At 74.4% G+C, this 52,841-nt stretch carries 49 protein-coding genes, 1 other RNA gene and 1 pseudogene (1 of these 51 running past the window's edge); 32 read left to right on the forward strand and 19 right to left on the reverse strand.

All coding sequences use genetic code 11. From position 1 onward, the window contains the following. Positions 1 to 2,287 carry the 3' portion of a putative bifunctional diguanylate cyclase/phosphodiesterase gene (locus ACI79I_RS18035; protein WP_456993697.1) on the forward strand. The gene continues 386 nt to the left of window position 1, outside the view, so only the last 2,287 of its 2,673 coding nucleotides appear in the window; the start codon falls outside the window, past its left edge; the stop codon is at positions 2,285 to 2,287. Positions 2,288 to 2,294: 7 nt separating this feature from the next. On the opposite strand, the gene ACI79I_RS18040 is transcribed toward ACI79I_RS18035, so the two are convergent. Further along, positions 2,295 to 3,245: a helix-turn-helix domain-containing protein gene (locus ACI79I_RS18040; protein ID WP_456993698.1), complete on the reverse strand. Its 951-nt coding sequence runs from the start codon at positions 3,243 to 3,245 to the stop codon at positions 2,295 to 2,297. 236 nt (positions 3,246 to 3,481) lie between these two features. Between ACI79I_RS18040 and ACI79I_RS18045 the strand changes: the two genes are divergently transcribed. The 6 genes from ACI79I_RS18045 to ACI79I_RS18070 all read left to right on the forward strand — a co-directional run bounded on the left by ACI79I_RS18045 (position 3,482) and on the right by ACI79I_RS18070 (position 11,600). Then, on the forward strand, positions 3,482 to 4,303 hold the full coding sequence (locus ACI79I_RS18045) for an alpha/beta fold hydrolase (protein ID WP_456993699.1): 822 nt from the start codon (positions 3,482 to 3,484) through the stop codon (positions 4,301 to 4,303). A gap of 13 nt (positions 4,304 to 4,316) precedes the next feature. Next, entirely contained in the window at positions 4,317 to 5,192 is an 876-nt protein-coding gene (locus ACI79I_RS18050) for an alpha/beta hydrolase (protein ID WP_456993700.1), read from the forward strand. Beyond that, the gene (locus tag ACI79I_RS18055; protein WP_456993701.1) at positions 5,189 to 5,995 is read left to right on the forward strand and encodes an MBL fold metallo-hydrolase; all 807 of its coding nucleotides are present in this window, start codon (positions 5,189 to 5,191) and stop codon (positions 5,993 to 5,995) included. Before ACI79I_RS18050 ends, ACI79I_RS18055 begins: the two co-directional genes overlap by 4 nt. A 750-nt stretch (positions 5,996 to 6,745) precedes the next feature. After that, a complete protein-coding gene (locus ACI79I_RS18060; protein ID WP_456993702.1) occupies positions 6,746 to 8,539 on the forward strand; it encodes a glycosyltransferase family 2 protein in 1,794 nt (597 codons plus the stop codon). Next, on the forward strand, positions 8,536 to 10,545 hold the full coding sequence (gene glxA / locus ACI79I_RS18065) for a radical copper oxidase GlxA (protein WP_456993703.1): 2,010 nt from the start codon (positions 8,536 to 8,538) through the stop codon (positions 10,543 to 10,545). The genes ACI79I_RS18060 and glxA overlap by 4 nt, the downstream gene beginning before the upstream one ends. Then, positions 10,542 to 11,600 carry a glycoside hydrolase family 6 protein gene (locus ACI79I_RS18070; RefSeq protein WP_456993704.1) on the forward strand — a complete coding sequence of 353 codons (1,059 nt, stop codon included), beginning with the start codon at positions 10,542 to 10,544 and terminating at the stop codon, positions 11,598 to 11,600. Before glxA ends, ACI79I_RS18070 begins: the two co-directional genes overlap by 4 nt. A 14-nt stretch (positions 11,601 to 11,614) precedes the next feature. On the opposite strand, the gene ACI79I_RS18075 is transcribed toward ACI79I_RS18070, so the two are convergent. Beyond that, a complete protein-coding gene (locus ACI79I_RS18075; protein ID WP_456993705.1) occupies positions 11,615 to 11,851 on the reverse strand; it encodes a hypothetical protein in 237 nt (78 codons plus the stop codon). Between the two features lie 61 nt (positions 11,852 to 11,912). Between ACI79I_RS18075 and cutA the strand changes: the two genes are divergently transcribed. Together cutA and ACI79I_RS18085 are read left to right on the forward strand one after the other, a co-directional pair. Continuing rightward, complete coding sequence (gene cutA, locus ACI79I_RS18080) at positions 11,913 to 12,242, forward strand: divalent-cation tolerance protein CutA (protein ID WP_456993706.1); 330 nt, start codon at positions 11,913 to 11,915, stop codon at positions 12,240 to 12,242. A gap of 121 nt (positions 12,243 to 12,363) precedes the next feature. Continuing rightward, complete coding sequence (locus ACI79I_RS18085; protein WP_456993707.1) at positions 12,364 to 14,145, forward strand: putative bifunctional diguanylate cyclase/phosphodiesterase; 1,782 nt, start codon at positions 12,364 to 12,366, stop codon at positions 14,143 to 14,145. Between the two features lie 12 nt (positions 14,146 to 14,157). On the opposite strand, the gene ACI79I_RS18090 is transcribed toward ACI79I_RS18085, so the two are convergent. Continuing rightward, on the reverse strand, positions 14,158 to 14,445 hold the full coding sequence (locus tag ACI79I_RS18090) for a DUF6343 family protein (protein ID WP_456993708.1): 288 nt from the start codon (positions 14,443 to 14,445) through the stop codon (positions 14,158 to 14,160). A gap of 46 nt (positions 14,446 to 14,491) precedes the next feature. On the opposite strand from ACI79I_RS18090, the gene prfB reads away from it, so the two are divergent. The 3 genes from prfB (at position 14,492) to ftsX (ending at position 17,558) form a co-directional block, all read left to right on the forward strand. Then, a complete protein-coding gene (gene prfB, locus ACI79I_RS18095) occupies positions 14,492 to 15,604 on the forward strand; it encodes a peptide chain release factor 2 (protein ID WP_456993709.1) in 1,113 nt (370 codons plus the stop codon). A 320-nt stretch (positions 15,605 to 15,924) separates the two neighbouring features. Further along, positions 15,925 to 16,614, forward strand: coding sequence for a cell division ATP-binding protein FtsE (gene ftsE / locus ACI79I_RS18100; RefSeq protein ID WP_456944494.1), 690 nt, complete (start codon positions 15,925 to 15,927; stop codon positions 16,612 to 16,614). A gap of 59 nt (positions 16,615 to 16,673) precedes the next feature. Then, positions 16,674 to 17,558 carry a permease-like cell division protein FtsX gene (gene ftsX / locus ACI79I_RS18105; RefSeq protein WP_456993710.1) on the forward strand — a complete coding sequence of 295 codons (885 nt, stop codon included), beginning with the start codon at positions 16,674 to 16,676 and terminating at the stop codon, positions 17,556 to 17,558. A 93-nt stretch (positions 17,559 to 17,651) separates the two neighbouring features. Here ftsX and ACI79I_RS18110 read toward each other — a convergent pair whose 3' ends face one another. After that, on the reverse strand, positions 17,652 to 19,115 hold the full coding sequence (locus ACI79I_RS18110) for an Nramp family divalent metal transporter (protein ID WP_456993711.1): 1,464 nt from the start codon (positions 19,113 to 19,115) through the stop codon (positions 17,652 to 17,654). A gap of 285 nt (positions 19,116 to 19,400) precedes the next feature. On the opposite strand from ACI79I_RS18110, the gene smpB reads away from it, so the two are divergent. The 7 genes from smpB (at position 19,401) to ACI79I_RS18145 (ending at position 25,146) form a co-directional block, all read left to right on the forward strand. Next, complete coding sequence (gene smpB / locus ACI79I_RS18115; RefSeq protein ID WP_456905912.1) at positions 19,401 to 19,877, forward strand: SsrA-binding protein SmpB; 477 nt, start codon at positions 19,401 to 19,403, stop codon at positions 19,875 to 19,877. Beyond that, on the forward strand, positions 19,874 to 20,797 hold the full coding sequence (locus tag ACI79I_RS18120; RefSeq protein WP_456993712.1) for an NADP-dependent oxidoreductase: 924 nt from the start codon (positions 19,874 to 19,876) through the stop codon (positions 20,795 to 20,797). The genes smpB and ACI79I_RS18120 overlap by 4 nt, the downstream gene beginning before the upstream one ends. A gap of 244 nt (positions 20,798 to 21,041) precedes the next feature. After that, positions 21,042 to 21,941, forward strand: coding sequence for an amidohydrolase family protein (locus ACI79I_RS18125; protein ID WP_456993713.1), 900 nt, complete (start codon positions 21,042 to 21,044; stop codon positions 21,939 to 21,941). Continuing rightward, positions 21,938 to 22,351, forward strand: a complete 414-nt coding sequence (locus ACI79I_RS18130) for a VOC family protein (RefSeq protein WP_456993714.1) — start codon at positions 21,938 to 21,940, stop codon at positions 22,349 to 22,351. The genes ACI79I_RS18125 and ACI79I_RS18130 overlap by 4 nt, the downstream gene beginning before the upstream one ends. Next, the gene (locus ACI79I_RS18135; protein WP_456993715.1) at positions 22,351 to 22,725 is read left to right on the forward strand and encodes a VOC family protein; all 375 of its coding nucleotides are present in this window, start codon (positions 22,351 to 22,353) and stop codon (positions 22,723 to 22,725) included. Before ACI79I_RS18130 ends, ACI79I_RS18135 begins: the two co-directional genes overlap by 1 nt. Positions 22,726 to 22,819: 94 nt before the next feature. Then, positions 22,820 to 24,283: an NAD(P)/FAD-dependent oxidoreductase gene (locus tag ACI79I_RS18140; protein ID WP_456993716.1), complete on the forward strand. Its 1,464-nt coding sequence runs from the start codon at positions 22,820 to 22,822 to the stop codon at positions 24,281 to 24,283. Continuing rightward, positions 24,280 to 25,146, forward strand: coding sequence for an alpha/beta fold hydrolase (locus ACI79I_RS18145; RefSeq protein WP_456993717.1), 867 nt, complete (start codon positions 24,280 to 24,282; stop codon positions 25,144 to 25,146). The genes ACI79I_RS18140 and ACI79I_RS18145 overlap by 4 nt, the downstream gene beginning before the upstream one ends. A gap of 6 nt (positions 25,147 to 25,152) precedes the next feature. Here the strand turns inward: ACI79I_RS18145 and ACI79I_RS18150 are convergent, their stop codons facing one another. Further along, a complete protein-coding gene (locus tag ACI79I_RS18150) occupies positions 25,153 to 25,473 on the reverse strand; it encodes a GYD domain-containing protein (protein WP_456993718.1) in 321 nt (106 codons plus the stop codon). Between the two features lie 114 nt (positions 25,474 to 25,587). Here ACI79I_RS18150 and ACI79I_RS18155 point away from each other — a divergent pair, with 114 nt between their 5' ends. From ACI79I_RS18155 to ACI79I_RS18170, 4 genes are all read left to right on the forward strand, one after another. After that, the gene (locus tag ACI79I_RS18155; protein WP_456993719.1) at positions 25,588 to 26,571 is read left to right on the forward strand and encodes a GNAT family N-acetyltransferase; all 984 of its coding nucleotides are present in this window, start codon (positions 25,588 to 25,590) and stop codon (positions 26,569 to 26,571) included. A gap of 6 nt (positions 26,572 to 26,577) precedes the next feature. Continuing rightward, entirely contained in the window at positions 26,578 to 27,006 is a 429-nt protein-coding gene (locus tag ACI79I_RS18160; protein WP_456993720.1) for a protein-tyrosine phosphatase family protein, read from the forward strand. A 95-nt stretch (positions 27,007 to 27,101) separates the two neighbouring features. Beyond that, positions 27,102 to 27,965 (forward strand): SCO6745 family protein, encoded by an 864-nt coding sequence (locus ACI79I_RS18165; RefSeq protein ID WP_456993721.1) that lies wholly within the window; start codon positions 27,102 to 27,104, stop codon positions 27,963 to 27,965. A gap of 97 nt (positions 27,966 to 28,062) precedes the next feature. Further along, positions 28,063 to 29,679: an SLC13 family permease gene (locus ACI79I_RS18170; protein ID WP_456993722.1), complete on the forward strand. Its 1,617-nt coding sequence runs from the start codon at positions 28,063 to 28,065 to the stop codon at positions 29,677 to 29,679. 62 nt (positions 29,680 to 29,741) lie between these two features. Here ACI79I_RS18170 and ACI79I_RS18175 read toward each other — a convergent pair whose 3' ends face one another. After that, positions 29,742 to 30,380 carry an ATP-dependent Clp protease proteolytic subunit gene (locus ACI79I_RS18175; RefSeq protein WP_456993723.1) on the reverse strand — a complete coding sequence of 213 codons (639 nt, stop codon included), beginning with the start codon at positions 30,378 to 30,380 and terminating at the stop codon, positions 29,742 to 29,744. A 470-nt stretch (positions 30,381 to 30,850) separates the two neighbouring features. Between ACI79I_RS18175 and ACI79I_RS18180 the strand changes: the two genes are divergently transcribed. Continuing rightward, positions 30,851 to 31,957, forward strand: a complete 1,107-nt coding sequence (locus ACI79I_RS18180) for a magnesium and cobalt transport protein CorA (protein WP_456993724.1) — start codon at positions 30,851 to 30,853, stop codon at positions 31,955 to 31,957. Positions 31,958 to 31,966: 9 nt separating this feature from the next. Here the strand turns inward: ACI79I_RS18180 and ACI79I_RS18185 are convergent, their stop codons facing one another. The 7 genes and pseudogenes from ACI79I_RS18185 to ACI79I_RS18215 form a co-directional block, all read right to left on the reverse strand. Next, positions 31,967 to 32,464 (reverse strand): (2Fe-2S)-binding protein, encoded by a 498-nt coding sequence (locus ACI79I_RS18185; RefSeq protein ID WP_456993725.1) that lies wholly within the window; start codon positions 32,462 to 32,464, stop codon positions 31,967 to 31,969. Then, complete coding sequence (locus tag ACI79I_RS18190) at positions 32,461 to 33,360, reverse strand: FAD binding domain-containing protein (protein WP_456993726.1); 900 nt, start codon at positions 33,358 to 33,360, stop codon at positions 32,461 to 32,463. The genes ACI79I_RS18185 and ACI79I_RS18190 overlap by 4 nt, the downstream gene beginning before the upstream one ends. Further along, positions 33,357 to 35,732 carry a xanthine dehydrogenase family protein molybdopterin-binding subunit gene (locus tag ACI79I_RS18195; protein WP_456993727.1) on the reverse strand — a complete coding sequence of 792 codons (2,376 nt, stop codon included), beginning with the start codon at positions 35,730 to 35,732 and terminating at the stop codon, positions 33,357 to 33,359. The genes ACI79I_RS18190 and ACI79I_RS18195 overlap by 4 nt, the downstream gene beginning before the upstream one ends. Continuing rightward, positions 35,729 to 36,649 (reverse strand): dioxygenase family protein, encoded by a 921-nt coding sequence (locus ACI79I_RS18200; RefSeq protein ID WP_456993728.1) that lies wholly within the window; start codon positions 36,647 to 36,649, stop codon positions 35,729 to 35,731. Before ACI79I_RS18200 ends, ACI79I_RS18195 begins: the two co-directional genes overlap by 4 nt. Further along, positions 36,646 to 38,460: a CocE/NonD family hydrolase gene (locus ACI79I_RS18205; RefSeq protein WP_456993729.1), complete on the reverse strand. Its 1,815-nt coding sequence runs from the start codon at positions 38,458 to 38,460 to the stop codon at positions 36,646 to 36,648. The genes ACI79I_RS18200 and ACI79I_RS18205 overlap by 4 nt, the downstream gene beginning before the upstream one ends. Positions 38,461 to 38,581: 121 nt before the next feature. Continuing rightward, positions 38,582 to 38,746 carry a hypothetical protein gene (locus ACI79I_RS18210; protein ID WP_456944532.1) on the reverse strand — a complete coding sequence of 55 codons (165 nt, stop codon included), beginning with the start codon at positions 38,744 to 38,746 and terminating at the stop codon, positions 38,582 to 38,584. 175 nt (positions 38,747 to 38,921) lie between these two features. Next, a pseudogene (locus ACI79I_RS18215) lies at positions 38,922 to 39,455 on the reverse strand (GNAT family N-acetyltransferase); the annotation flags it as partial. 6 nt (positions 39,456 to 39,461) lie between these two features. Between ACI79I_RS18215 and ACI79I_RS18220 the strand changes: the two are divergent. From ACI79I_RS18220 to ACI79I_RS18230, 3 genes are all read left to right on the forward strand, one after another. Then, entirely contained in the window at positions 39,462 to 40,439 is a 978-nt protein-coding gene (locus tag ACI79I_RS18220; protein WP_456993730.1) for an ornithine cyclodeaminase family protein, read from the forward strand. A 185-nt stretch (positions 40,440 to 40,624) separates the two neighbouring features. Next, positions 40,625 to 42,079 carry an FAD-binding oxidoreductase gene (locus ACI79I_RS18225; RefSeq protein ID WP_456993731.1) on the forward strand — a complete coding sequence of 485 codons (1,455 nt, stop codon included), beginning with the start codon at positions 40,625 to 40,627 and terminating at the stop codon, positions 42,077 to 42,079. A gap of 64 nt (positions 42,080 to 42,143) precedes the next feature. Continuing rightward, positions 42,144 to 42,656 (forward strand): DinB family protein, encoded by a 513-nt coding sequence (locus tag ACI79I_RS18230; protein ID WP_456993732.1) that lies wholly within the window; start codon positions 42,144 to 42,146, stop codon positions 42,654 to 42,656. Positions 42,657 to 42,704: 48 nt separating this feature from the next. Here ACI79I_RS18230 and ACI79I_RS18235 read toward each other — a convergent pair whose 3' ends face one another. The 4 genes from ACI79I_RS18235 to ACI79I_RS18250 are packed head-to-tail and all read right to left on the reverse strand — an operon-like array spanning position 42,705 to position 45,610. Beyond that, positions 42,705 to 43,175 carry a hypothetical protein gene (locus ACI79I_RS18235; RefSeq protein WP_456993733.1) on the reverse strand — a complete coding sequence of 157 codons (471 nt, stop codon included), beginning with the start codon at positions 43,173 to 43,175 and terminating at the stop codon, positions 42,705 to 42,707. A 55-nt stretch (positions 43,176 to 43,230) separates the two neighbouring features. Then, positions 43,231 to 44,433 (reverse strand): MFS transporter, encoded by a 1,203-nt coding sequence (locus tag ACI79I_RS18240; protein WP_456993734.1) that lies wholly within the window; start codon positions 44,431 to 44,433, stop codon positions 43,231 to 43,233. Between the two features lie 20 nt (positions 44,434 to 44,453). Beyond that, positions 44,454 to 45,017: a TetR/AcrR family transcriptional regulator gene (locus tag ACI79I_RS18245; RefSeq protein ID WP_456993735.1), complete on the reverse strand. Its 564-nt coding sequence runs from the start codon at positions 45,015 to 45,017 to the stop codon at positions 44,454 to 44,456. Beyond that, positions 45,014 to 45,610 (reverse strand): sugar O-acetyltransferase, encoded by a 597-nt coding sequence (locus ACI79I_RS18250; RefSeq protein WP_456993736.1) that lies wholly within the window; start codon positions 45,608 to 45,610, stop codon positions 45,014 to 45,016. The genes ACI79I_RS18245 and ACI79I_RS18250 overlap by 4 nt, the downstream gene beginning before the upstream one ends. A 167-nt stretch (positions 45,611 to 45,777) precedes the next feature. Here ACI79I_RS18250 and ACI79I_RS18255 point away from each other — a divergent pair, with 167 nt between their 5' ends. From ACI79I_RS18255 to ACI79I_RS18270, 4 genes are read left to right on the forward strand one after another with little or no spacing between them, the layout of a single operon-like run. Next, on the forward strand, positions 45,778 to 46,608 hold the full coding sequence (locus ACI79I_RS18255; RefSeq protein ID WP_456993737.1) for a DeoR/GlpR family DNA-binding transcription regulator: 831 nt from the start codon (positions 45,778 to 45,780) through the stop codon (positions 46,606 to 46,608). Next, positions 46,605 to 48,167, forward strand: coding sequence for a xylulokinase (locus ACI79I_RS18260; RefSeq protein ID WP_456993738.1), 1,563 nt, complete (start codon positions 46,605 to 46,607; stop codon positions 48,165 to 48,167). The genes ACI79I_RS18255 and ACI79I_RS18260 overlap by 4 nt, the downstream gene beginning before the upstream one ends. A gap of 28 nt (positions 48,168 to 48,195) precedes the next feature. Then, positions 48,196 to 49,233 carry a zinc-dependent alcohol dehydrogenase gene (locus ACI79I_RS18265; protein WP_456993739.1) on the forward strand — a complete coding sequence of 346 codons (1,038 nt, stop codon included), beginning with the start codon at positions 48,196 to 48,198 and terminating at the stop codon, positions 49,231 to 49,233. Beyond that, on the forward strand, positions 49,230 to 49,928 hold the full coding sequence (locus ACI79I_RS18270; RefSeq protein WP_456993740.1) for a class II aldolase/adducin family protein: 699 nt from the start codon (positions 49,230 to 49,232) through the stop codon (positions 49,926 to 49,928). The genes ACI79I_RS18265 and ACI79I_RS18270 overlap by 4 nt, the downstream gene beginning before the upstream one ends. Positions 49,929 to 50,216: 288 nt before the next feature. Here ACI79I_RS18270 and ssrA read toward each other — a convergent pair. Continuing rightward, positions 50,217 to 50,591, reverse strand: a transfer-messenger RNA (tmRNA) gene (gene ssrA, locus ACI79I_RS18275). A 171-nt stretch (positions 50,592 to 50,762) separates the two neighbouring features. Here ssrA and ACI79I_RS18280 point away from each other — a divergent pair. Then, on the forward strand, positions 50,763 to 51,731 hold the full coding sequence (locus tag ACI79I_RS18280) for an AraC family transcriptional regulator (protein ID WP_456993741.1): 969 nt from the start codon (positions 50,763 to 50,765) through the stop codon (positions 51,729 to 51,731). A gap of 9 nt (positions 51,732 to 51,740) precedes the next feature. Here the strand turns inward: ACI79I_RS18280 and ACI79I_RS18285 are convergent, their stop codons facing one another. Beyond that, complete coding sequence (locus ACI79I_RS18285) at positions 51,741 to 52,292, reverse strand: cupin domain-containing protein (protein WP_456993742.1); 552 nt, start codon at positions 52,290 to 52,292, stop codon at positions 51,741 to 51,743. Positions 52,293 to 52,841: the final 549 nt, after the last annotated feature.

The raw sequence follows: 52,841 nt of genomic DNA on the forward strand, positions 1-52,841 counted from the left end.
CGACGGCTGGCTCGACGGTGCCGGCGTCTTCGTCGCGATGCTCATGCTCGTCTGGCAGCTGTCGGTCGCCGGCACGATCACCGACAACACCCTCCCGGTGCTCACCCGCATCGTCTGGGCGTTCTACCCGGCGCTGGACGTCGCGTTCATCGGCCTGGTCTTCCGCCTGGTCGCCACCCGGGCCCGCGGGGAGCGCGCACCGCTCGCCGTCGCCGCCGGCGCCGCCTGCTGGCTCGTCTCCGACCTGGGCTTCCTGCTCATGGCCGACCCCGAGATCGCCAGCGTCTGGTTCGACACCGGCTGGCTGCTCGGGGCGCTGCTGCTCGCGGCCGCGGCCGGCTCCCCTCCCCGTCCGGAGCACGGCGCGACCGAGCCGGCCGACGCCGTCCCGTCGCTGGCCCGCCTGGCGGTCAGCCTGGGCGCGCTGCTCGTGCCGGCCGGCCTGGAGGTGCTCCGCGGGATCACCGGGGCCGAGGGGGCACCGGTCACCGTCTTCGGCGGCACCCTCGTCCTCGCCCTGCTGGTCTTCGTCCGGGTCAGCCGCGTGCTGCGGGCCGAGGCGGCCGCCCGGGCGCTGGTCCACTCGCAGCAGCGGTACAGCGCCGCCCTCGCGCGGCACTCCTCGGACGCCGTCGCCGTCCTCTCCGCCGACGGCAGGCTGCTCAGCGACCCCGCCACCCTGCGCAGCCTCCTGGGCGCGGGGGCCCCGGCCGAGCTGACCGCCGGAGACCTCGTGCGGCTGTCCAGGGTCGACCGCGACGAGGCCCGCCGGGTGTTCGCGCAGGCGCTGGCCGCCGGCGGGGCCGTCGTCGATGCCGAGCTGACCTGCCGCCGCGACGGCGAGCAGCGCTGGCTCGGCGTCCGGCTGGCCGACCTGAGCACCGACCCTGACGTGGGCGGCGTCGTCGTCCACCTGACCGACATCACCGCCCGCAAGCGCGCCGAGGAGGCGCTGACCCACCAGGCCTTCCACGACACCCTCACCGGGCTGGCCAACCGCGCCCTGTTCGCCGACCGGGTGGGCCAGGCGCTGCGTGGCCGCTCCCGGGGCGACGTCTCCGCGGCGGTCGTCTTCATCGACCTCGACGGCTTCAAGGCGGTCAACGACACCCTCGGCCACCAGGCCGGTGACGCGCTGTTGCGGGAGGTCGCCGACCGCCTGCGGTCGGCCGTCCGCGCCGGGGACACCGTCGCCCGGCTGGGCGGGGACGAGTTCGCCGTCCTGGTCGAGTGCACCGGCGACGGGACGACCGAGGCCCGTGCCACGGCCGACCGCGTGCTCGCCGTCCTGGCCGGGCCGATGACCCTGGCCGGCCAGCAGGTCACGATCAGCGGCAGCGTGGGCATCGCAGTGGCCGCCGAGGACGCCACGGGGGAGTCGCTGGTCCAGGACGCCGACATCGCCATGTACGCGGCGAAGGTCTCCGGTCGCGGGCGCTCCGTCGTCTTCGACCCCGACATGCGGGCGGCCGCCGTCGAGCGGCGCCACCTGGAGCAGGAGCTGACCGGCGCGCTCGCCGCCGAGCAGTTCCGGCTGGTCAACCAGCCCGTCGTCGACCTGGCCGACCAGCGGGTGCGCGGGTTCGAGGCACTGCTGCGCTGGCAGTCGCCCGCCCTCGGCGCCGTGCCGCCGATGCGGTTCGTCCCCGTCGCCGAGGACCTCGGCCTCATCGGGGACATCGGCGGCTGGGTGCTGCGCGAGGCGTGCCGGACCGCCGCCGCCTGGCGCCGCGAGCACCCCGCCGCCGCGGACACCACCATGTCGGTCAACGTCTCGGCCGTGCAGCTGGTCTCGCCGGACCTGCTCGCCCAGGTGCGCGACGCGCTGGCGGCCAGCGGCCTGCCGGCGTCGGCCCTGGTCCTGGAGGTCACCGAGACCGCGCTCGTGGGCAACCCGGAACGCGCCGCTGAGTCCCTCTCCGCGCTGCGGGCGCTGGGCGTGCGGGTCGCGCTCGACGACTTCGGCACGGGCTACTCGTCGCTGGGTTACCTGCAGCAGTTCACCGTCGACGTCCTCAAGATCGACCGGTCCTTCGTCGCCACGATCACCGGCGAGGAGGAGATGCCGCCGATCGTGCGCGGCCTGGTCGACCTCGGCCGCGCCCTGGACCTCGAGGTGGTCGCCGAGGGCGTGGAGTCGGAGGCGCAGCGTGCCCGGCTGCTCGACGGCCGGTGCGCGGTCGGTCAGGGCTACCTGTTCGCCCGGCCGCTGGAGGCCACGGACGCCGAGCTGCTGCTGCTCGGCCAGCGCCCGCAGACCCCGGCCGCGGAGCTGCCCCGCACCTGACCCGGCGTCAGCCGCCGGCGGTGCGCTGCCACTCCCGCGGAGTCGTCCCGAACGCCGCCCGGAACCGCCGGGTGAAGTGGCTCGGGTCGGCGAACCCGCAGGCACGGGCGGTCGCCGCGATGGACCGCCGCCTCCCGGACGGCGACACCAGCCGCGCCCGCGCCAGCTCGAGCCGCTCCCGGATCACGGTCTGCTCCAGGCTCACCCCGGCGTCGGCGCACTCCTTGTACAGCTGCCGCACCGAGACGGCGTGCGCCGCGGCGATCCGCTCCGGCGTGAGGTCCGGATCGGTCAGGTGCCGGCGGACGTGGGCCAGCACCCGGGTCACCAGCGTCTCGGCGCGCACCTCCGGTGCCAGCCGGTCGGGCCCGGCGGCGGACACCAGCAGCGCCCGCACCAGCTCGGTCGTCGCCGTCCCCACCGCCGCCGCGCCGGGGTCCCCGGCGATGCGGTCGGCGTCCCGGGTCAGCCGGACGAGGTGGTCGCGCACCAGGTCGTGCAGCGGGCTGGCGCGCAGCCGCGGCGCCGCCGCCCGGACGACGGCGGCCGGCACCCCGAGCCGCTCGGCGGGCACCTGGAAGGCCCGCGAGCCCCCGGTGCCCGACCAGGAGAACGCGTAGGGCTCGGCGAGGTCGTTGACCATGAGCTCCCCGGCGCCCACCAGGCGGTCGGTGCCGAACTGGCTGAACTCGCCCACCCCGCGCGACTGCACCGCCAGGGCCACGACCGGGGTGCTCTCCATCCGGACGTGCCTGTCGTCGCGCACGAGCCGGAAGCCCGAGGAGTCGGTGGTGAACAGGTTGGCCTCGCCGTAGTGCCACAGGTGCATGCGCGTGCGCAGTTCCCGCGTCGGGCCCAGGTGCTCGATCCGGCAGGGCACCGACGCCTGGCCGAACGCGGCGCGGAAGGCGTCGGCCCGCTCCTCGGGCGCGAGCGCGGCGGTGTCCAGCAGGAGCATCGAGACCCCCTCGGGGACGCACGAGGACGGGAGCCGACGGACCTCGTCGTGCGCCGGGCCTGGGAAGCGCGCGCGACGAGTCTGGCAGCGCGGACCCGGAGCGAGAAGGGCCGTTGGACCGGACCCGGCGTGCAGGCAGGGGCCAGAGGTGTGCAGCGAGGGCCCAGCAGTGCCGACGGCGCCCTGCCAGGCTGCGCCGCGGGAGGGGAGCCGAGACCACCGACGGGAGCTGCGAGATGACCTCGTTCACGACCTCCGACGGCACCGAGATCTTCTTCAAGGACTGGGGCTCGGGACAGCCGGTCGTGTTCAGCCACGGCTGGCCGCTGTGCGCCGACGCCTGGGACCGGCAGGTGTTCGCCATGGCCTCGAACGGCTTCCGCGCCGTCGCCCACGACCGCCGCGGCCACGGCCGGTCGAGCCAGCCGTGGGACGGCAACGACATGGACACCTACGCCGACGACCTGGCCGCGCTCATCGAGTGGCTGGACCTGCGCGACGTGATCCTGGTCGGGCACTCCACCGGCGGCGGCGAGGTCACCCGCTACATGGGCCGCCACGGCACCGGCCGGGTCGCCAAGGCCGTGCTGCTCGGTGCCATCCCGCCCACCATGCTCCGGACCGACGCCAACCCCGAGGGCCTGCCCATCGAGGTCTTCGACGAGATCCGCGCCGGCGTCCTGGCCGGGCGCTCGGAGTACTACCGCCAGCTGGCGATCCCGTTCTACGGAGCCAACCGGCCCGGCAGCGAGGTCTCCCAGGGCCAGCTCGACGACTTCTGGCGGATGAGCATGATGGCCGGCCTCAAGGGCGCCCACGACTGCATCCGCCAGTTCAGCGAGAGCGACTTCACCGCGGACCTCGCGCGCATCGACGTCCCGGTGCTCGTCGCGCACGGCGACGACGACCAGATCGTGCCGTTCGCCGACTCCGCGCCGAAGACCGCGGAGCTGCTCAAGAACGCCGAGCTCAAGGTGTACCCGGGCCAGCCGCACGGCCTCACCGGGGCGCACGAGGAGGAGTTCACCGCCGACCTGCTCGCGTTCGCGCGCGCCTGACCGAGGAGCCGACATGACCGACGCCGTCCCCACCCCGCGCCCCGCCGAGGGCCCGGCCCCCGGCACCCCTGACACGATCGTGCTCGTCCACGGCTTCTGGGTGACCCCGCGCAGCTGGGAGGACTGGAAGGCGCGCTACGAGCGCCGCGGCTACCGGGTGCTCACCCCCGCCTACCCCGGCTTCGAGGTCGAGGTGGAGGCGCTCAACGCCGACCCCACGCCGATCGCCGAGGTGACCCTGCCGCAGATCGTCGCGCACCTGGAGTCGGTGCTCGGGGAGCTGGACCGCCCGCCGATCCTGATCGGCCACTCCGCCGGGGGCACACTGGTGCAGCTGCTGCTGGACCGGGGCCACGGCGCGGTGGGGGTCACCCTCAACTCCGCGCCGACCGAGGGGGTGCGGGTGCTGCCGCTCTCGCAGCTGCGGTCGGTCTTCACGGCCTTCAAGAACCCGGCCAACCGGCACCGCGCCGTGCCCCTGACCTTCGAGCAGTGGCAGTACGCCTTCACCAACACCTTCAGCGAGGAGGAGTCGCGCCGGCTCTACGAGCGCTACGCGATCCCCGCGCCCGGGCGGATCCTCTGGAGCACGGTGCTGGCGAACGTCATGCCCGGCCCGCAGGACGCCGCGGTCGACTACGCCAACGACGCCCGGCCCCCGCTGCTGTTCGTCTCCGGCGGCGAGGACCACATCATGCCGCCGAGCGTGCAGCGGTCGAACGTCAAGCACTACCGGTCGCCGCGGACGGTCACCGAGCTCCGGGAGTACCCCGGCTACGCGCACCTGCTGCCCGCCCAGGAGGGCTGGGAGGAGATCGCCGACACCGTGCTCGAGTGGGCGGTCACGCACGCCCGGGGGAGCCGGCCCGAGGTCGCCGGCGCCCAGTGACCGCCGGGCCGGGGGACACCGTCCGGCTCACCCACGTGGGCGGCCCGACCGTCCTGATCGAGGTCGGTGGCTGGCGGCTGCTCACCGACCCGACGCTGGACCCGCCCGGCCGGCGGTACGCCTTCGGCTGGGGGAGCTCCTCGCGCAAGGTGCGCGGGCCGGCGGTCGGCGTCGACGACCTGGTGCCGGTGGACGCCGTCCTGCTCAGCCACGACACCCACGGCGACAACCTCGACGACGCCGGTCGCGCGCTCCTGCCCTCGGCCGGCGTCGTCGTGACCACCCCCTCCGGCGCGCGACGGCTGGGCGGCACCGCGCACGGGCTGGCGCCCTGGGCCACGACGACGCTCACCGCGCCCGGCCGCCCGGCCATCGAGGTCACCGCGACCCCCGCCCGGCACGGCCCGCCGCTGAGCCGGCCGATCAGCGGGGAGGTGACCGGCTTCGCGCTCCGCTGGGAGGGGCAGGCCGACGGCGTGCTCTGGATCTCGGGGGACACCGTCCTGTTCGACGGCGTCCGCCGGGTGGCCGAGCGCCTCCGGGTCGGCACCGCGCTGCTGCACCTGGGCGGGGTGCGCTTCCCCGTGACCGGGCCGGTCCGCTGGTCGATGACCGGCCGCGACGCGGTGGAGCTGTGCCGGCTGCTGCGCCCCCGCACCGCCGTCCCGGTGCACTACGAGGGCTGGACGCACTTCCGGCAGGGACGCTCGGCGGCCGAGCGGCAGCTCGCCGCGGGACCACCCGAGGTGCGCGAGCGGTTCCGCTGGCTGCCCGCGGGGCTGCCCGTGGAACTGCCGGCCTGAGTCCCCACCGGGTGTCGGTGGCGTGCAGCCACCCGCCGGAGATCACTGTGCGTGATCCTCGCAGCCTCGCCGTCCGTCACTGTGAGTGGTCGGCGCGCCGGAAGTAGGGCGACGGGGTGTGATCCGCTCGTCCAGGTGGATGCGCTGGTCAACCAACCGTCATGGAGTCGGCAGCCGGTGACCGGTGACACACCGTTCCCGGATCGGTGCTCCACGGGGTCACTCGTCCGGGTGAACCACCCCGGCGAGGTAGCTCTGTGTGATGACGGCTGGCTAACGTCGGTCACGGCACGTGAACTCGTGCCAGGACGACGTGGAGATCCGGGTGGTCCCACCGACGCCGCATCGGTGCACGGGGGAGAAGACGGTCGCCAGACCATCCGGGGAACGAGTGGCGAGACCGCCGTCCTGTCAGGTCCGACCCGCCTGAGCAGGAGAACCATGACCCGCGCCGCGCGCCCCCGCCCGCCCACGCGAGTGGCCGCCGCGGGCTAGCAGCCCGCCCCTGCGCACCCCTCCCACCGCGCCTCGTCGGTCCCCGTCGTCGGGCCGCACGGCTCCCGGCCCCTCCCTCCGCCCTGCCGGCTGCTCCCGCTCCGGAGCGCGCCGGCCGGCGGCCGCCTGCCCGCGCGCCGTCCCGCACGTCCCCCCTCGCCCTAGTCCGCCCTCGACCCCCGCACCGCGGGGTCCCCGGCTGCCCTCGGCTGACCGGTACCCGGGAAGGAGGCAGCCCCGTGGTCACGTCCCGGCGTGGCTGAGCTCGCCGCCCAGCCGACCTACCCCTACGACGACTTCAGCCAGCTGGCCGGCCCGCTGGAGGCCCCGCCGGCGGACTCGCGGGTCCGGTTCCGGCCGGTGACCCGCGGCCGGGCGCGCGCCCGGGCCTGGCTGCTCGTCAGCGCGGCGCTGGTCTTCGAGCTCGTGTTCCTGGCCTTCCTGCTGCGCCCGGCGCACCACCCCGAGCTCGCCGCCGACTGGCAGTCGGTCCTGGCCGTGGCGCTGATCGGCAGCGTCGCCGTCATCGAGCTGCTGCGGCTGGTCAACGTGTTCACCCTCGCGGTGGCCACCCTCAACGCCCGCGACCCGATCCCCGTGGCGCCCCTGACCGGGCAGCGCATCGCCTTCGTGACCACGATCGTGCCGAGCAAGGAACCGCTCGAGATGGTGCGCCGGACGCTGGAGGCCGCCGTCGCCGTCCGGTACGAGGGCGCGCTCGACGTCTGGCTGCTCGACGAGGGCGACGACCCGGACGTCCGCGCCATGTGCGCCGAGCTCGGCGTGCGTCACTTCACCCGCCACGGCGTCCCGGAGTGGAACCAGGACACCGGACGCCACAAGGCGCGGACCAAGCACGGCAACTACAACGCCTGGCTGGACGCCCACGGGGACGACTACGACTTCTGGGTCTCGGTCGACTCCGACCACGTGCCGCTGCCGAACTTCGTGGAACGGCTCATGGGCTACTTCCACGACCCGGACGTCGCCTTCGTGGTCGGCCCGCAGGTGTACGGCAACTACGACAACTTCATCACCCGCGCGGCCGAGTCCCAGCAGTACCTCTTCCACAGCGTCCTGCAGCGGGCCGCGAACCGCTTCACCACCGCGATGTTCGTCGGCACCAACAACGCCGTCCGCCTGTCCGCGCTGCGGGCGATCGGCGGGCTCCAGGACTCCATCACCGAGGACGCCGCGACCAGCGTCGTGTGGCACGCGAGCGTCAACGCGGAGACGGGCGCGGTGTGGAAGTCGGTGTACACCCCGGACGTCCTGGCGGTCGGGGAGGGCCCGTCGACGTGGCGGGACTACTTCACCCAGCAGGGCCGCTGGGCCCGCGGTACCGACGAGGTCGTCCTGCGCCGCTTCCGCACGGCGGCCCGCGGGATGTCGTCGTGGCGGCGGGCGCACTACCGGCTGCTCATGGCCTTCTACCCCGCGACGGCGCTCAGCTGGGTCCTCGGCGTGACCAACCTGGTGGCCTACCTGCTCACCGGCGTGGCCGGGCTGCTGGTCTCCGCGCAGCTGTGGGTGATGCTCTACGCCAACGCCGCGGTGCTGCAGGTCGGCGTCTACTTCTGGAACCGCCGGCACAACGTCAGCCCGCACGAGGAGGAGGGCTCCTCGGGCATCAGCGGGATGCTCGTGTCGGTCCTGTCGACGCCGGTGTACGTCAGCGCGCTGTGGGCGGCGATCCGCAACCGCGACATCAGCTTCGCCGTCACCCGCAAGGGCGCGGTCAGCGGCGACCGGCCGGGCTCCTTCGCCAAGCACCTGCGGTGGGCCGCGCTGCTGGTCGTGGCCCTCCTGCTGTCGGAGCTGTGGGGGCACACCCACCCGGAGATCCGCGCCTGGGCGGTCCTCAGCCTGGTCGCCTGCCTGCTGCCGGTCGCGATCTGGGTCGCCGGTCTGCTGCGCGCGCGCCTCCGCAGGCCCGGCCGGACGACGGACGCCCCCGTCCTCGCCCCCACCACCGGTCCCCGCGCACCGGCCGTCACCTTCGTCGGCAACCACGCCGCCGTCCCCCTGGCCCAGGAGAGCTGTCGATGACCCGCCGCAAGCCCCGGCCGCTGCGCCGGCTGCGCAACGCCGCCCTGGTCCTGGCCGCGGTGGCCGGACTCGTCGCCGCCAACGGCCCGGTCGTGACCGCGGTCGCGCAGGACGCCTACACCGACTTCCAGCGCAGCCGCCCCGACTACAAGGCCCAGTACGGCTCGTGGGAGACCATCGAGCTCCCGGAGGAGTACCGCGTCCAGGCCGTCCACGCCGCGCTGCTGTACACCGGCAAGGTGCTGCTGATCGCCGGGTCGGGGAACGACGCCCGGGACTTCGAGGCCGGCACCTTCCGGACCGTCGTGTGGGACCCGGTCACGGGGGAGTCGAAGGAGGTCCCGACCCCGGAGGACCTCTTCTGCTCCGGGCACGCCTACCTGCCCAACGGCAACCTGCTCATCGCCGGCGGCACCCGCGAGTACGAGGTCCTCGCCGCGGACGTCGACCGGGCCGCCGGCGTCCTCACCGTGAAGAACGAGCGGGACGGCGCCGCGGTGACCCTGCCCGCCGGTACCCGGTTCACCGCCGAGGGCCGGACCTACCTGTCGACCGAGGACGTCACGGTGCCGCCCGCGCACGCCATGCCCGACGGCACTTGGATGGCCGGCGCGCAGACCGTGTGGATCGAGGCCGAGGAGGAGGGCGACGGGTACGTCGTCACCGGCAGCCGGCAGTTCCAGGTCGAGGACCTCGCCCCCGACCGGCGCAAGGACCTCTACGGCCAGGCCGACAGCATCACCCTGGACAAGCAGAACTACCGGGGACTCGACGCCTCCTACGAGTTCGACGTCGCCTCGGAGACCTACGTGCGGACCGGCCGGCTCACCGAGTCCCGCTGGTACCCGACACTGGTCGGCCTGGAGGGCGGCGAGGTGCTCGCCGTCTCCGGCCTCGACGAGCACGGCATCGTCATCGACGGGGCCAACGAGGTCTACGACCCCGACACCCGGACCTGGGAGGAGCGGCCCGAGCTGGAGCGCTACTTCCCGACCTATCCCGGCCTGTTCCGGCTGGCGGACGGCCACCGGCTGTTCTACAGCGGCTCCAACACCGGCTACGGCTCGCACCTGGAGGGGCGTCAGCCCGGGATCTGGGACCTGCGGGACAACTCCTGGACCGACGTCGAGGGCCTCGAGGACCCGGAGTACAACGAGACCAGCACGTCGTTCCTCCTCGCGCCCGCGCAGGACCAGCGGGTCGCCATCGTCGGAGGGGGTGGCGTGGGTGACAGCGAGGAGTCGACGGCCCGGTTCAACGTCGTCGACCTCACCGACCCGCAGCCCCGGTACGTGCCGTTGGCCGACCACCCGAGCCCGGCCCGCTACGTCAACGCCGTGACGCTGCCCGACGACCGCACGCTGCTCACCGGCGGTTCGGTGGGGTACCGGGGCAACTCGCAGAGCGACCTGCACCTGACGACCCTGTTCGACCCGGAGACCGGTCAGGCGGACGAGGCGGCGCCGAACGAGGTGGGCCGCAACTACCACGCCACCGCGCTGCTGCTGCCCGACGGGCGGGTCATGACGATGGGCTCGGACCCGCTGTTCTCCGACGAGGAGAACACCATCCCCGGGCGGTTCGACACGCGGATCGAGATCTACTCCCCGCCCTACCTCTTCGCCGGGGACCGGCCGGACCTCACCTCCGCGCCCACCGAGGTCACCCGGGGGAGCACCTTCCGGGTGACCGTCGACGGCGCGGACGTGGCCGGGGCCCGGCTGCTGCGGCCCAGCGCGGTGACCCACCAGACCGATCCCGAGCAGCGCTCGATCGCCCTGGACGTCGCGAAGGCCGGGGCCACGACCTGCCCGCCGGGCGACGCCGCGGCAGACCCGTCCCCGGAGCAGGGGCAGGGGCACTGCCCGGAGGGCTGCTGCGGCCCGGGCACCTACGACCTGAGCGTGCCGGTCGAGGAGGGCCTCACGCCCTCGGGCTGGTACATGCTCGTCGTCCTCGACGCGGAGGGCGTCCCCTCCCCGGCGCGGTGGGTGCACGTCGCATGAGCCGGTCCACCTCCCGGCGGCGGCCGGTGTGGGCGGCGGTTCTGGCCGTCGCGGCGAGCACGGCCGTCGCCTGCAGCAGCGCCGCGGCGCCCGAGGCCGACGGACCCCCGGCCGGCGCGCCGTCCCCCGCCGCCCCTGCTGAGCCCGGCCGGCTGGCGGGCGAGCTGTGGGTGAACCCCGAGGGGCACGGTCCCCTCGCCGTCGAGCAGGCGCGGGCGGAGGGGCGGGACGCCGAGGCCGAGGCGCTCGCCCCCCTGGCCGAGCAGCCGACCGCCACCTGGATCGCCGCACCGGGCAACCCCTACGAGGCGGTGCTGGAGGTCTCCGAACGCGCCGCCGCCGCCGGGCAGCTGCCGGTCCTGGTGGCCTACAACGTCCCCGGCAGGGACTGCGGCTCCTACTCCGCGGGCGGGGCGGCCGACGTCGACGCCTACCTGGGCTGGATCGGCAGCTTCGCCGCGGCCCTCGGCGACCGGCCCGCCGTCGTCGTCCTGGAGCCGGACGCCGTCGCGCACGCCGTCGCCGGTTGCGCCGGCGTCGACGCGGCGGCGCGCTTCGACCTCCTCGGGCAGGCCGTGGCGATCCTCGACCGGCAGCCGCAGGCCCGCGTGTACCTCGACGCCGGCAACGCCAGCTGGATCCAGGACCTGCCGGTGCTCGCCGACGCACTGCGGCGCAGCAACATCGGGCTGGCCGACGGGTTCGCCCTGAACGTCGCCAACTTCGAGACGACGGGTGCGAGTGCCGACTACGGGCTGGCCCTGTCCCGGGAACTCGAGCGGGGAGCGGCGCCGGGGACGCCCGTCGCCCACTTCGTCATCGACACCAGCCGCAACGGCGCCGGCCCGGTGTCTTGGACGGACTCGGGCGAGGACCGCTGGTGCAACCCGCCGGGGCGGCGGCTGGGCGAGGCGCCCACCACGTCGACCGGCCACGAGCGGGTCGACGCGCTGCTGTGGATCAAGCAGCCCGGCGACTCCGACGGCACGTGCCGGGGCGCGCCGCCCGCCGGGCAGTGGTGGCCGGAGGGGGCCGCCGAGCTGGTGGCGGACTGACCCCGGCCGCCTGCTCAGCCGCCGCGCTGCACCTCGGCCTGGACCACCCCGTGCAGCGCCGTCCGCAGCGCCTGGTCGTCGGTGTCACCGCGCTCCAGCGCGGCGCGCGCGGGCTCGGGCAGGAGGCCGGGGTCGACGTCGTCGAGCCAGGTGACCTCGCCGGCCACCCGGCGGCCCACCCGCAGGCTGCCGCCCTCGGGGCGCAGCACGTACTCCTCGCTGTCGAGCTGGATGGTCATCTCGTCGCTCATGCCGGAGCCCTACCCCGCGCGGCGGCCGGTCCACGCACGCCCGCCGGGCGAGGATGGGCGTGTGGAGGACTGCTGCGAGGTCGTCGTCACCGGCGCCGACGCCGACTGGCTGGCCGGCTACACCCGGACGCTGGTGGAGGAGCGGCTGGCCGCCTGCGGTCACCGGTTCGCCGCGATCCGCTCGGTGTACCGGTGGGAGGGCGAGGTGCACGACGAGCCCGAGGCGCGGGTCGCGCTGCACACCCGCCGGTCGCTGGTCCCCGCGATCGTGGCCCGCACCGCCGAGCTGCACCCGTACGACGTCCCCTGCGTGATCGCCCTGCCGCTGGTCGACGGGTCGCCGGACTACCTGCGGTGGGTGGTCGCCGAGACCCGGGAACCGGAGCGCTGACCCGGTGGTCGCCCGGCCCGGCCTCCGGGGTATGACGGGTCCCGCGCCGGCTCCAGCACCGGCCGGGGAAGATCGTGGGGAGGCCGCCGGGGGCGACGGCCGGCAGACCGCAGGAGAGTGCGTGGCGCGACGACCGGAGGAGCACCAGCTGCCGCTGGACGTGCGACGCCGGGGCGGGGGCCCCAACAGCAGCTCCGCGGTCGCGGTCGAGGCCGTGCTCGACGCGCTGCCCTCGCCGACGCTGCTGATCGACGCCGAGGGCCGGGTGCTGCTGGCCAACACCGCCTGGCAGAGCGCCGCGGACCTGCTCGACGACGACCGGATCCGCGTCGGCCTGGACGGCGACTACTACGCCATGGCGCGGCGGCTGAGCGCCGGCTCCGGCACGGTGTCGCTCATCGACCGGCTCCGGGCGCTCTCCCGGGGTGAGTGCGCCTCGGTCCAGGCCGACTACGCCCTCGAGCGCCCCGACGGCACCCGCTGGTACCACCTGCAGGCCTCGCGGGTCGACCAGGCCGGGCAGGTCGTGGTCACCCACACCGACATCACCTCTCGGGTCCGGGCCGAGCGGGCCTCGGACTGGCGGGCCCGCCACGACACCCTCACCGAGCTGCCCAACCGCGCGCACCTGCACGAGCTCATCGACGCCGAGCTGCAGCGGGCCGACCGCGGCCCGGTGTCGGTGCTCTTCCTCGACGTCGACGGGTTCAAGACCGTCAACGACTCGCTCGGTCACGACGCCGGCGACGACCTCCTCCGCCAGATCGCCGGCCGGCTCACCGGCAGCACCCGCGCCGGCGACACCGTGGGCCGGCTCGGCGGGGACGAGTTCGTCGTCCTGTGCCGGGACTGCGACACCCCCGGTGCCGAGGCCCTCGCCGACCGCTGCCGGAGCAGCATCGACCGGCCCTTCGACCTCGGCGGCCGGATGGTGCGGCTGGGGGTGAGCATCGGCATCGCCACGGCCCCGGACCCCGGCTCGCCGCGGGTGCGCTCCACCGACCTGGTCCGGGACGCCGACCTGGCGATGTACGCGGCCAAGGAGGCCGGCCGCAACCGCGTCCGCCTGTTCACCGCCGACCTGCGCACCGCCGCCCAGCGGCGGGCCACCGTCGCCGCCGAGCTCCGGGAGGCCGTGCTCGACGACCAGCTGGTGCTGCACTACCAGCCGGTCCTGCACCTGCCGACCCGGCGGATCACCGGCGTGGAGGCGCTGGTCCGCTGGGAGCACCCCCAGCGCGGGCTGCTCCCGCCGGCCGACTTCCTCCCGATCGCCGCGCAGCACGACCTGATGACGCCGGTCGCCCGGTGGGTGCTGCGCGCGGCGACCCGGCAGGCCGCGGCGTGGGCGCGCACCGGGCTCCAGCTGGTGATCGGCGTGAACATCAGCGCCGGTCACTTCTCGACCGGCACGCTCCTCCGCGACGTCGAGGACGCGCTGACCGAGTCCGGGCTGCCGGCCGAGCAGCTGGTCGTGGAGCTGACCGAGAGCTCGGTCGCCGAGGACGCCGAACGTGCCGCCGCCCAGTTCGCCGAGCTGCGCCGCCGGGGGGTCGAGGTCTGCATCGACGACTTCGGCAGCGGCTACTCCTCGCTCGGTCAGCTGGTCGCCATCCCCGCCGGGATCCTCAAGATCGACGGCAGCCTGGTCACCTTCCCCGAGGGCCGCCGGAGCGCGGCAGCGGCGGCGATCGCCGCTGTGGTGGCCCTGGGCCGCGCGTGCGGCATGCGCAGCCTGGCCGAGGGCGTGGAGACCGCCGAGCAGCTCTCCCTGGCCGCCGAGCTGGGTTGCACCTCCGCCCAGGGCTTCCACATCGCCCGGCCGATGCCGGCGGAGGAGGTCGCGCCGTGGATGGCGGAGCGGGCCACGGCACGGATGCCGGCGCGGGGTGTCGCCGGCTGACCGGCGGCCTGCTCAGCCGGGCTCGCCCCGTCGCTTGCGGCGGGCCACCACGACCAGGTCGACCAGTGCGACGACGGCGAGCACGAGCAGCACCGCCGCCGGCCACGAGGGCAGGTCCGCGGTCAGCCACAGCACCCCGGCGACGGCGCACACGACCAGGCCGAAGGCGGCGAGCACCAGCCGCAGGGTCAGGGCGGACCGCGCCGGCGCGGCGCCACCGATGCCCGCCGTGGGGTCGTGGTGGTCGGGGAGTCCGCGCTGGTAGTCCGCCCGCGTCCGGCGCCGGCGAGGCTCGGTCATGCAGCCAGTGTCTCCCCCTGGCGGGGGCGCACTACCCTGGGAAGGCGTGGCCGCTGACTTCTCCGTCGTCCTGGACGAGCTCGACACGACCCTGAGGTCGATCGAGGCGGTCCTCGACGTCGACCGGCTGCGCCGCGAGGTCGCCGACCTCGAGCAGCAGGCCGCCGCGCCCGACCTCTGGAACGACGTCGAGGCCGCGCAGGCCCTGACCTCGAAGCTGTCCTACCTGCAGGGCGACCTGCGCCGGGTCGAGGAGCTGCGCAGCCGGCTCGACGACGTGGGCCTGCTGCACGAGATGGCCGCCGAGGAGAGGGACGAGGCCACCCTGGCCGAGGCCGAGCGGGAGCTGGAGAGCCTGCGCAAGGCGATCGACGAGCTCGAGGTCCGCACCCTGCTCTCCGGGGAGTACGACTCCCGCGAGGCGCTGGTCACCATCCGCTCGGAGGCCGGTGGCGTCGACGCCGCCGACTTCGCCGAGATGCTCATGCGCATGTACCTGCGCTGGGCCGAGCGGCACAAGTACCCGGTCGAGCTCTACGACGTCAGCTACGCGGAGGAGGCCGGGATCAAGTCGGCCACCTTCGCGGTCAAGCAGCCCTACGCCTACGGCACCCTCTCGGTCGAGCAGGGCACCCACCGGCTGGTGCGCATCTCGCCGTTCGACAACCAGGGACGCCGGCAGACCTCCTTCGCCGGCGTCGAGGTGCTCCCCGTCGTGGAGCAGACCGACCACGTCGACATCCCGGAGAACGAGATCCGCATCGACGTCTTCCGGTCCTCGGGCCCGGGCGGGCAGAGCGTGAACACCACCGACTCCGCCGTCCGCATCACCCACCTGCCCACCGGCATCGTCGTGTCCTGCCAGAACGAGAAGAGCCAGATCCAGAACCGGGCGGCGGCCATGCGCGTGCTCCAGGCGCGGCTGCTGGCCAAGCGGCAGGAGGAGCAGCGCGCCGAGATGGACGCGCTGCGCGGGGAGGGCAGCAGCTGGGGCAACCAGATGCGCTCCTACGTCCTGCACCCGTACCAGATGGTCAAGGACCTGCGCACCGAGCAGGAGACCGGGAACACCGGCGCCGTCCTGGACGGCGACATCGACGCGTTCATCGAGGCCGGCATCCGGTGGCGGCGGCAGCAGGAGTCGGTCACCGCCGGCTGACAGCCGCGGGAGCATCGCAGCGAGCGCCAGCGAGCGAGGAGCGGACTGCGGCGCGGAAGCCGGCCAGGGGCACCGCCGGCTGACAGCCGCGGGAGCATCGCAGCCGGTCGACCGCGGCGCGGGGCGGCGACCTCCCGATCCGGCGTCGCAGACGTCCCGTTCGTCACAGGCGTCCCCCGGCGCGTCGGGGAATAGGCCACGCTGGGTGACCGGGGACCTGGGACGTCGGCGGGCCCCGTCACGCTGCGCGGATCCCGAGCCGGGGCGGTTCCGTGGCCAACGCACCAGGATGCGCCTCGGGGAAGGTACCGTGGCGCCTCGTGATCGAACTGCAACACGTCACCAAGCTGTACCCGGCCAGCTCCCGGCCGGCTCTCGATGACGTGTCCACGGAGATCGACAAGGGGGAGTTCGTCTTCCTCATCGGCTCCTCCGGCTCGGGCAAGTCGACCTTCCTGCGGCTGTTGCTCAAGGAGGACGACCCCACCAAGGGCACCGTCAAGGTCAACGGCAAGACCCTGAACACGATGAGCAAGTGGCAGGTGCCGAAGCTGCGCCGCACGATCGGCTGCGTCTTCCAGGACTTCCGCCTGCTGCGCAACCGCACCGTGGCGCAGAACGTCGCCTTCGCGCTGGAGGTCATCAACAAGCCCCAGCGCACCATCAAGCGCGTCGTCCCCGAGGTGCTGGAGATGGTCGGCCTGGAGGGCAAGGCCAACCGGCTGCCCAGCGAGCTCTCCGGTGGTGAGCAGCAGCGCGTCGCCATCGCCCGCGCGTTCGTCAACCGGCCGCTGGTGCTGCTCGCCGACGAGCCCACCGGGAACCTCGACCCGGAGACCAGCGAGGGGATCATGCTGCTGCTGGAGCGGATCAACCGCACCGGCACCACCGTGGTGATGGCGACGCACGACTACCACATCGTCGACTCGATGCGCCGCCGCGTCATCGAGCTCAACGGGGGAGTGCTCACCCGCGACCAGTCGCGCGGCGTCTACGGCGTCGGCCGATAGGTCCCACCGGCTCCAGGGCTGCCAAGCCCCCGCCTGCCTGAACTCACGACAGGGAATCCATGCGCGTCAACTTCGTGCTCTCCGAGGTGGCCACCGGGCTGCGTCGCAACCTCACCATGACGGTCGCGATGATCCTGACCACGGCCATCTCGCTGGGCCTCATGGGCACCGGCCTGCTCATCGCCGGGATGATCTCCGACATGAAGGAGATCTACTACGACAAGGTGCAGGTCTCCATCTTCCTGGCCGACGACGTCACCGACGAGCAGCGGTCGGCGATCGAGCAGCAGCTCGCGGACTCGCCCGAGGTGGCCAACTACCTCTACGAGTCCAAGGAGGAGGCCTACCAGCGCTTCCAGCAGCAGTTCAGCCAGCAGCCGGAGCTCGTGGAGAACACCCCGCAGGACGCGCTGCCGGAGAGCTTCCGCGTCGAGCTGGTCAACCCCGAGCGCTACGAGGTCATCGCCGCGGAGTTCCCCAACGGGGAGAACGGCGTCGACCAGGTGCGCGACGAGGGCGACTTCCTCGACCGGCTGTTCAGCCTGCTCAACGGCGCCCGCAACGCGACGATCGCGGTGGCCGTCGTCCAGGCGCTGGCGGCCCTGCTGCTGATCTCCAACACGATCCAGCTGGCGGCGTTCAACCGGCGCAACGAGACCAACATCATGCGGCTGGTCGGCGCCTCCCGCTGGTACACCCAGCTGCCGTTCATCCTCGAGGCGGCGCTCGCCGGGCTGATCGGTGCGCTGCTCGCGGTCGGCGGCCTGGTGCTCACCAAGGTCCTCTTCGTCGACAAGACCCTGGCCGGGCCGATCAAGGCCGGGATCATCCCGCCGGTCGACTGGTCGGCGATCGCCTTCATCAGCCCGATCATCGCCGCCGCCGGTGTGGGCCTGGCCGGGATCGCCGCCTACGTCACGCTGCGCCTGTACGTGCGGCTGTAGCCCGCGACTCCGTCGGCGAGACCTGCACGGTGGTCGCCATCAACGCCCTGATGGCCGCCACCGTGCAGATCTCGCCGCGTCGGCACGGGTGCGTCAGCCGAACAGCCGGCCCGCCTGGTCCCACAGCAGGATCACCGAGAAGAAGCCGTAGAACAGCACGGCCCAGCCGATCGCGACCAGGCGGCCACCGCGCAGCCCGATCTCGCGGGGCAGCGTCCGCCGGTTCAGCTGGATGAGCAGGCAGGAGTACACGAACATCACCAGCCCGTTGAGGGCCGAGGCGATGACGAGCAGGACCAGCGGCTGGGTCACCCCCGACAGCAGGATGACCGAACCGAACACGATCTCGGCCCACACGGTGGCGAAGTAGATCCGGCTCTCGGTCCACGTCGTGCTGGCGGCCAGCGGTCCGGTCTTGAGCACGTCGGCCGTCACCCGTCCCACCATGTCCAGCACCGCGAGGTTGGTGGAGAAGAGGACGACGGTGCCGATCAGCCAGAACGTCACGCCCAGCCACTCGCCCTGGCGCGCCTGCAGCGCCTCGCCCTCGACCCGGATGAAGTCGAAGCTCTCCGCCGAGCCGCCGACCCCGACGGTCACGTACGTCAGCGCCATGAAGGTCAGCAGCGCGACCGCACCGATGACGAAGAACGTCACGAACTGCTCGCGGTCGGCGACCCGCCACCAGCCACGCCACCGCCGCATGTTGCCCTCGTCGCGGCGGAAGAAGTAGCCGATGGAGGGTTCGGCCTCCTCCTCGCCCGTGATCGGCGAGACGATCTTCGGCAGCCGGGCGCCCATGCCGAGGCCCTTGTCGCGGGCCCAGTTGGACTGGACGAGGTTGAGCGAGCCGCCCGCACCGGCGAACGCGATCGCGCCCAGGAGGGTGGCGGCGCCGATCGCCTGGACGCCGTCGGGGATCCGGCCGACCTCGACGAACCCCCGGCCCAGCGCGGCGTAGCCGTCGGCGCCGAGCAACGCGACGAGCGCGTACAGCATGAACAGGACGATCAGCCCGACGAAGAAGAACTGGATCTTCTCGACGGTCCGGTAGACGACCGGCGACACCGTGAGGACGACGCCGATCAGCAGCAGGACGCCGATCGTGATGTAGGGGACCGCCGCCTCGGAGTACCCCAGCACGAAGCCCAGCGTCGTCGTCCCGCCGGTGGCCCAGCCGGGCCACGCCCACGGCACGATCGTCATCACGATGAACAGCGGGCCCCAGGCCTTCCACAGCCGGGTGAAGCCGGTGACCGCGGTCTCCCCGGTCGCCAGCGTGTACCGCTCGATCTCCATGTTGAGGAAGTACTGGGTGCCGACGCCGATCACGACCAGCCAGACCAGGCTCAGCCCGACCTGCGAGGTGATGTAGGGCCACAGCACGTACTCGCCCGAGCCAATCGCGCCCGCCAGCAGGAGCACGCTCGGCCCGAGCACCTTCCGCATGGGCAGCGGCTCCGGCAGGTCGGCGTACGTCAGCGGCGCCAGGTTCCGGCTGGGGATCTCGGTGGCGACGTCCCCGCCACCCACGGTCTCAGGGCGCGACTCGGCCACGGTCCTCTCCTCGGGGTGTGGGAGCCCACCGGCCCGGGGCTCCCGGGATCTCGGCGCCGAGGAAGGCGGCGGCCGGGGCGGTCGGGCCGCCCGTCCGTCGCGACGCCGACGCGGTCTGCACGGGGCACCCGGGGTCGGCGGCGACGCCGACTCCTGCGGCTGCGGCCATCGGCTCCTCCAGGGTGACCGGCCGGTCGTCCGTGGCGTGGAGCGGTCGTGCGTCGTAGCAGGCTAGGCCCGGTACACGCGCGGTGGAAGGTCCCGGTGCGGCGCTAACCTGGGGACATGCCGCGAGAACAGGGGCGGAAGCTGATCGCCCAGAACAAGAAGGCGCGGCACGACTACTCGATCCTCGACACCTACGAGGTGGGCCTGGTCCTCACCGGCACCGAGGTGAAGAGCCTGCGTGAAGGCCGTGCCTCGCTCGTCGACGGGTTCGCCACGGTGGACGACGGCGAGGTGTGGCTGCAGCACGTCCACATCCCCGAGTACACCCAGGGCACCTGGACCAACCACGCGCCGCGGCGCAAGCGCAAGGTGCTCATGCACCGTGCCGAGATCGACAAGCTGATCGGCAAGACGAAGGAGGGCGGCCTCACCCTCGTGCCGCTCGACCTCTACTTCAAGGACGGCAAGGTCAAGGCCACCCTCGCGCTGGCGAAGGGCAAGAAGTCCTACGACAAGCGGCAGGACATGGCCGAGCGGGACTCCCGCCGCGAGATCCAGCGGGCCTTCGGCCGGTACGTGAAGGGCCGTCGGTGAGGGGCGCCGCCTACCACCGGTTCGGCGACCTCGACGTCCTCTCCGTCCGCGACGACCTGCCCGACCCGCCGGTCGGGCCGGACACCGTCCTGGTGCGGGTGCACGCGGCGGGGGTCAACCCCGTCGACATGGCGATCCGGCAGGGGTTCCTCGTCGGCGCGTTCCCGCACCACTTCCCGATCGTCCCCGGGTGGGAGCTGTCCGGCGTGGTCGAGGCGGCCGGTCCCGCGGTCGTCGACGTCCGCGCCGGTGACGAGGTCTTCGGCTACGTCCGCCGGGACGACGTCCAGTGGGGCGCCATGGCCGAGCTGGTGCCCGCGCCGCAGCGGTGCCTGGCGCACAAGCCGGCCTCGCTGTCGTTCGCCGAGGCCGGCGCGCTGCCGCTGGCCGGCCTGACCGCCTACCAGGCGCTGACCGAGGTGCTCGACGTCGGGGAGGGCGACCGGGTGCTGGTGCACCGCGCCGCGGGCGGGGTCGGGTTCAACGCCGTCCAGATCGCCGTCGCGCTCGGTGCGCACGTCGTCGGCACGGCGAGCCCGCGCAACCACGGGTTCCTGCGCGACGCCGGGGTGGCCGAGGTGCTCGACTACTCGGCCGGGCCGATCAGTGCCCAGCTGTCCGAGCCCGTGGACGCCGTCCTGGACCTCGTGGGCGGCGACACCCTGGCCGACGCGCCCCAGCAGGTCCGGGACCGGGCGCGGATCGCCAGCGTCGTCGACCCTGCGGTGAACGAGATGGGCGGGCGCTACGTCTTCGTCCGGCCCGACACCCACGACCTCGAGGAGCTCGGCCGGATGGCCGACGCCGGCCAGCTGCGGGTGCCGATCGCCCGGGCCTTCCCGCTGGAGCAGGTCGCCGACGCGCAGGCCCTGGTCGCCGAGGGGCACGTGCGCGGCAAGGTCGTCGTCACGCTGCGATGACGCGCCCGAGCGAGCATCGCAGGGAGCGCCAGCGACCGAGGAGCGGAACGAGGGCGGAGTCGAGCCGAGGGCGCTGCGATGACGACGCCCGAGCGAGCATCGCAGGGAGCGCCAGCGACCGAGGAGCGGAACGAGGGCGGAGTCGAGCCGAGGGCGCTGCGATGACGACGCCCGAGCGAGCATCGCAGGGAGCGCCAGCGACCGAGGAGTGGAACGAGGGCGGAGTCGAGCCGAAGGCGCTGCGGTGAGCGGGCTGCAGCCGCCGGTCGACGACGCCGACGTCCCGCGCTACTGGCGCGAGCTCGGCCTGCCCGGGCTGGTCGACGTGCACGTGCACTTCCTGCCCGAGCGGGTGCAGGCCAAGGTGTGGCGGTACTTCGAGGCCGCCGAGACGCACTACGGCGCCGCCTGGCCGATCCGGTACGCGCTGCCCGACGACGGCGAGCGGCTGGCGGTCCTCGAGCGGCTCGGCGTCCGGGCGTTCCCGACCCTGCCCTACCCGCACAAGCCGGGCATGGCCGCCTGGCTCAACGACTGGTCGGCGCGGTTCGCCGCCGAGCACCCGCAGGTGCTGCGGTCGGCGACGTTCTACCCCGAGCCCGAGGCGCCCCACTACGTCGCCGAGGCACTCGACGGCGGCGTGCGGGTCTTCAAGGTGCACGTGCAGGTGGGTGCCTTCGACCCGCGGCACCCCCTGCTCGACCCGGTCTGGTCGCGGCTGGAGGAGACCGGGACCCCGGTGGTCATCCACTGCGGCTCCGGGCCGCTGGCCGGCGAGCACACCGGCCCCGAGCCCATGACCGGGCTCCTGGAGCGCCACCCGCGCCTGCGGCTGGTCATCGCCCACCTCGGCATGCCGGAGTACCGGGAGTTCCTCGACCTCGCCGAGCGGTACGAGCAGGTGCACCTGGACACCACGATGTTCGCCACCGACTTCACCGAGCGGCTGATGCCATTCGACCCCGCCGACCGGCCCCGGCTGGCGGCACTGCAGGACAAGGTGCTGCTGGGCAGCGACTTCCCCTCGATCCCGTACCCGTACGCCCACCAGCTGACGGCGCTGCACCGGCTGGGCCTGGGGGAGGAGTGGCTGCGCGCCGTCCTGTGGCACAACGGTGCCCGGCTGTTCACGATCGAGCCGTGACCCCGGCCCTGCGCCTGACCGCCGCCGTCCTCGGGACGCCGGACCCCCGCGGCCTGGCCCGCTTCTACGGCCGGCTGCTGGGCTGGCCGCTGCGGGACGACGAGCAGGACTGGGCCGCCCTGCGCCCGGCCGACGGCGGCCCCGGGCTGTCCTTCCAGCGCGAGGCCGACCACGTGCCGCCGGTGTGGCCGCCCGAGCCGGGCACCCAGCAGATGCAGCTGCACCTGGACTTCGAGGTCGACGACCTGGCCGCGGCGAGCGCGCACGCCGAGGCCGCCGGCGCCCGGTTCCTCTCCGGCTACACCGAGCCGCACGAGGACGTCCGCATCTACGCCGACCCCGACGGTCACCCGTTCTGCCTGTTCGTGCGCCTCGGCGGCCGGGAGCCGTCGTCCTCCCCGGAGACCTGATGCCGTCGTTCTCGCTGACCGCGACCGTCCTCGACACCCCGGACCCGCAGGGGCTGGCGCGCTTCTACCAGCGGTTGCTGGGCTGGCCGTTGCGCGAGGACACCCCCGAGTGGGCCACCCTGCGGCCGGAGGACGGCGGCCCCGGGCTGTCCTTCCAGCGCGACGAGCAGCACGTCCCGCCGGTGTGGCCGGCCGGCGACGGCGACCCCCGCATGCAGCTGCACCTCGACATCGAGGTCGACGACCTCGACGCCGCCGTGGCGCTCGCCGTCGAGGCCGGTGCGACGGTGGCCGACGTCCAGCCGCAGGACGGCGTCCGGGTCTGCCAGGACCCCGCCGGCCACCCGTTCTGCCTCTTCCTCCCCGGCTGGTGAGCTGCTGCCCGGGAAGGGCACTTGGCCACTGGCCCGGCGGTCGGCTCCCGTGTGGGCTGGCGGTCGACCCGCTGTCTGCCGGGGAGGGCCGGAGATGACCGAGACACCCACCGACCGCAGGGACCAGGGGACCGGCTCGGCGGTGGTCATCGGTGCGAGCATGGCCGGCCTGCTGGCCGCCCGCGTGCTCGCCGGCCACGTCGACCGGGTGACGATCGTGGAGCGGGACCTCCTCCCGGACGGCGCGGAGCACCGCAAGGGGGTGCCGCAGAGCCGGCAGCTGCACGTGCTGCTCGCCCGCGGGCTGGAGGTCCTCGAGGGGCTCTTCCCCGGGTTCGGCCGCGACCTGGAGGCGGCCGGGGCGGTCCGGGTGCGCCTCCCCGGAGACGTCCTGGTGCTGTCCAAGTCGGGCTGGCTGGACCGCCGCGCCCCCGGCTGGACGATGCTGGCGGCCTCCCGGCCGTTGATGGAGGCGACGCTGCGGCGGCGGGTGCTGGACCTGCCCGGGGTCACCGTCCTCGAGCGGCACGAGGTCACCGACCTGGCGGTCTCCGACGACCGCCGCGTGGTGCACGGGGTGCGGCTGCGCGGGCTGGACGGGGACGGCGCCGCGCTCGTCGCCGACGCCGACCTCGTGGTGGACGCCTCCGGGCGCGGCTCCCGCGCGGTCCGGTGGCTGGCCGAGCTCGGGTACCCCGAGCCCGAGCAGACCCTCGTCGACTCGCACATCGCCTACGCCAGCCGGCTCTACCGCGTCCCCGAGGGGTTCGCGGAGGACTGGAAGGCCGTCATGCTGATGGCCCAGGCCCCGGCCAACCCGCGCACGGGCTACCTCGTCCCGATCGAGGGCGGGCGCTGGATCGTCACGGGGATGGGCGCTGCCGGTGAGCACCCGCCGACCGACGAGGCGGGGTTCGCCGACTTCCTGCGCCGCCTGAGCGCCCCGGTGATCGCCGACGCGGTCGCCGGCGCCGAGCCGCTCACCGACGTCCGCGGCCACCGCGGCACGGCCAACCGGATGTGGCACTTCGAGCGGATGGCCCGCTGGCCGGAGCGGTTCGTCGTCCTGGGCGACGCCGCCTGCGCGTTCAACCCGGTCTACGGCCAGGGCATCACGACGGCGGCCCTCGCCGCCGACACGCTCGACCGCGGCCTGCGTGCCCAGCGACAGCGGCGCCCGTCCGGGGACCTCGACGGGCTGGCCCACCGCTTCCAGCAGGCCCTCGCCCGCAGCAACGCCGACCCGTGGATGCTCTCCACCGGTGAGGACCTGCGGTACCCCACCACGTCGGGCACGACCGCGGGGCGGCTGCTGCGGCTACAGCACCGCTACTTCGACCGCGTCGAGGTGGCCGCCACCCGGGATGCGGCGATCGCGGACGTCTACATCCGTGCGTTCGGCATGGTGGAGCGGCCCACGGCGCTGTTCCGGCCGCGGATCGTCGCCGCCGCCGTCCGGGCCGGCCGGGGGACCGGGGCGGTCTCGCCGCCGGCGCCACCCACGCCGCCAATCCCGGCACCGCGCGCCGCGGTCGACCGCGAGGGGATGCCGGCATGACCGCCGACCTGGCGCCGGTGAGCGAGGGTGCGGTCACCGTCGCCGGCGTCCGGTCCCCGTACCTGAGCGCGGGCCCGGCCGACGCCGACGAGGCCGTCGTCTTCCTGCACGGCAACCCCGGCCCGGCGGAGGACTGGCGGCGTCTGGTCGCCCGCACCGGTGCCTTCGCGCGGGCGGTCGCCCCCGACATGCCCGGCTTCGGTGGTGCGGACAAGCCCGCCACCTTCGTGTACACCGTCGACGGCTACGCCCGGCACCTCGCCGGCCTCCTCGACGAGCTGGGCATCCGCCGGGCGCACCTGGTGCTGCACGACTTCGGCGGTCCGTGGGGGTTGTGGTGGGCGGCCGACCACACCGACCGGCTGGCCAGCGCGACGCTGGTCAACATCGGGGTGCTGCGCGGCTACCGCTGGCACAGCCTGGCGCGGATCTGGCGCACCTCGGGGCTCGGCGAGCTCTTCCTCCGGACCGGCACCCGGCGGGGGATGCAGGCGGTGCTCGGTCGCGGCAACCCGCGGGGCCTGCCCTCGGACGCGGTCGACCGGATGTACCGCAGCTCCAAGGACCGGGCCACCCAGCGCGCCGTCCTGCGGCTGTACCGGGCCACCGACATGGCGGCGGTCTGCGAGGACCTGCACCGGCGGCTGCAGGGGATCGACCGTCCGGTCCTGGTGGTGTGGGGAGGCCGGGACCCGTACCTGCCGGTCGAGTACGCCGAGCGGCAGCGCGAGACCTTCCCGCAGGCCCGCGTCGTGGTGCTGGCCGAGAGCGGGCACTGGCCGATGCTGGACGACCCGGTCGGCGTCGAGCAGGCGGTGCTGCCGTTCCTCCGCTCGGTGACCGGGGCGGTGCTGCCCGCCTGAGGCGGGTCAGCCGGCCCCGGGGGAGTAGGAGGGGTGCAGCTGCGCGGCCCGGTCGAGCTCCTCCGGCGGCAGCAGGACGACGGTGCGCACCACGGCCACCCCGCCGCCGCTGATCGTGAGCGACAGGGCGGCCGCCGCGGCGGCGTCGGGCAGGTCGACGATGGCGTAGACGTCGTCGGCGCCGAGCGCGAAGTCGAAGGTCTCCAGGCGCCCGTGCAGGTCGAGGACGGCGTGCTCGAAGACGCTGCGCCGGGCCGACCCGCCCGCGGCCATCACCGCCCGCGCCCCCTGCGGCGAGTACGAGGCGATGACGAGGAAGCGGGACACGGGGCCCTCCTCTCCGCGGCGTCCTGCGATGCTGGCGGCGCCGCCGGTCCGGGCGCAAGCCACACCGGGAAACCCGGTCGCCCCCCGTGCACGGCGTCCCTACGCTGCGACCCCGTGCACGCGCTGCCCGAGGGCCTCACCACCCGCCCGCTGAGCCTCGACGACGCCCCCGCCGCCGCCGAGCTGCTCGCCGCCGCGGAGACCGTCGACGGGACCGGGGAGCACGAGGACGCCGACGACCTCGTCGAGTTCTGGGGCAACGACCGCGTCGACCTCGCCCGCGACGGCCGGGCCGTGTGCACCGCCGACGGGCGGCTGGCCGGCTGGGCCACGGCGATCTCCCCGGGCGGGGTGCGCGACGCCTTCCGGGTGTGGCTGGAGGGCCGGGTGCACCCCGACGCGCGCGGGCGCGGCATCGGCCGCGTCCTGCTCGACTGGCAGCTCGGCCGGGGGGCGGAGCTGCACGCCGCGGAGCAGCCGGAGGCCCCGGCGCGGCTGACCGTCTCGGTGTACCCGGCGATGGCCTCGCTGGAGGGGCTGCTGCGGCGGGTCGCGTTCGAGCCCGAGCGCTGGTACTGGGACATGGAGCGGCCGCTGGCCGACCTGCCCGAGGTGCCGGTGGTGCCCGGGATCGACCTCGTGCCGTTCGACTGGGACCGCGACGAGGAGGTGCGCCGGGCGCACAACGCCGCCTTCACCGACCACTTCGGCTCCGCCGAGCACGACGAGGCCGCCTGGCGCAGCTGGTTCACCGGGCAGCGGGCGTTCCGCCCCGACCTCTCGGTGCTGGCCCTGGCCGACGGGGCGGTGGTCGGCTACGTCCTGGCCTACGTCTACGAGGCCGACACCCGCGCCACCGGCGCCCGGCAGGCCCACCTCGGCCAGATCGGCGTACTGCGGCCGGCCCGCGGCCGGGGGGTGGCCACGGCGGCGATCACCGCGGCGCTGCGGGCCGCGGCGGCCGCCGACTGCGCGTCCTCGGGACTGCAGGTCGACAGCGAGAACCCCACCGGGGCGCCGGCCCTCTACCGGCGGCTGGGGTTCGCGCCGGTCCGCACGCGCACCTCGTGGGCGCGCTGCCTGCCCCCGGTCGGCTGAGCGCCGATGGGCTGGCCGGAGGACGACGACACCGGCATCGTCGAGCTCCCCAGCGGTGCCCGGGTCCGCGGCCGCCGCCTCGCCGCTCCGGTGACCCCCGCCGACCACACCGTCGTCCTCGGCGCCGGCCCCCTGCCGCCCTGGCCGGCCCGCCGGGTCCGGTGGCCGGACTTCGGGGTGCCCAGCGACCGCGCCGACACCCTCGATGCCCTGCGCGAGGCGCTGGAGCGGGCGCGCGCCGGAGAGCGGGTGGAGGTGGCCTGCCACGGCGGCGTCGGGCGCACCGGCACGGCGCTGGCCGCGATCGCCGTCCTCGACGGGCTCCCGGCCGAGGAGGCGGTGGCCTGGGTCCGCGCCCGGTTCCACCCCCGCGCGGTCGAGACGCCCTGGCAGCGCCGCTGGCTGCGCTCCCTCGGTCCGGCCGACGCCGGCTGAGCCTGCGAGGGGCGGGGGGCAGGGCGGCCCCCTGCAGGGTCCCGCCGTGAGCCTGCGAGGGGCGGGGGGCAGGGGGTCCTTCTAGGGTGCCCCGCATGGTCAGCGCCGATCACCTCGCCGATGTCGCCCGCGCCCACCGCGCCGTCGAGCCGTTGCACAACCACCTGTACTTCGCGCCGGAGCAGGACGAGCACCTCACCGCGCTCGGCCTGCGCCCGGGCCGGATGTGCTACTTCGCCGGGCGCGCGGCACCGATGGGTGCGGTCGGCCCCGGCGTGGTGACGGCGACCTTCCACAACTTCGCGCCGGCGATCGTGGCCCGCCACATCCCGCGCGCCTGGACCCTGACCACCCCCGAGCAGGTCGTCGCGGCCCGCGCCACCGCCGCGCGGGCGTCCCTGACCCGGCTGCTCGGACCGGAGGCCGCGGACGCCCCGGAGGTCGCCGAGCTGGCCGGTCTGCTCCGCGAGGCGTGCGGCGTCCTGACCCCCGAGGGCCGTCCGATCTACGCAGGCACCGCCGACCTGCCGTGGCCCGAGGAGCCGCTGCTCGTCGTCTGGCACGGTGCCACCCTGCTGCGCGAGCACCGCGGCGACGGCCACGTCGCGAGCCTGCTGCGCCACGGCCTGTCCGGGCTCGAGGCGCTGGTCACGCACACGGTCACCGGCCGGGGCTTCACCGTGGCCGCGGCGCAGGCCACCCGGGGCTGGAGCGAGGAGGAGTGGCGCGCGGCCGGCGCGCGGCTCACCGAGCGGGGCCTGCTGGCCGACGGCGGTCTGACCGATGCCGGGCGGGAGCTGCGCGGGGCGATCGAGGCGGAGACCGACGAGCTGTCGGCGGTGCCGTGGCAGCACCTGGGACCCGAGCGGACGGCGCGGGTCGTGGCGCTCGGCAAGGGGCTGTCGGCGCGGCTCGTCGCGGCCGGCGCCTACCCGGCGGGGACCTTCGCCGCACGCTGACCCGGCCCTCCTCAGGGGCCCGCCGCGAGCAGCCAAGTGGTGGGGGCCAGGAGGGTCCTTCTCCTATGGTCTGGGTCACATCCCTGGGGAGGGCGGCATGACGACCACCGATCGCAGGCCCGGGTCCGGACAGCGGACCGACGTCGACGCCGCGTTCCGCGGCTCCGCCACTTACCGGAGCCTGGGGGAGCAGCAGCTCAGCCCGGCCGAGGAGCGGTTCGAGAGGGGCCGCCGCACCGTCGGGCTGTTCCTCGCCCCGGTGGTGGCGATCGTCTTCGCGCTGCTGCCGTTCGACCTGCCGCGCGACCAGCACCTGCTGGCCGCCGTCCTGCTCGGGGTCATCGTCCTGTGGATCACCGAGCCGGTGCCGATCCCGGTCGGCGGGCTGATCGGGGTCGGGGCGATCGTCGTCCTCGGTGTGGTGCCGGCCGACGACGCGCTGGGGCCGTTCGGGTCGACGACGGTGTTCACCTTCATCGGCGCGTTCATCCTCGCCGCGGCGATGCTCAAGCACGGCGTCGCCCGGCGGTTCGCCATGACCATCCTGTCGATGCGCTGGGTCGGCGGCTCGACCGCGCGCGTCATCATCGCCTTCGGGCTGATCACCTGCCTGCTCTCGGCGTTCGTCTCCAACACCGCGACGGTGGCCATGCTGCTGCCGACGGCGATCGGCATCCTGTCGGTGATCGCCAAGCTGATGCAGGACAAGGAGCTGGTCGCGCCGGACTTCGACCCGCTGCGACTGCGGGTCGGTGTCGCGCTGATGCTGATGCTCGCCTACGGCGCCAGCGTCGGCGGGCTGATCACGCCGGTCGGCACGCCACCCAACCTGATCGGCCGCGGGCTGATCGAGGAGGCGACGGGGGAGCGGATCGGCTTCCTCGACTGGATGCTCATGGCGCTGCCGATCTGCGCGCTGATGTTCGTGGCGCTCGCCGCCGTCCTGCTGCTGCTCAACCGGCCGGAGATCAAGCGGATCGAGGGCGTGCACGAGTACGTGCAGCGGGAGCGCGCCGAGCTCGGCCCGGTGACGCGGGCGGAGAAGAACACGCTCGTCGCGTTCGGCGTGACCGTCGTCCTGTGGATCTTCCCGGGCGTCATCGCGCTGACCGCCGGGACCGAGTCCGACCTCTACACGACGATCAGCGACCGGCTGGACGAGGGCATCGTCGCCGTCCTCGGCGCCTCGCTGCTGTTCCTGCTGCCCACCGACTGGAAGGCGCGGGAGTTCACGCTCAACTGGTCGGACGCCGCGAAGATCGACTGGGGCACGATCCTGCTGTTCGGCACCGGGATCATCTTCGGCTCGTTGCTGGCCGACACCGGCCTGGCCGAGACGATCGGCCAGGGGTCGTCGGACGCGCTCGGGTTGACCAGCACGATCGCGATCACCGTCTTCGCGGTGATCCTGGCCATCGTCATCTCCGAGACGACCAGCAACACCGCCTCGGCCGCCGTCGTCGTGCCGATCGTCATCCCGGTGGCCGTGGCGGCGGGCATCAACCCGTTCGTGCCGGCGCTGGCGGCCACGTTCGCCGCGTCGTTCGGGTTCATGCTGCCGGTGTCGACGCCGCAGAACGCGATCGTCTACGGCTCCGGCGTCGTGCCGATCACCAAGATGATCCGGTCGGGGATCTCCTTCGACGTCCTCGGCGCGCTGCTGATCGTCGTCCTGCTGCCGCTGCTGATCGACCTCGTGCTCAACGTCGGCTGACACCGCCGGGAGCGCCGGCGACCGGGGAGCGGGCCGGGGGGGGCGACCCGTGCCCGCGTCGGCTAGGTGTCCAGCCCGTCGCCGTGCTCGGGGAGGGCGGCGGCGCGGGCGACGACGTGGTCGACGAGGCCGTACCGGAGGGCCTCCTCGGGGGTGAACCACCGGTCGCGGTCGGAGTCGGCCTCGATCTGCTCGACGGTCTGCCCGGAGTGCTGGGCCTGCAGCTCGTTGATCTCCCGCTTGAGCCGCCCGAACAGCTCGGCCTGGATGGCGATGTCGGACTGCGTGCCCCCGACGCCCGCCGAGGGCTGGTGCATCATGATCCGGGTGTGCGGCAGGGCGTGCCGCTTGCCGGGCGTGCCGGCGCTGAGCAGGAACTGGCCCATCGAGGCGGCCATCCCGAGGCCGTAGGTGGCCACGTCGCAGTCGACGAACCGCATCGTGTCGTAGACGGCCATGCCGGCGCTGACCGAGCCGCCGGGTGAGTTGACGTACAGGTGGATGTCGCGCTCCGGGTCCTCGGCCGACAGCAGCAGCACCTGCGCTGCCACGCGATTGGCGACGGCGTCGTCGACGGCCTCACCGAGGAAGACGATCCGCTCGCCGAGCAGCCGGTCGTAGACGGCGTCGGGGAGGCTCACCGACGGGCCTCCGGTGAGCAGCAGGGGGACGTTCGGGCTGGTCGACGCGATGGTGTGCATGGTCCCGGGCCTCTCGGGGAGCAGGGTGTGCCGACCTCCCGGAGTCTGCTCGGAATGGCACGGGAAATGCGCGACGAAATGGCGTGTTCCGCCGACTGCTGAATTGTTGTGCTCTCCGCGAGATGCGGTTGACGATCCCGGGACCGGGTCCCGGCACGGTCTGGTCGTCCCGGCGACGGCCGCCGTTCACCCGCCCGGGGGAGGCGGTTGGACAGGACGTGTCACGATGGACGACGGTCTGCCGACCGGAGGCCCCACGGACGACGGGAAGGAACGAGCGCGTGCGCAGCGAACCTCCCAGTACCGGCTCCGAGGTCCGCGCCGCCCGGTGACGGACCCCGCTGGCCCCGCCGCTCGCGGCGGGACCCTGCAGCGGGGCCGAGGGGGTGCGGGCCTCCGACGCGTCCCCCCGCCCCAGCGACCCCCGGGAGTCCGTCGTGGTCGACCGCCGCCGTGCTTCCCTCACCGCCTTGTCCCTCGGCCGCCGCTCGCGGCCCGAGCTGACCCTCGCGCCCGCCCCGGCGCAGCCGGCCGCCCCCGTGGACGGCGCGCGCAAGGTGCTGATCGTCGACAACGCCGTCTACTCCGCAGGCCGGCGGGTGGCCACGCCGGAGACGGCCGCCGAGAGCCACGAGTGGCTGCTCGAGGACCCCGAGCGGCTGGTGTGGCTGGGGCTCTACCGGCCCGAGCCGGCGGAGCTCGGTGAGCTCGCCGAGCAGTACGACCTGCCCGAGCTCGCGGTCGAGGACGCGATCAAGGCCCACCAGCGGCCGAAGTTCGAGCGGTACGGCGACACCCTCTTCGTCGTCCTCAAGGCCGCCCGCTACCTCGACGCGGCCGAGGAGGTCGAGTTCGGGGAGCTGCACCTGTTCCTCGGCCGCAACTTCGCCATCACCGTGCGGCACAGCGAGTCGCCGGACCTCTCCCGGGTGCGCCGCCGGCTGGAGAGCGAGCCGGCGCTGCTGGAGAAGGGCAGCGAGGCGGTCCTCTACGCGATCCTCGACGCCGTCGTCGACGGCTACTCCCCGGTGGTCGCCGGGCTGGCCAACGACATCGACGAGATCGAGACCGAGGTCTTCCGCGGGGACCCGGGGGTGTCGCGGCGCATCTACGAGCTCTCCCAGGAGGTGCTGGAGTTCCAGCGCGCCGCCGCGCCGCTGACCGGCATCCTCGACCAGATCACCGCGGGGTTCGACAAGTACGGCGTCGACGAGGACCTGCGCAGCTACCTGCGCGACGTCGCCGACCACGTCGTCCAGGTCACCGAGCGGGTCGAGGCGTTCCGGCTCCAGCTGCGCGACATCCTCACGGTCAACGCCACGCTGGTCGCCCAGCGGCAGAACGAGGAGATCCGCGAGCTCACCGAGGCCTCGATCGCCCAGGGTGAGGAGGTCAAGAAGATCTCCGCGTGGGCGGCCATCCTCTTCGCGCCGACGCTGGTGGGCACCGTGTACGGGATGAACTTCGACGCGATCCCCGAGCTGCACTGGGACCTCGGCTACCCGTTCGCGCTGGTGCTGATGGTCGGGGTGAGCGTGACCCTCTACTGGGTCTTCAAGCGCCGCGGCTGGATCTGAGCGCCCCGGTCAGCCGCGGTCGGACCGGCCGCCGTCGGATCCGCAGAGCAGGACCGCGTCGACGATCGCGTCGTAGCCGGTGCACCGGCACAGGTTGCCGCTGAGCGCCTCGCGGACCTCGGCCTCGGTCGGTGCGGCGACCCGCTCGAGCAGGTCCTCGGCGGCGAACAGCATCCCGGACAGGCAGAAGCCGCACTGGAAGGCGTTGGCGTCCCAGAAGGCGCGCTGCAGCGGGGTGAGCTCCTCGCCGTCGGCCATCGACGCGATCGTGTCGACGTCGGCGCCGTCCTCGGCGACGGCCAGCCGCAGGCAGGACTTCGCGATCGCGCCGTCCACCCGCACGGTGCAGGCGCCGCAGTCGCCGGTGCGGCAGCCGGCCTTGGGGGCGGTCGCCCCGAAGTCGTCGCGCAGGGCGTCGAGCAGCAGCGAGCGGGGGTCGACCGCGGCCGTGTGCCGCCTGCCGTCCACCGTCAGCGTGAGCTCCACCCGGTCGGCGTCCTCCGTCACGGCTGTGCTCCCTCCGACCGGGCGGTGGATCCCTGGGCAGTGGCTCCTCGGGCCGTGGCCACCGCCGCCGCCAGCGCGCGCCGGGCCACCGGGGCGGCGACCGCGGCCCGGTAGGACGCCGGCGCGAGCACGTCCTCCCAGGGCTCGGGGACCGCGGCGGCGGCGAGGTCCGCGGCGGCCCTCAGCTCCGTCTCGCCGGGGACCGAGCCGACCAGTGAAGAGACGTCGGCGCGGACCGGGACGGCGGCCACGCCGCCGAGCACCAGCGTGGCGTCGGTGCAGGTCCCGGCGTCGTCCAGCCGCACCAGCGCGGCGGCGGTCGCGATCGGCCACGAGCTGGCGCCGCGCTTGAGCTTGACGTAGCCGGAGCCGGCCCCTGCCGCGGACGGCAGGTCGAAGCCGACCAGCAGCTCGCCGGCGCCCACCGCCGACCGCGAAGCCCCGGCGAACAGCTCGTGCGCGGGCACGGCCCGCTCCCCGTCGGGGCCGGCCACGAGGGCGACCGCCCCGGAGACCACCAGCGCGGCCGGGACGTCGGACTGCGGGCGGGCGGCGACCGCCGCCCCACCCACCGTGGCCTGGTTGCGCAGCGCCCAGCCGCCGGTGATGCCCCCGGCCATGGTCCGCAGCAGCGGCGCGTGCGCCGCGACGGCGGGGCTGGCCAGCAGGTCGGCGTAGGTGCACATCGCGCCCAGCCACAGCCCCGTCCCGGTGAGGGCGACCCCGCCGAGGCCGGCCCGGCGCAGGTCGACCAGCCGGGTGGGGGCCGACTCGCCGCGGTCCATCTCCGGCAGCACCCACGTCCCGCCGGCGAGGACGCGTCCGCCGTCGGCCAGGGCGTCCAGGCAGCCGGGGAGGTCCCGCGGCGCGACGTAGCCGAACCGGGTGGCGATCACGCGCCGGCCTCCGCGAGGGCCGCCAGCACCCGCGGCGGGCTGACCGGGGTGGAGTCCAGCACCGCGCCGCGCGGGGCGAGGGCGTCGTTGACCGCGTTGACGACCGCGGCCAGCGCGCCGGAGAAGCCGGCCTCGCCGACCCCCTTCGCGCCCAGCGGGGTGCCGGGAGCGGGGGTGCACAGGTGCTCGAGCTCGATCCGCGGCAGGTCCAGCGCCCGGGGCAGGAGGTAGGTCTTGAACCCGGTGCTCAGCGGGACCCCGGCGGGGTCGTACCGCAGCTCCTCACCGAGGGCCGACCCGATGCCCATCGCCACGCCGCCGGTGACCTGCCCGTCGACGAACAGCGGGTTCACGACGGTGCCGCAGTCGTGGGTGACGACGTGCCGCAGCAGGGTGACCACCCCGGTCTCGGCGTCCACCTCGAGCACCGACGCGTGCACCGCGTAGGGGTAGGTCGTGTAGGTCTGCATCCGGCCCAGGGCGTCGGGCTGCTGCCGGACGTTGGCCGGCCGGTAGGTGCGGGTCGACTCCAGCTGCGGCTCGATGTCGAGGCCGAGGCGGTAGGTCAGCGTCGCGACGGCGTTGGCGACCGCGCTGATCGGCACGGCCCGTCCCGGCGCCACCTCCGCGTTCCCGCCGGCCAGCCGCACCTCCTCGTCCGGCCCGGCCCCCAGCAGCGCCCGCGCCGCGGTGCGCAGCGTGCCGGCGACGTCCCGGGCGGCGAGCACCGCGGCGTTGCCGCCGGTGATGATCGACCGGCTGGAGATGTTGCCGAAGCCGTAGGGGCACCGGTCGGTGTCGCCCTGGACGACGGTGACCGCGTCGAGGGTCACCCCGAGCTCGTCGGCCACCAGCTGGGCGATGGCGGTGTCGTTGCCGGTGCCCGGCGAGGTCACCCCGGTGAGGACGGTGACCCGGCCGGTGGGGGAGACCCGCACCGTCGAGGTGTCGAACGCGGCCACCAGGGCGCCGGGGATGTCCGCGCTCTCGGGCATCAGCTCGAAGGCCAGGCCCACGCCCAGCAGCCGGCCCTCCGCGCGGGCGGCCGCCTGCTGGGCGCGGACGGCCTCCAGGTCGAGCCGGCGCAGGGTCAGGTCCAGCGCCGCCGCGTAGTCGCCGCTGTCGAGCTCCAGGCCGGAGGTGTGCGGGTGGGGGAACGCGCCGGGCGGCACGAAGTTGCGCCGGCGGACCTCGGCGGGGTCCAGGCCGACCGTGGCGGCCACCCGCTCGAGCACGCGCTCGACCAGCAGCGTCGCGCCGTCCTTGCCGAAGGGCTTGGTGCCCACCCACGGCGTCTTGTTGGTGACCACCACCTGGTAGCGCACGTGGCAGGAGGCCAGCGCGTACCCGAGCCCGGTGGCGAGCGCGCCCACGTGGGCCATCCCCCAGCCGTGGGTCGCCGCGGCCGCGCCGTGGTCGGAGACGGCGTGCACGTCGAGCGCGCAGAGCCGGCCGTCGTCGTCGAAGGCCACCCGGTAGCGCATCACCTGCTCGCGGGTGCCGGCCTGCAGCGTGGCCGAGCGCTCCTCCACCCACGACACCGGCCGGCCGACCAGGAGGGTGAGCAGCGGAGCGAGGAAGTCCTCGCGGTTGCCGTACATCTTCAGCCCGAACGACCCCCCGAGCCGCGGCGCGAGGACCCGGATCTGCTGCTCGTCCAGGCGCAGGCAGGCGGCGAGCACGGTGCGCAGCACGTGCGGGTTCTGGGTGGTGGCGTGCACGGTCAGCCGCCGGCCGGCCGCGTCCCAGGAGGCCACGGACGCGCGGGGCTCCATCGGCGCGGCGGTGCCGCGGTGCGCGCGCACCTCCCCCTCCAGGAGGTGGGCCGCACCGGCCGAGGCGGTGGCGAAGTCGTCGGGGCCCACCTCCCGCTCGATGAGCACGTTGTCGCCCCACTCCGGGTGGACGAGGGGCGCCCCGGGGCGCAGCGCCTCCTCCGCGTCGAGCACGGCGGGCAGCGGCTCGTACGTGACCGCGACCGCCGCCGCTCCCGCGGCGGCGTCGGCGGCGGTCTCGGCGACGACGGCGGCCACCGGCTCGCCGGCGTACACGACGGTGTCGACGGCCAGGGGCCGGACGACGGCGTGGTGGCCGCCGAGGTGGCCGGCGTCCAGCCCGTGCGGGATCTCGTCGCAGTGCCGGGCCGCCTCCGCCCCGGTGACGACCGCGACCACCCCGGGCAGCGCGCGGGCCGCCTCGGTGTCGATCGCGACCACGCGGGCGTGCGCGTGCGGCGAGCGGACCAGCGCGGCGTGCGTCGTGCCCGGGAGCCGGACGTCGGCGGTGTAGACCGCCCGGCCGGTGAGGTACGCGTCGCCGTCGTGGCGGCGCACCCGCTGCCCGGTCAGCGGGCCGGGCAGGGTGGCGGTCACGGCTGCGGCGTACCCCCGGGCTGGACGACCAGGTCGATCACCGCGTGCCGGAAGGGGCTCTCCACGCCGAAGCGGGCGGCCTGGTCGGCGTCGTCCACGGGGGCGAAGTCCCGCACCAGGCTGCGCTTGACCGCGAACACCGCGTCGGAGTCCAGGTAGGGGCTGCCGGCCACGAAGATGTGCGTGGTCACCGGCACGTGGCCGGCCGCCTGGGCGATGAAGTGGATGTGCGCCGGCCGGTAGGCGTGCCGCGAGGTGGCGGCCAGCAGCTCGCCGACCGGGCCGTCGGTGGGGATGGGGTAGGGCGCCGGGACGACGGTGCGGAACCAGAACCGGCCCTCGTCGTCGGTGGTGAACAGCCCGCGGCCGTTGCCGGGCGGCTGGACGTCGGGCCGCTGCACGTCGTAGAAGCCGTCCTCGTCGGCCTGCCAGACGTCGACGGTGGCGCCGGGGATCGGCGCGCCGTCGGTCGACAGCACCCGGCCCTCGACGACGCACACCTCGCGGCCGCCGACCTCGTCGATGGAGTCGCCGTTCTCCCGCACGGGGGAGACGGTCATGTGGAACGGCCCGAGCACGGTCGCCTCGGTGGCGCCCGCGACCTTGCGGTGGTTGATGTTCTCGACCAGGGCCGAGACCCCGAGGACGTCGGAGAGCAGCACGAACTCCTGCCGGACGTCGTCGCACTTCTGGCCGGTGCGGGTGAGGAAGTCGATCGCCGTCTCCCACTCGGCGATCGTCGGCTCCACCTCGCGGATCGCCGAGTGCAGGCCGCGGACGACGGCGGAGAGCAGCTCGCGCAGCCGCGGGTCGGCGGTGTGCGCGAAGCTCTCGACGGTCGCGTCGGTGACCGTCTCCTCGGTGACGTCCTCGGGCTGGACGGCGGCGTCCTCGCGGGGGGTGTGCAGGTCGGTCATGAGTCGGTGCCTCCGGGTGCCGGTGGGTCCAGCGGGATGACGGGGAGCAGCAGGGCCGAGGGCCGCGCCGTGTCGTGGTAGATGCTGTGCAGCGTCGTCCGTGAGCTGGTCACGTGGTAGGGGACGTACTCCGCGTTGGTCGCCCCGGCGACGCCGGTCGGCACGTCCATGCTGCTGATCTCGACGCAGATGCGGTGCCCCTTCTCGAAGAGGTTCGCCGTCGCCAGGATCTCGATCTCGTACTCGACGACCTCGCCGGGCGGCACCGGCTGCGCGGCGGCCCGGGTGAGCTTGTGGAAGGGCTTCCACTCGGTGCTGCGCTCGGGGTCCAGGGCCCGGTTCGACGCCTTGAGCCAGCCGCGGGTCAGCTCGCGCTCGGGCAGGTCGCTGCGCAGCTCGCGCTCGCCCTCGCGGACGGTCATCACGTGCGGGTCGGGGCCGAGGTCCTTGAGCGTGACGATCCAGGTGGTGTCGTCCTGGTCGATCGCGGCGAACAGCCGGAGCTTCGCCGGCCCCGCGACGAGCACCGGCTCGCTCAGCGGCTCGCTGACGTAGCGCAGGCTGCTGACCTCGCGGGTGTGGGTGAGCGGCATCTGCACGAACGCGTCGGGCGGGATGGTGTCGTCGACCGACGAGGGCACGAACGGCTGCGGGCGCAGCCGCTCCCAGCTGTTCAGGTAGAACGGCGTCCACTGCGTCTCGGGCAGCGGCCAGTCGGTGCCGGTGCGCCACTCGTTGGCCCCGGTCACCCAGTACCGGACCGGCGGCTCGTCGAGGACGCCGGTGTCCATGCCCTTCAGCCAGTGGTCGTACCAGCGCAGGATCTCCGAGTGCAGCCCGTGGAAGGGCCGCTCGAGGTGCGCGGGCCCGGCGAACAGCAGCTTCTTGTCCCGGCTGGCGATGTGCCGCCAGTAGGTCTGCGCGCCCTGCAGGTGGGTCTTGTACGTGTAGCCGTACCAGCCCGAGCCGGTGTAGACGGGCAGGTCGATCTGGGCGAACTCGGCCTCGCTCCGCTCGACCACGCCCTCGGCCTCGTACGGGTCGATGAGCACGTTGAAGAAGGCCGGCATGAGCTGGCCCTTCATCGTGATGACGTTGTAGAGGTGCGGGTGGATCGCGTAGTCGGGGTCGGCCATGGCCTCGCGCCAGAGCGCCTCGCGCTCGGGCGGCAGCTCCCCGGGCGCGCCCCGGTCCTGGTGGAAGGTGCCGAAGTGACCCACGAGGTAGCGGAACAGGTGGACGACGCCGCCCGGGTACTCCTCGCGGAACCCACCGAGCTCGCCGTAGGCGCCCCGCGGGTCGAACGGGAAGACCGCCTTGAGCGACGGCGGCCGCTGCCGGGCCACGTGCACCTGCTCGGCGCCGAAGCCGGAGATGCCGACCATGCCGACGTTGCCGTCGCACCAGGGCTGCTGGGCGATCCACTCGATGAGGTCGTAGGAGTCCCACGTGCGGGCGCCGCCGCCCTCGGACTTGCCCACCCCGCGCGGCATCCCGATGACGTGGACGTAACCCCGGGAGGTGAGGAAGCGGGTGTCGCCGGCCTCCATCGGCCCGCTCCACAGCGGCGACCAGGCCGGCTGGGGCGGGATGGTCGCCGCGGTGTCGGGTCCCTGGATGTCCTTGTTGTAGATCGCGAACGCCAGCAGCGCCGGCAGCGGCTCGTCGGTGTCGGGCCGGTAGACGTCGACGCACAGCGAGACGCCGTCCCGCATCGGCACGTACACGTCCCGCTCGGCGACCATGCCCTCGTACTGCGGGGGCCGGTCGTACCCCGGGGGCACGTGCTCGGGGGATGGCGGCAGCGTCATCGGCGGCGGCACCCTTTCTCGGCGGCGTGAGCCCGATCACGCTAGCCACGGGTCCCTGCCGGGGCTGTCCGCCCTGCGCGGATGACAGCCGGAAACCGCGACGGGTCGCCGCGTCGCCGGGTCAGGCCAGGACGACGTCCGCGGCGTCGGCCTGCAGGGTGAGGTCGGCCGCCGTGGTCAACCAGCCCGCGACCAGCAGCAGCGGCCAGGGCTGCTCGTCGTCCAGCGACGCGGTCGTCGCCACCAGTGAGGCCTGGGCCACCGCCCTGCACGCCATGGTCCGCACGACGAGCTCCTTCCGTCCGAGTACCGGGAGGTTCGGCACCGGGCGAGCGGGACTCCAGCCGCGAAACCGGAACGTCATCCCGACGGGGTGGGTCGGGGGACGCGCGCAACCGGCCGGAGACCGCGCCGGCGGTACCAGCCCAGCGGCCAGTGTCCTCGTCGGCGGCGACGACCAGCGTCGCCACGCCCTCGGCGGCCAGGCGCCGGCGGACGGCCTCCAGCAGCCCGTCGCCGGCGCCCGCCCCGCGGTGCCCGGGGAAGACGTCGACCTCCTGCAGCCGTGCCGTCCGGACGTCGGAGGGCAACCGGACGGCGCCGACCGCACCGACCAGGTCGCCGTCCGCGCCCGGCGCCAGCCACAGCCGCAGGCCCAGCCGCACCGTGCGCTCGCGGGTCCGGCCGACCAGCGCTCGCGCGGCGTCCTCGTCGAGGCCGAAGGCCGCCTCGACCGGCAGCCGGGCGGCGGCGTACCGCGCCCAGTCCTCCTCGGTGCGGCAGGGCCGCAGCGGCAGGGCGCGACTCGCGATCGGGCCGGCGACGGAGCGGACCAGCAGCGTCCGGCCCGCTCCGGCGTCCTCCCCGCCGGCGAGCACGCCGACGCCGGGGCGCAGCAGCCGCTCGGTGGCCACCGCGCGGTCGGCCTCGAGGTCCACGGCCGACAGCCTGCCCGCCGGGGACCGTTGACCGGCGCCGGTCCGCGCGCGCAGCATCGGACGGTGCTCCTCCTGCGACGGCGGGACGTCGAGCAGCTGCTCGACGTGCGCGCCCTGGTCGACGCGCTGGCGACGGCGATGGCCGACCTCTCGGCCGGGCGGGCCTCGGTCCCGCCGCGGGTGGCCGCGCTCGTCGACGAGCGCGGTCTCCTCGCCGCGATGCCCGGCTACAGCCCCACGCTCGGCTGGCTGGCGGTCAAGGTGCTCTCGGTGTTCCCGGGCAACCCGGTGCCGGCGACGCCCACCCACCAGGCGCTGATCGGGCTCTTCGACCCGCAGACCGGGACACCGTGCGCGCTGATGGACGGCAACGCGATCACCGCGGCCCGCACGGCCGCCTGCTCGGCCCTCTCGATCCGCCTGCTCGCCCGCCCCGACGCCACCGTCCTGGCCGTCCTGGGCACCGGTGTCCAGGCCCGGGCCCACGCCCTGGCCGCCGGCATCGTGCGGGACCTGTCCGACGTGCGCGTCGCCGGGCGGCACCCGGAGCGCGCGGAGACGCTGGCCGCCGAGCTGCGCGCGGCGGGGCTGCCGGCGCGGGCCGTGGCGTCGTGGCCGGAGGCGACGCGCGGCGCCGGGCTGGTCTGCGCGGCGACCGCGGCGGAGGAGCCGGTCGTGCGGCGGGACTGGCTCGACCCGGGCACGCACGTCACCTCGGTCGGTTTCACCGCCACCGGGCGCGAGGTGGACGACGACACCGTCGCCGACGCCCTGGTCGCGGTCGAGCACCGGGAGACCGCGCTCCAGCCGTACCCGGTCGGGAGCAGCGACCTCAGCGACCCCCTCGGCCGGGGCCTGCTGCTGCCCGACGACGTCGTCGAGATCGGCGAGCTGGTCGAGGGGCGGCGGCCGGGGCGCACCACCGCCGACCAGCTCACCCTGTACAAGTCCGTCGGCGTCGCCGTGCAGGACGCGGCCGCCGCCGGGCTGGTGTTCGCGGCGGCCTGCCGTCGGGGCGTGGGGCACCGGATCACCTTCTGAGCGGCGCGGCTGCGGGCGGGGGTCGCTCGGCAGCCGGACCCGTGTTCCCAGGGTCACCACGCGCCGCTGGACCCGACCGGCGTGCGCGGGGGGACTCCGGTCCCTGCGGCCTGTGCCAGAGTCCTGATCGCTCTCAGCGGTGCTGCGCCACCAGGGAGCAGCCTGCGGGCTCAGAGGGGGCTGTCATGCCACTCGACGACCAGACCACCACCCGGTTCCTCCGCTCCTTCCCGGGGGAGGTGCTGCGACCGGCCGACGCCGGGTTCGCCCAGGCCCGGGCCGAGGCCGTCTGGAACGGCGCCGTCTCCCGGCAGCCGGCGCTGATCGTGCGGCCCACCTCGACCGACGAGGTCGCCATGGCGCTGACCCTCGTCCGCGAGGCGGGCACGGAGGTCACCGTCCGTGGCGGCGGGCACAGCGCGGCCGGCAGCTGTGTCGCCGACGGCGCGGTGATGATCGACCTCTCCCGGATGAACGGCGTCCGGGTGGACCCGGCGGCGCGGCGCGGGTACGTCGGCGGTGGGGCCACCTGGGCCGCGGTGGACGCCGCGACCGCCCCGCACGGACTCGCGACGGTCGGTGGGACGGTGAGTCACACCGGGGTCGCCGGCCTGACGCTCAGCGGTGGGATGGGCTGGCTGACCCCACAGCACGGGCTGGCCTGCGACAACCTGGTCGCGGCGACGCTGGTCACTGCCGACGGCCGCACCGTGACCGTGTCCGACCAGGAGCACCCCGACCTCCTGTGGGGCTTGCGAGGTGCGGGCAGCAACTTCGGGGTCGTGACCGAGCTGGTGTTCGACCTGCACGACCTCGATCCCACGGTGAACCTGGGGTTCTTCTTCTGGCCCGTCGAGCGGGCCGGGCAGGTGCTCGCCTTCGCCCGGAGGTACCTCTTCGAACTCCCCTCGAGCGCCAGTGCGGTCGTGGCGGTGCTGTCCGCACCCCACGAGCCGTTCGTCCCCGCGGAGCACCGCGGCGTCCCGGGGGTCGCCGTCATGGTCACGGGCTGGGGCGACGCTCGACGACACGCCGACGCGGTGGCGCCTCTCCGCGACCTCGACCCGCTCGTCGAGCTGGTCACGCCCCTCCCGTACGTGGCACTGCAGCAGATGCTCGACGAGGCCGAGCCATGGGGCATCCGCGGGTACGCGAAGAGCGTGAACCTCCAGGACCTGCCGGACGGTGCGATCGACGTCCTGCTCGACCGGCTGCCCCGTCGACGGTCCCCGATGTCCTACGTGCCGATGTTCTCCCTGCGCGGTCGGTTCGCCGAGGTCCCGGACGACGCGACGGCGTGGGGGAGCCCGCGCAGCACGCGCTGGGCGCTCGCCCTGCTCGACATCGCACCGGACGAGGAGGGGTTCGAGGCCGACCGGCTCTGGGTCCGCGAACTCTGGGAGGCGCTGCAGCCGTACGTGTCCGACGAGGGCGCCTATCTGAACTTCGAGACCGACACCGACCAGCGGCGGGTGCGGGCGTCGTACGGCGAGGACAAGTACCGCCGGCTGTCCGCGCTCAAAGCCGAGTGGGACCCGGACAACCTCTTCCGGCACAACCCCAACGTCCCTCCGTCCGGGCCGGGCATCCCGATGCCGCGGGAGTCGGAGACCGCTCGCGCGGAGGAGCCCACCCGCTGACCTCCCCGGGGGTGGCCGGCGGCGGGGCGTCGGCGCCTGGTGAAGGGCTGACACCATCGCGACCATGACGACGACCGGGCGGGCCATGCCGCCGCTGGAGGCCGACGAGCGCACGACGCTGGACGGCTGGCTCGACTTCTACCGGGCCACGCTGGCCGGGAAGTGCGACGGGCTCACCGACGAGCAGCTGGCCACCGCGTCGGTGCCGCCGTCGCCGCTCACGTTGCTCGGGCTGGTGCAGCACATGGCCGAGGTCGAGCGCAACTGGTTCCGCCGGGTGCTCGCGGGGGAGCAGGTGCCGGCCATCCACGATCCGGACGCCGACCCCTCTGGCCACGACGGGGGCTTCGACCTCGCCGACGGCGCCTCGCTCGCCACCGCCCGGGCGACCTGGGAGGGCGAGGTCGCGCGCGCCCGGGAGAACTGCGCGGCCCGCGGACTGGACGACACCAGCCCGTTCATGGGCGGGCAGGTCACCCTGCGGTGGATCTACAGCCACATGATCGCCGAGTACGCGCGGCACGCCGGCCACGCCGACCTGATCCGGGAGCGCATCGACGGCGCCACCGGCGTCTGAGACCGGGCGCGCCACGGACGCGCAGGGACCGGTGCGGCCAGGCGGTGCTCAGCTGCCGGGTGTCGGGGGCTCCTCGTCGTCCAGGCGCGCCGCTAGGCCGGCCAGCCCCTCCCTGATCAGGGCGCCGTAGGGGTCCTCGCCGAGCGCCGGCGCGGCCTGGCGGGCCAGGTCGAGGTGGCGGCGCGCCGCGGCGAGGTCCCCGAGCCTGCGGTGGTCCTCCCCGAGGTTTAGGTGCAGCGAGGGGTGGAAGGCGGCCACCGGCGCGATGGCTCCCGCGGCGGCGGCCCGCTCGTCGGTGACCGACTCCGCGAGCTCCAGGGCCCGCAGGTCCCAGGCCAGCTCGTCCCGCGGGTCGTCCTGGACGTCGGCCATGGAGTGGGCCAGGAAGCAGCGGTGCAGCGGGTCGCCGGCGGGGCCGAGGGCTTCCCAGAGCTCGGTGAACGCGGCGCGGGCCTCGGCGCGCCGCCCCTGCTGCCCGAGCGCGATCCCCTGCCGGATGCGCTCCAGGATCTCGTCCACCGCGGCCTCCTCGCCGTCGTCCGCCGTCGGGTCGTGCGGGAACGGTAGGGGCCCGCTACGACGGTCCGGCTCGGTCCGCGGCCGGCCGGCCCGGCAGGGATCGTCCGAGCACCAGCGTGCCGGCCCCGGCGAGCACGACCGCGAGCAGGGCGACCCGCAGGCTGGTCGCGTCGGCCAGGGCCCCGATCAGCGGCGGTGAGACGAGGAAGCCGATCCGGAGCAGCCAGTTGATCACCGCCAGCCCCAGCCCGTGCGGGAGTCCGGGGAGCTCGTCGGCCGCCTGGTAGACGGCCGGGACGAGGGTGGCGACGCCGAGCCCGGCGAGGGCGAACCCGGCCAGCGTGGTGGGCACCGACGGCAGGGCCAGGGCCAGGCCCATCCCCGCCGCGGTGAGCGCCCCGCCGGCACGGGCCACCCGCCGCTGGCCGAACCGGTCGACGACGCGGTCGCCGGTCAGCCGCCCGACGGTCATCGCGACCTGCAGGGCCACGAAGCCCAGGCCGGCGGTGGCCGCGCCGGCCGCGAGCTCGGTGCGCAGGTAGAGCGCGCTCCACGAGGCGCCGGCGTCCTCGACGAACGCGCCGCACGCGGCGAGCACGCCGAGCACCGCCAGCGCCGGGACGGCGGCTCGCCGGCGCGGGCGCTCCCGCGGCTGCTCGTCGGCCGCCGGCTCCGGCTCGTCGCGGCCGGGCAGCACCACCCGCGACACGACCAGTGCGAGCGCCCCGAAGACGACGGCAGCGCCGGCGGTCTGGGCGACGAGGGGCACCCCCAGCCCGGCCGCGGCCGAGCCGAGCAGCCCGCCGGTGACCGCGCCGACGCTCCAGATGCCGTGGAAGGCGTTGAGGATCGAGCGCTGGTAGAGCCGCTGCACCCGCAGCCCGTGCGCGTTCTGCGCGACGTCGATGATCGCGTCCAGCGCCCCGACCACCAGCAGCGCCGCGGCGAGGCCGAGCCAGTTCGGTGCCACCGACACCGTCCACACGGTGACGCCGAGCAGCACCAGGCCGTAGGAGGCCACCCGTCCGGAGCCGAACCGGCGGATGAGCGGCGCGGAGGACAGGCCGGCCAGCAGGGCCCCCAGCGGCACGGCCGCCAGGGCCGCGCCGAGAGCGGTGCTGCTCAGCCCCAGCTGCGCCTTCACCTCCGGCAGCCGCGGGACGAGGCCGGCGTAGAACACGGCGTTCAGGAAGAAGCAGGCGGCGACGGCGCTGCGGGCACGGCGCAGGCGCGCGGCGTCGAGGGTGGCGGTCTCCACGGGGTCCTCGGGGTCGGGGCTCAGCCGGCGAGCCGGGAGAGGGCGGAACGGATCTGGTCGGCGTCCATCGGATCGGTGGACAGGGCGCTGTGCAGGACCAGGCCCTCGACCAGCGCGTCCACCTCCCGCGCGGTGACGGGGTCGAGGTGGCGCTCGAGGCTGCGGCGGCTGCGGGACATCCAGTCCTGGGTGACCGCGCGCAGGGCCGGGTTGCGGGCCGCGGCGACGTAGAGCTCGACGGCCAGCACCAGGTCGCGCTGCGAGCCGAGCAGGTCGCCGGTGAGGTGCTCGACCAGCGCCTCGAGTGCCGCCGCCCGGTCGGGTGCGGCACGCATGCGCTCGTCGAAGCGGGCCGCGACGGTGTCGACGTGTCGGGTGAACGCCGCGGCGAGCAGGTCGGTCAGCGAGTCGAAGTGGTAGGTCAGCGACCCCAGCGGGACGTCGGCCGCACGGGCGATCGCCCGGTGGGAGGCGGCGGCGACGCCCTGCTCGGCGATGACGTCGAGCGCGGTGTCCACCAGCCGGTCGCGCCGGCCCGGGTCGTACCGGCGGGCCCGCCGAGCCGGGGTGGGGTCGGCGCTCACCGGCCGGTCGCGTCCAGGGTCCGGACGACGCGGGCGGGGTTGCCCACCGCCACCACGTTCGCCGGGAGGTCCCGGGTGACCACGGACCCGGCGCCGACGACGGTGTTCTCCCCGATCGTCACGCCGGGCAGCACGATCGCCCCGCCACCGAGCCAGACGTTGTCGCCGATCGTGATCGGCGCGGCCGCCTCCCACTTGGCCCGCCGCGGCTCGGGCTCGACCGGGTGGGTCGGGGTCAGCAGCTGGACGTTGGGTCCGATCTGGACGTCGTCCCCGATGGTGATCGGCGCGACGTCGAGTGCGACGAGGCCGAAGTTCGCGAAGCACCGGGCGCCGATGCGCAGGGAGCTGCCGTAGTCGACGTACAGCGGCGGCCGGATCTCGGTGCCCTCGCCGATGGCGCCGAGCAGCTCCTCGAGCAGCCGGCGGCGCAGCGGCCCCTGGCGGACCGTCGTCGCGTTGTAGGCGTCGGCCAGGTCCAGGGCCCGGGCGCTGGCCTCGGTGAGCTCGGGGTCGTCGGCGATGTAGAGGTCCCCGGCGAGCATCCGCTCGCGCATGGTCCGGGGATCGCCCGCGTCGGGCCGGAGGCTCATGAGAACGATCGTACACATCGGCTCCGACTGCCGGCGCCACGTGCGCACGGCCCGGGTCCGTGATGACCGCGGTCACACACTGATCACAGGACATAACACGGATGGCGTTGTAAATCCCATCTGTTCTGTTAGGTTCGGCATCGTCGTCACGACCGGGGAGGCCGGCCATGTCCTCATTGGCCCAGCGCGGGAGCAGTCACGCGCTCCGCCGATCGCAGATCGCGGAGCTGGTCACGGCGCAGGGTTGGGTGCGGATCGACGACCTGGCCGAGCAGTTCGGCGTCAGCACGATGACGATCCACCGGGATCTCGACCACCTCGACAGCCAGGGCGTGGTGCGCAAGGTCCGCTCGGGGGCCGAGGCTCCCCCGAGCGAGGCCTTCGAGCGCAAGGTCTCCCTCCGCCGGACGCTCAACGTGGGGGAGAAGAGGGTCGTCGCGCAGGCCGGCTTCACCTGGGCGACCGAACGCGTGCAGATGCAGGCGGTCGCCCTCGACGACAGCACCACGGCCCTCCACGTCCTGCCGCTGCTCCTCGAGCGTCTCCCCCTGACGGTCGTGTCCAACTTCCTGCCCGCCATCAACCAGCTCGCGGCCGAACCGCGGGTGCGGCTCCACGCGATCGGTGGCGACTACGAGCCCGACTTCTCCGCCTTCACCGGGTCGCAGGCGATCGGCGCCCTGGAAGCGGTGCACTACGACGTCCTGTTCATGTCCGTGCCGGCGGTGACCCGGGGCAACTGCTTCCACCCGTCGAGCGCCGCGGCCGACCTCAAGCGCGCGTTCATGGGCAGTGCGGAGCTGCGCGTCCTGCTCGTCGACCACACCAAGACGGCGCGCCGCGCGGTGCACCGGATCTGCGCGCTGGCCGACTTCGACGCCGTCGTCGTCGACTCCGGCCTCGAGGAGAGCGAGGTGGAGCAGCTGCGTGCGAGCGGCGCGAACGTCGTCGTCGCACCCGTGCCCCCCACCTCCCCCGAGCCGGGGTGCGAGCCGTGACCGCGCCGCTCGTGGTGGCGATCGACTGCTCCACGACGGCGGCCAAGGCCCTCGTCGTCGACGCCGGGGGGCGGGTGCTGGGCAGCGGCGCGCACCCGCTGGACACGGCCACTCCCGCCGCCCGTCGGTTCGAGCAGCACGCCCCCGACTGGTGGAGCGCCACCGACTCGGCCGTCCGCGCCGCGCTGGCCGAGGTGCAGCACCCCGAACACGTCGCCGCGGTCTGCGTGACACACCAACGTGAGTCGTTCGTCTGCCTCGACGACGCCGACCGGCCGCTGCGGCCGGCGATCCTGTGGATGGACGGGCGCGCCGAGTCCCAGGCCGAGCGCCTCGGCACCGAGCGGATCGAACAGCTGTCGGGCAAGCCGGCCGACATCACCCCGGGCCTCTACAAGCTGGCCTGGCTGCGGGAGCACGAGCCGCGCACCACCGCCGCCACCCGCCGGGTGGTCGACGTGCACGGGTACCTGGTGCACGCGATGACCGGCCACTGGGTCTCCAGCACCGCGTCGGTCGACCCGCTCGCCCTCCTCGACGTCAGGACCGGCGACTACAGCAGCGAGCTGCTCGAGGTCGCCGGCCTCCGGCGTGACCAGCTGCCCGACCTGGTCCGGACGGGTGCCACGCTCGGTCCCCTGCGGCCCGAGGTCGCCGAGCGCTGGGGGCTGAGCAGCACGGTGGAGGTCGTCGCCGGTCTCGGTGACGGCCAGGCGGCCGGGCTGGGCCTGGACGTCACCGAACCCGGCAGTGCGTACCTCGTCCTCGGGACGGCGGTGGTGATCGGGAGCGAGAGCACTGCCTACCTGCCCTCGCGGGCCTACCGGTCGATGGTGTCGGCGCTGCCGGGCCACGTCACGGTCGAGGCGTTCACGTCCTCGGGCACCTTCCTGCCGACGTGGTTCCGCCGCGAGTTCGGCGCACGAGAGCTGGCCGGCGCGCCGGACCCGGAGCTCGAGCGGGAGGCAGCGGCCGTGCCGATCGGCAGCGAGCGGCTGCTCACCCTGCCGTACTGGAACGCGGCCCAGACGCCGCACTGGGACGGCCGGGCGTCCGGGCTGACGATCGGCTGGCGCAGCGGCCACGGCCGGGCGCACTTCTACCGCTCGCTGCTGGAGGGCATCGCCTACGAGCTGCGGCTGCAGCTCGACGGCCTCGAGGAGGCCCGTGGCGAACGGGTCGAGGTGATCCGAGCCATGGGCGGCGGTGCCCGCAGCGCCCTCTGGACGCAGGTGCTCGCCGACGTCTTCGCCCGGCCCCTGGAGGTCCGCGCCGAAGGCGAGGTGAGCGCGCTCGGCGCGGCGGCCGTCGCACTCACCGCCGTCGGCGCGTTCGGCTCCCTGCGCGAGGCCGCCGCGGCGCTCGCCGTCACCGACCGGGTCGTCGAGCCCCGGCCCGACGCCGTCGCCGCCTATGCCGACCTGCTGGCGGTGTACCGGCGTCTCTACGCCGGGACCCGCGACCTGCTGCACGCCCTCCATGAGGCGACCGAGCCGGACGGCGCGGCGCGCAGCCCTGGACCCATCGACGACGCGAGACCACAGACGGACGTCACGTGAGGAGCAGCATGATGCGAGGTGCACACGCATGAGGGCAGCGGTGTTCTACGGACCGGGGGACCTCCGGGTGGAGGACGTGCCGGCACAGGAGCCGGGGCCGGGGGAGCTGCTGGTGGACGTGCGGGCGGCGGCCACCTGCGGCACGGACCTCAAGTCCTACCGCCGCGGCCACCCGAAGCTGTTCCCGACCCTGCCGTCGCGCTTCGGCCACGAGTTCGCCGGCGTCGTCGCCGCGGTCGGCGACGGGGTCACCGACTTCTCCGTCGGCGACCGGGTCGTGGCGGCGAACACCGCGCCCTGCGGCCACTGCTGGGCCTGCACCCGGGGCCGGGAGAGCCTGTGCGAGAACCTCGAGTTCCTCAACGGGGCCTTCGCCGAGCAGGTCGTCATCCCCCGGGCCATCGTGCAGCGCAACACCTACGTCCTGCCCGACGACCTGGAGTTCGCGGCCGCCGCGCCGCTCGAGCCGCTGGCCACCGTCGTGCACGGCATGGCCGAGACCGGCATCGAGCTCGGCGACACCGTCGTGGTCCACGGGGCCGGGCCGATCGGGTTGATGTTCGTGCGCCTGGCGACGCTGCGCGGAGCCAACGTGATCTCGGTGGACCAGACCCCGTGGCGCCTGGAGCAGGCCCGCCGGGTCGGCGCCGTCGACACCATCGACCTGTCCGACGTCGCCGACCCCGAGGAGCGCGTCGCCCTCATCAAGAGCCGCACGCCCGCGGGACGCGGCGCCGACGTCGGCATCGAGGCGGTCGGGCTGCCCGGCGTCTGGGAGCAGACGGTGCGCACGCTCCGGCCCGGCGCGACGGCCGTCCTCTTCGGCGGCACCCCGAAGGGCGCGCCGTTCTCCGTCGACTCCTCCGCGATGCACTACGAGGAGTACACGCTCAAGGGCGTCTTCCACCACACGCCGAACTACGTGCGCACCGCCGTCGAACTGCTGGCGTCCAAGAAGGTGGACGGCCTCTCGCTGGTCACCGAGGTCCGCCCGCTCGAGGCCTTGGTGCCCAGCCTGGAGGACATGGCTGCCGGTCGCGGCTCGAAGTACGTGCTCCAGCCGTGAGCGCCGGGACCGCGCGACCGGACGCGCCCGACCTCCTGCTCGCCCGGCAGCGCCAGCAGGTGGCGGACGCCTGCCGGGAGCTGAGCCGCTCCGGCCTGGTCGTGGGAACGGCGGGCAACGTCTCGGTGCGGGTCGACGACCTCGTCGTCATCTCGCCGAGCGGGGTGGACTACGAGGCGATGTCCGCGCGCGACGTCGGCGTCCACGACCTCGACGGGAACCCCGTCGAGGCCGTCCTGGAGCCCTCGAGCGAGCTGGCCCTGCACCTGGCCGTCTACCGCGAGTCGGCACGCACGGCCGTCGTGCACACCCACGCCCCCGCCTCGACGGCCCTGTCGACCCTCGTCGACGAGGTGCCCGCCTCGCACTACTACACGGCGATGTTCGGCGGCACGGTCCGCGTCGCCCCGTACGCCACCTTCGGCACGCGCCGGCTGGCCGACAACGTCACCACCGCGCTGCGCGACCGCAGTGCCGCGCTCATGGGCAACCACGGCGCAGTCCTCACCGGCGAGGACCTCGCCAAGGTCATGGGGCTCGTCCCGTACCTGGAGTACATCTGCGACGTCCAGCTGCGCGCGATGGCGACCGGGGCGCCGGTGCGGGTGCTCGACGCCGAGGAGGTCGCCGAGGTCGGACGGCGGCTGCGAGGCTACGGCCAGCAGGCCACGGCCCCCCGCGAGGAGTCGCACTGACCGGTCGGCGTGCGCAGGGGTGCCCCCCGGTCGAGCCCCGCTGGTCGTGATCGCCTCGCGGCCGCGGGGTGCGCCACCACGCCTCGCGAGATGCCGACGCAGGTGAGGCCGGCGGGGCTGCGGCCCCAGCCGCACGACGCGTCGAGGGGGTGGGACGCGGTCGGGGAGGGCCCGCACCTGACGTGGGCCCCGGAGAGGACGAGAGCCGGGCCACCGCTGTCCGCGGTGGCCCGGCTCCTCGCCGACACTGGGCCTGGCTGCTCGCCAAGGCCCCTGGGGTGGGTGGGTGGGTGGAGGTGGCGGGAATCGAACCCGCGTCCTTCGACGCATGTCCAGGGCTTCTCCGAGCGCAGTCCGCTTCGTCTCTGCTCGACCCTCCCGATCTCGCGGACGAGACGGGATGACGGGCCCAGTCGCTGTGCGGTGTCCCGTGCGCGCCCGCGACCGGCACGCACGGTGAGTCATCTAGCTGATGCCAGGCTCCGGGCCGATGACGAACCCGGGCTGACAGACCCGCCTACGCTGCTCAGGCAGCGAGGGCGAAGTCGCGCTGACTGGAGTCGGCGCTTGATTGGTTTGCGACGCGTGGTTAACGAGCTCATCGTCGCCTTCCTCGGCTCGCTTCCCCTGGCCACCCGACCGAAGTCGAGACCATTCACCCCCTGTGTAGTTGTGCAGACAGGGTAACCGGATCGGCTCCCCAGGTGTTCCCCACGCGGGGTGACACGGCCGGGCGACACAGGGGCGACGACCCCGGCCGGGTGTGTCCTCCTGGTGAGGGGGCATCTACCGTGGAGCGGCACCTGTGTCCACCGTCACGTCGCAAGGGGCCTGATGACACCGGCACCGCCGTTGCAGCGCTTCCCGCTCTGCCGTTCCAGCGACGTCTCCGAGTTCACCTCCCGGCTCAACGCCGTCTACTACCCCGCGGAGGTCCGGCCCGAGGTCACCGGCCGGTTCCCGGCCGCCTCGGTGCTGCACGCGCTGCACGAGCCGGACTTCACCCTCGGCTACATCCGGCCCGGGGGCGACGTGCAGGTGACGCCGGACCAGGACGCCACCACCTACCACGTCAACCTCGTCCTCTCCGGGTCCGTGGTGGCCGTCAGCGGCAGTGACGAGGTCCTGGTGCAGCCGGGGTCGGCCGCGGTCCACGGCGCGCGGGAGCGCCACCAGCTGCGGGCGCGGGCGGGGAGCGGCGTGGTCGGCATGAAGCTCAGTCGCGACCTCGTGGAGGCCGAACTGGCCGCCATGCTGGGGCGTCAGGTCACCGGCCCGGTCCGGTGGGCGCCGGCGTTCGACCTGCGCACCGGCGCGGGCCGGTCGTGGCTCTCGCTGGTCCAGTTCACGCTGGCCGAGCTCGACTCGCCCGGGTTGCTGGACTCCCCGCTCGTCCGTCGTCGGCAGGTGCGCACCCTGGTGGCCGGTCTGCTGGCCGCGCAGCCGCACAACTACTCGGCGGCTCTCACCGACGCCGCGAGCCCGCTGCGCCCGCGGACCGTCCGGCGGGCGCAGGAGTTCATCCGGGACCACTACGCCGAGCCGTTGACGGTCACCGACGTGGCGGCCGCCGCCGGGTCGAGCGTGCGCCGGCTGCAGGAGGCCTTCGGGACGGCGTTCGGGCTCTCGCCGATGACCTACCTGCGCGACGTCCGGCTCGACGAGGTGCGCCGGCGGCTCGCGGACGGGGACGGGAGCGTCACCGACGTCGCGCTGGCGTGCGGCTTCACGCACCTCGGCCGTTTCTCGGCGGCCTACCGGGCCCGGTTCGGGGAGCTCCCCTCGCAGACGCGCGCCGGCTGACCCGGGGGCTCAGGCCTCGTCGGGCAGGTTGCCGCCGACGAGCACGAACGCCATGAGGCAGGGCTCGTCGGACCGGTTGGACCAGGCGTGCGCGGTGCCCCGCTGCACGAGGACGTCGCCGGCGGTCATCCGCACCTCGGTCGCGTCGAGGACCGCCCAGATCTCCCCGCGCAGCACGATCGCGTAGTCGATGGACCGGGTGGTGTGGAAGGCCAGCGGGCGGATCTCGTTGCCGTCGGCGTCGAACCGCCACTCCCGGTCCGGCGGCAGCTCCAGCGTGCGGAAGATCGTGCCGTTCTGCGGCGGCCCGACGCTCAGCGGCTGGTCGGTGTCGTAGGGGTCGCGGAACGGGCCGGTGTTGTCCGCCGGTGAGGTCTCGGTCCGCCACAGCTGGGTGGCCACGTACGTGGGGACGCCGTGGCCGGCAGCGGCGTGCCGTCCCTCGTCCTCCAGCACGATCGTCGACCGGCCCTCGGCGTCGAGACCGGTGACCAGACGACGCACCCTGCGTGTCGTCGGAGCGGGATCGACGCCGCTGGAGAACGGGTTGTAGTCGGCCACGTCGCCTCCTGGTCGCCGGCTCCCGGGGACGGTCGGGGCCCCCGGCGGACCTGCGGACGCTAGGTCGGCCACCCCCTCCCGGCTATCCCGATCGCGAGGTCGCTGTCCGGATCGCGCGACCCGATGAGGTGCCTGGGGCGCTCGATAACGAATGCGAGACGCGTCTCACACGTGTGCTTGACAACACTCCTGGGGTCGCTCAAGGTCCTCCGACAAACGCGGACAAGTGTTCGCAGAGCGAACGAGTCCGAGGCGTTCCGTCGCCCTCGGACGCGCCTGCGGACGACCACCGCCCCACCCGGGGACGACTGAGGAGAACCACGTGGACGTCGCCAGCGACCGGCCGCTCTCGGCCACCCTGCACCCGTGAGCGAGGCCGCGGTCTCGCCGCAGTCCGCAGCCGGCACCCAGCCCGGCCCGGCTGGCGGGCGGCCCTCGAGCGGGGGGGGGGGGGGGGGGGGGGGGGGGGGGGGGGGGGGGGGGGGGGGGGGGGGGGGGGGGGGGGGGCGCCGGCGAGGGGGGGTGGTACTGGTGGTGGGGGTGGTGACC

The organism is Geodermatophilus sp. SYSU D01105, from assembly GCF_054050095.1.

What these genes read in the sequence shown, in the direction of transcription:
- ACI79I_RS18050 (WP_456993700.1), top strand. Translation starts at nt 4,317, where the DNA reads ATGACCGACGCCGTCCCCACCCCGCGCCCCGCCGAGGGCCCGGCCCCC.
- ACI79I_RS18225 (WP_456993731.1), top strand. Translation starts at nt 40,625, where the DNA reads ATGCCACTCGACGACCAGACCACCACCCGGTTCCTCCGCTCCTTCCCG.
- ACI79I_RS18145 (WP_456993717.1), top strand. Translation starts at nt 24,280, where the DNA reads ATGACCGCCGACCTGGCGCCGGTGAGCGAGGGTGCGGTCACCGTCGCC.
- ACI79I_RS18140 (WP_456993716.1), top strand. Translation starts at nt 22,820, where the DNA reads ATGACCGAGACACCCACCGACCGCAGGGACCAGGGGACCGGCTCGGCG.
- ACI79I_RS18250 (WP_456993736.1), bottom strand. Translation starts at nt 45,610, where the DNA reads ATGAGCCTCCGGCCCGACGCGGGCGATCCCCGGACCATGCGCGAGCGG.
- ACI79I_RS18135 (WP_456993715.1), top strand. Translation starts at nt 22,351, where the DNA reads ATGCCGTCGTTCTCGCTGACCGCGACCGTCCTCGACACCCCGGACCCG.
- ACI79I_RS18165 (WP_456993721.1), top strand. Translation starts at nt 27,102, where the DNA reads ATGGTCAGCGCCGATCACCTCGCCGATGTCGCCCGCGCCCACCGCGCC.
- glxA (WP_456993703.1), top strand. Translation starts at nt 8,536, where the DNA reads ATGACCCGCCGCAAGCCCCGGCCGCTGCGCCGGCTGCGCAACGCCGCC.
- ACI79I_RS18205 (WP_456993729.1), bottom strand. Translation starts at nt 38,460, where the DNA reads ATGACGCTGCCGCCATCCCCCGAGCACGTGCCCCCGGGGTACGACCGG.
- ACI79I_RS18090 (WP_456993708.1), bottom strand. Translation starts at nt 14,445, where the DNA reads ATGACCGAGCCTCGCCGGCGCCGGACGCGGGCGGACTACCAGCGCGGA.
- ACI79I_RS18160 (WP_456993720.1), top strand. Translation starts at nt 26,578, where the DNA reads ATGGGCTGGCCGGAGGACGACGACACCGGCATCGTCGAGCTCCCCAGC.
- ACI79I_RS18280 (WP_456993741.1), top strand. Translation starts at nt 50,763, where the DNA reads ATGACACCGGCACCGCCGTTGCAGCGCTTCCCGCTCTGCCGTTCCAGC.
- ACI79I_RS18040 (WP_456993698.1), bottom strand. Translation starts at nt 3,245, where the DNA reads ATGCTCCTGCTGGACACCGCCGCGCTCGCGCCCGAGGAGCGGGCCGAC.
- ACI79I_RS18175 (WP_456993723.1), bottom strand. Translation starts at nt 30,380, where the DNA reads ATGCACACCATCGCGTCGACCAGCCCGAACGTCCCCCTGCTGCTCACC.
- ACI79I_RS18070 (WP_456993704.1), top strand. Translation starts at nt 10,542, where the DNA reads ATGAGCCGGTCCACCTCCCGGCGGCGGCCGGTGTGGGCGGCGGTTCTG.
- ACI79I_RS18170 (WP_456993722.1), top strand. Translation starts at nt 28,063, where the DNA reads ATGACGACCACCGATCGCAGGCCCGGGTCCGGACAGCGGACCGACGTC.
- ACI79I_RS18200 (WP_456993728.1), bottom strand. Translation starts at nt 36,649, where the DNA reads ATGACCGACCTGCACACCCCCCGCGAGGACGCCGCCGTCCAGCCCGAG.
- smpB (WP_456905912.1), top strand. Translation starts at nt 19,401, where the DNA reads ATGCCGCGAGAACAGGGGCGGAAGCTGATCGCCCAGAACAAGAAGGCG.
- ftsX (WP_456993710.1), top strand. Translation starts at nt 16,674, where the DNA reads ATGCGCGTCAACTTCGTGCTCTCCGAGGTGGCCACCGGGCTGCGTCGC.
- ACI79I_RS18265 (WP_456993739.1), top strand. Translation starts at nt 48,196, where the DNA reads ATGAGGGCAGCGGTGTTCTACGGACCGGGGGACCTCCGGGTGGAGGAC.
- ACI79I_RS18230 (WP_456993732.1), top strand. Translation starts at nt 42,144, where the DNA reads ATGACGACGACCGGGCGGGCCATGCCGCCGCTGGAGGCCGACGAGCGC.
- ACI79I_RS18255 (WP_456993737.1), top strand. Translation starts at nt 45,778, where the DNA reads ATGTCCTCATTGGCCCAGCGCGGGAGCAGTCACGCGCTCCGCCGATCG.
- ACI79I_RS18045 (WP_456993699.1), top strand. Translation starts at nt 3,482, where the DNA reads ATGACCTCGTTCACGACCTCCGACGGCACCGAGATCTTCTTCAAGGAC.
- ACI79I_RS18075 (WP_456993705.1), bottom strand. Translation starts at nt 11,851, where the DNA reads ATGAGCGACGAGATGACCATCCAGCTCGACAGCGAGGAGTACGTGCTG.